At 43.8% G+C, this 52160-nt stretch carries 44 protein-coding genes and 1 pseudogene; 26 read left to right on the forward strand and 19 right to left on the reverse strand.

Annotated elements, in window-relative coordinates; all coding sequences use genetic code 11:
• Positions 1–369, reverse strand: a pseudogene (locus tag F6K63_RS26920) (hypothetical protein); the annotation flags it as partial.
• Between the two features lie 55 nt (positions 370–424).
• Complete coding sequence (locus F6K63_RS26925) at positions 425–637, reverse strand: hypothetical protein (protein ID WP_287313580.1); 213 nt, start codon at positions 635–637, stop codon at positions 425–427.
• 39 nt (positions 638–676) lie between these two features.
• On the opposite strand from F6K63_RS26925, the gene F6K63_RS26930 reads away from it, so the two are divergent.
• From F6K63_RS26930 to F6K63_RS26945, 4 genes are all read left to right on the forward strand, one after another.
• Positions 677–808 (forward strand): hypothetical protein, encoded by a 132-nt coding sequence (locus F6K63_RS26930; protein WP_267875524.1) that lies wholly within the window; start codon positions 677–679, stop codon positions 806–808.
• Between the two features lie 515 nt (positions 809–1323).
• Complete coding sequence (locus tag F6K63_RS26935; RefSeq protein ID WP_287313582.1) at positions 1324–2670, forward strand: serine/threonine-protein kinase; 1347 nt, start codon at positions 1324–1326, stop codon at positions 2668–2670.
• Between the two features lie 535 nt (positions 2671–3205).
• Positions 3206–3328 carry a hypothetical protein gene (locus F6K63_RS26940; protein WP_267875523.1) on the forward strand — a complete coding sequence of 41 codons (123 nt, stop codon included), beginning with the start codon at positions 3206–3208 and terminating at the stop codon, positions 3326–3328.
• A gap of 29 nt (positions 3329–3357) precedes the next feature.
• A complete protein-coding gene (locus F6K63_RS26945) occupies positions 3358–4881 on the forward strand; it encodes a cryptochrome/photolyase family protein (RefSeq protein WP_287313584.1) in 1524 nt (507 codons plus the stop codon).
• 228 nt (positions 4882–5109) lie between these two features.
• Here F6K63_RS26945 and F6K63_RS26950 read toward each other — a convergent pair whose 3' ends face one another.
• On the reverse strand, positions 5110–5262 hold the full coding sequence (locus F6K63_RS26950; RefSeq protein WP_158026171.1) for a hypothetical protein: 153 nt from the start codon (positions 5260–5262) through the stop codon (positions 5110–5112).
• A gap of 450 nt (positions 5263–5712) precedes the next feature.
• Here F6K63_RS26950 and F6K63_RS26955 point away from each other — a divergent pair, with 450 nt between their 5' ends.
• The 3 genes from F6K63_RS26955 (at position 5713) to pth (ending at position 8169) form a co-directional block, all read left to right on the forward strand.
• Positions 5713–5937: a DUF2811 domain-containing protein gene (locus tag F6K63_RS26955; RefSeq protein WP_070391159.1), complete on the forward strand. Its 225-nt coding sequence runs from the start codon at positions 5713–5715 to the stop codon at positions 5935–5937.
• Between the two features lie 277 nt (positions 5938–6214).
• Positions 6215–7474, forward strand: coding sequence for an RNA-guided endonuclease InsQ/TnpB family protein (locus F6K63_RS26960; protein WP_287313586.1), 1260 nt, complete (start codon positions 6215–6217; stop codon positions 7472–7474).
• Between the two features lie 50 nt (positions 7475–7524).
• Entirely contained in the window at positions 7525–8169 is a 645-nt protein-coding gene (gene pth, locus F6K63_RS26965) for an aminoacyl-tRNA hydrolase (protein WP_008190027.1), read from the forward strand.
• Positions 8170–8281: 112 nt separating this feature from the next.
• Here pth and F6K63_RS26970 read toward each other — a convergent pair whose 3' ends face one another.
• Positions 8282–9568, reverse strand: a complete 1287-nt coding sequence (locus tag F6K63_RS26970; protein WP_008190025.1) for a Sll1247 family protein — start codon at positions 9566–9568, stop codon at positions 8282–8284.
• Between the two features lie 332 nt (positions 9569–9900).
• Between F6K63_RS26970 and F6K63_RS26975 the strand changes: the two genes are divergently transcribed.
• Positions 9901–11274, forward strand: coding sequence for a UDP-N-acetylmuramoyl-tripeptide--D-alanyl-D-alanine ligase (locus F6K63_RS26975; RefSeq protein WP_008190024.1), 1374 nt, complete (start codon positions 9901–9903; stop codon positions 11272–11274).
• A gap of 22 nt (positions 11275–11296) precedes the next feature.
• On the opposite strand, the gene dapF is transcribed toward F6K63_RS26975, so the two are convergent.
• A complete protein-coding gene (gene dapF / locus F6K63_RS26980; RefSeq protein ID WP_044495301.1) occupies positions 11297–12148 on the reverse strand; it encodes a diaminopimelate epimerase in 852 nt (283 codons plus the stop codon).
• 202 nt (positions 12149–12350) lie between these two features.
• Between dapF and F6K63_RS26985 the strand changes: the two genes are divergently transcribed.
• A complete protein-coding gene (locus F6K63_RS26985) occupies positions 12351–12572 on the forward strand; it encodes an Hfq-related RNA-binding protein (RefSeq protein ID WP_008190019.1) in 222 nt (73 codons plus the stop codon).
• Positions 12573–12944: 372 nt separating this feature from the next.
• Here the strand turns inward: F6K63_RS26985 and F6K63_RS26990 are convergent, their stop codons facing one another.
• Complete coding sequence (locus F6K63_RS26990) at positions 12945–13874, reverse strand: hypothetical protein (protein WP_287267602.1); 930 nt, start codon at positions 13872–13874, stop codon at positions 12945–12947.
• A 339-nt stretch (positions 13875–14213) separates the two neighbouring features.
• On the opposite strand from F6K63_RS26990, the gene F6K63_RS26995 reads away from it, so the two are divergent.
• Complete coding sequence (locus tag F6K63_RS26995) at positions 14214–15158, forward strand: M23 family metallopeptidase (protein ID WP_008190014.1); 945 nt, start codon at positions 14214–14216, stop codon at positions 15156–15158.
• Positions 15159–15888: 730 nt separating this feature from the next.
• Positions 15889–16458 (forward strand): late competence development ComFB family protein, encoded by a 570-nt coding sequence (locus F6K63_RS27000; RefSeq protein WP_008190011.1) that lies wholly within the window; start codon positions 15889–15891, stop codon positions 16456–16458.
• 63 nt (positions 16459–16521) lie between these two features.
• On the opposite strand, the gene F6K63_RS27005 is transcribed toward F6K63_RS27000, so the two are convergent.
• Complete coding sequence (locus tag F6K63_RS27005) at positions 16522–17247, reverse strand: L,D-transpeptidase (protein ID WP_008190009.1); 726 nt, start codon at positions 17245–17247, stop codon at positions 16522–16524.
• Between the two features lie 185 nt (positions 17248–17432).
• Here F6K63_RS27005 and F6K63_RS27010 point away from each other — a divergent pair, with 185 nt between their 5' ends.
• Complete coding sequence (locus F6K63_RS27010; protein WP_044495298.1) at positions 17433–18086, forward strand: sigma-70 family RNA polymerase sigma factor; 654 nt, start codon at positions 17433–17435, stop codon at positions 18084–18086.
• A 207-nt stretch (positions 18087–18293) separates the two neighbouring features.
• Positions 18294–18824, forward strand: a complete 531-nt coding sequence (locus F6K63_RS27015) for an anti-sigma factor family protein (protein ID WP_008190004.1) — start codon at positions 18294–18296, stop codon at positions 18822–18824.
• 82 nt (positions 18825–18906) lie between these two features.
• On the opposite strand, the gene F6K63_RS27020 is transcribed toward F6K63_RS27015, so the two are convergent.
• Positions 18907–20337: a protein adenylyltransferase SelO gene (locus tag F6K63_RS27020; protein ID WP_008190002.1), complete on the reverse strand. Its 1431-nt coding sequence runs from the start codon at positions 20335–20337 to the stop codon at positions 18907–18909.
• A gap of 133 nt (positions 20338–20470) precedes the next feature.
• On the opposite strand from F6K63_RS27020, the gene F6K63_RS27025 reads away from it, so the two are divergent.
• Positions 20471–20722, forward strand: a complete 252-nt coding sequence (locus F6K63_RS27025) for a CRR7 family NDH-1 assembly protein (protein ID WP_044495296.1) — start codon at positions 20471–20473, stop codon at positions 20720–20722.
• Between the two features lie 147 nt (positions 20723–20869).
• On the opposite strand, the gene F6K63_RS27030 is transcribed toward F6K63_RS27025, so the two are convergent.
• Entirely contained in the window at positions 20870–21433 is a 564-nt protein-coding gene (locus F6K63_RS27030; protein WP_008189999.1) for a DUF2854 domain-containing protein, read from the reverse strand.
• Between the two features lie 319 nt (positions 21434–21752).
• Here F6K63_RS27030 and F6K63_RS27035 point away from each other — a divergent pair, with 319 nt between their 5' ends.
• Positions 21753–21923 carry a hypothetical protein gene (locus tag F6K63_RS27035; RefSeq protein WP_165691818.1) on the forward strand — a complete coding sequence of 57 codons (171 nt, stop codon included), beginning with the start codon at positions 21753–21755 and terminating at the stop codon, positions 21921–21923.
• A 140-nt stretch (positions 21924–22063) separates the two neighbouring features.
• Here the strand turns inward: F6K63_RS27035 and F6K63_RS27040 are convergent, their stop codons facing one another.
• Positions 22064–22486 carry a response regulator gene (locus F6K63_RS27040; protein ID WP_008189993.1) on the reverse strand — a complete coding sequence of 141 codons (423 nt, stop codon included), beginning with the start codon at positions 22484–22486 and terminating at the stop codon, positions 22064–22066.
• A gap of 147 nt (positions 22487–22633) precedes the next feature.
• On the opposite strand from F6K63_RS27040, the gene F6K63_RS27045 reads away from it, so the two are divergent.
• A complete protein-coding gene (locus F6K63_RS27045) occupies positions 22634–22795 on the forward strand; it encodes a hypothetical protein (protein WP_154659952.1) in 162 nt (53 codons plus the stop codon).
• An 83-nt stretch (positions 22796–22878) separates the two neighbouring features.
• Here F6K63_RS27045 and F6K63_RS27050 read toward each other — a convergent pair whose 3' ends face one another.
• Complete coding sequence (locus F6K63_RS27050) at positions 22879–24234, reverse strand: DUF3370 domain-containing protein (protein WP_287313588.1); 1356 nt, start codon at positions 24232–24234, stop codon at positions 22879–22881.
• 210 nt (positions 24235–24444) lie between these two features.
• On the opposite strand from F6K63_RS27050, the gene F6K63_RS27055 reads away from it, so the two are divergent.
• Positions 24445–24792 carry a hypothetical protein gene (locus F6K63_RS27055; RefSeq protein ID WP_287313590.1) on the forward strand — a complete coding sequence of 116 codons (348 nt, stop codon included), beginning with the start codon at positions 24445–24447 and terminating at the stop codon, positions 24790–24792.
• Positions 24793–25039: 247 nt separating this feature from the next.
• On the opposite strand, the gene hpsE is transcribed toward F6K63_RS27055, so the two are convergent.
• Positions 25040–26002 carry a hormogonium polysaccharide biosynthesis glycosyltransferase HpsE gene (gene hpsE, locus F6K63_RS27060; protein ID WP_071102658.1) on the reverse strand — a complete coding sequence of 321 codons (963 nt, stop codon included), beginning with the start codon at positions 26000–26002 and terminating at the stop codon, positions 25040–25042.
• 592 nt (positions 26003–26594) lie between these two features.
• Positions 26595–28025 (reverse strand): sugar transferase, encoded by a 1431-nt coding sequence (locus F6K63_RS27065; protein WP_083373536.1) that lies wholly within the window; start codon positions 28023–28025, stop codon positions 26595–26597.
• A 951-nt stretch (positions 28026–28976) separates the two neighbouring features.
• Here F6K63_RS27065 and gmd point away from each other — a divergent pair.
• From gmd to F6K63_RS27080, 3 genes are all read left to right on the forward strand, one after another.
• On the forward strand, positions 28977–30056 hold the full coding sequence (gene gmd, locus F6K63_RS27070) for a GDP-mannose 4,6-dehydratase (protein WP_044495291.1): 1080 nt from the start codon (positions 28977–28979) through the stop codon (positions 30054–30056).
• A gap of 176 nt (positions 30057–30232) precedes the next feature.
• Entirely contained in the window at positions 30233–31177 is a 945-nt protein-coding gene (locus F6K63_RS27075; protein WP_008189979.1) for a GDP-L-fucose synthase family protein, read from the forward strand.
• Between the two features lie 494 nt (positions 31178–31671).
• The gene (locus F6K63_RS27080; RefSeq protein WP_008189977.1) at positions 31672–33873 is read left to right on the forward strand and encodes a GumC family protein; all 2202 of its coding nucleotides are present in this window, start codon (positions 31672–31674) and stop codon (positions 33871–33873) included.
• A gap of 22 nt (positions 33874–33895) precedes the next feature.
• Here F6K63_RS27080 and F6K63_RS27085 read toward each other — a convergent pair whose 3' ends face one another.
• A complete protein-coding gene (locus F6K63_RS27085; protein WP_008189975.1) occupies positions 33896–34534 on the reverse strand; it encodes a DUF1361 domain-containing protein in 639 nt (212 codons plus the stop codon).
• Positions 34535–34830: 296 nt separating this feature from the next.
• Between F6K63_RS27085 and F6K63_RS27090 the strand changes: the two genes are divergently transcribed.
• The 3 genes from F6K63_RS27090 to F6K63_RS27100 all read left to right on the forward strand — a co-directional run bounded on the left by F6K63_RS27090 (position 34831) and on the right by F6K63_RS27100 (position 37613).
• The gene (locus tag F6K63_RS27090) at positions 34831–35622 is read left to right on the forward strand and encodes an SAM hydrolase/SAM-dependent halogenase family protein (RefSeq protein WP_044495410.1); all 792 of its coding nucleotides are present in this window, start codon (positions 34831–34833) and stop codon (positions 35620–35622) included.
• A 35-nt stretch (positions 35623–35657) separates the two neighbouring features.
• Positions 35658–36311 (forward strand): DUF2301 domain-containing membrane protein, encoded by a 654-nt coding sequence (locus F6K63_RS27095; RefSeq protein ID WP_008189970.1) that lies wholly within the window; start codon positions 35658–35660, stop codon positions 36309–36311.
• Between the two features lie 744 nt (positions 36312–37055).
• Positions 37056–37613 carry an ElyC/SanA/YdcF family protein gene (locus F6K63_RS27100; RefSeq protein WP_008189968.1) on the forward strand — a complete coding sequence of 186 codons (558 nt, stop codon included), beginning with the start codon at positions 37056–37058 and terminating at the stop codon, positions 37611–37613.
• Between the two features lie 126 nt (positions 37614–37739).
• Here F6K63_RS27100 and F6K63_RS27105 read toward each other — a convergent pair whose 3' ends face one another.
• A complete protein-coding gene (locus F6K63_RS27105) occupies positions 37740–39131 on the reverse strand; it encodes a proton extrusion protein PcxA (protein WP_008189967.1) in 1392 nt (463 codons plus the stop codon).
• 90 nt (positions 39132–39221) lie between these two features.
• On the opposite strand from F6K63_RS27105, the gene F6K63_RS27110 reads away from it, so the two are divergent.
• Positions 39222–41489, forward strand: coding sequence for a recombinase family protein (locus F6K63_RS27110; RefSeq protein ID WP_287249859.1), 2268 nt, complete (start codon positions 39222–39224; stop codon positions 41487–41489).
• A 90-nt stretch (positions 41490–41579) separates the two neighbouring features.
• Here F6K63_RS27110 and F6K63_RS27115 read toward each other — a convergent pair whose 3' ends face one another.
• Together F6K63_RS27115 and cax are read right to left on the reverse strand one after the other, a co-directional pair.
• Positions 41580–42779 carry a serine/threonine protein kinase gene (locus tag F6K63_RS27115; protein ID WP_287249861.1) on the reverse strand — a complete coding sequence of 400 codons (1200 nt, stop codon included), beginning with the start codon at positions 42777–42779 and terminating at the stop codon, positions 41580–41582.
• A gap of 329 nt (positions 42780–43108) precedes the next feature.
• Positions 43109–44227, reverse strand: coding sequence for a calcium/proton exchanger (cax, locus tag F6K63_RS27120; protein WP_008189958.1), 1119 nt, complete (start codon positions 44225–44227; stop codon positions 43109–43111).
• A gap of 861 nt (positions 44228–45088) precedes the next feature.
• On the opposite strand from cax, the gene F6K63_RS27125 reads away from it, so the two are divergent.
• Positions 45089–47794 (forward strand): DUF3536 domain-containing protein, encoded by a 2706-nt coding sequence (locus F6K63_RS27125; protein WP_008189954.1) that lies wholly within the window; start codon positions 45089–45091, stop codon positions 47792–47794.
• 66 nt (positions 47795–47860) lie between these two features.
• On the opposite strand, the gene F6K63_RS27130 is transcribed toward F6K63_RS27125, so the two are convergent.
• Positions 47861–48646, reverse strand: a complete 786-nt coding sequence (locus F6K63_RS27130) for a PEP-CTERM sorting domain-containing protein (RefSeq protein WP_008189952.1) — start codon at positions 48644–48646, stop codon at positions 47861–47863.
• A gap of 992 nt (positions 48647–49638) precedes the next feature.
• Positions 49639–50271 carry a signal peptidase I gene (gene lepB / locus F6K63_RS27135; protein WP_008189949.1) on the reverse strand — a complete coding sequence of 211 codons (633 nt, stop codon included), beginning with the start codon at positions 50269–50271 and terminating at the stop codon, positions 49639–49641.
• Between the two features lie 160 nt (positions 50272–50431).
• Here lepB and F6K63_RS27140 point away from each other — a divergent pair, with 160 nt between their 5' ends.
• A complete protein-coding gene (locus tag F6K63_RS27140) occupies positions 50432–51967 on the forward strand; it encodes an S-layer homology domain-containing protein (RefSeq protein ID WP_008189948.1) in 1536 nt (511 codons plus the stop codon).
• Positions 51968–52160: the final 193 nt, after the last annotated feature.

Here is a 52160-nt window from a genome sequence, read left to right on the forward strand (position 1 = left end):
GTCTTCTGATGGTGTAGCCGGTTTCGGTTCAGTGATCTCAACTGGCGGTTGGTCTGCGATCGCAGCAGGCTTCGGTTCGGTATTAGCAGCAGGCTGGTCTTCTGATGGTGTAGCCGGTTTCGGTTCAGTGATTTCAACTGGCGGTTGGTCTGCGATCGCAGCAGGCTTCGGTTCGGTATTAGCAGCAGGCTGGTCTTCTGATGGTGTAGCCGGTTTCGGTTCAGTGATCTCAACTGGCGGTTGGTCTGCGATCGCAGCAGGCTTCGGTTCGGTATTAGCAGCAGGCTGGTCTGCTGATGTATCAGATGATGTATCAGAAGGAGTATTCGCGTCCTCAGGGTTAGGTAAGGGTAGGGTTTCTTCCGCCATAGCTAATGTAAGTCATTATCTTTACTCTGGATAATCCTATCTTACTGGCGAAGGGCTAGACAGATGGCTCGGGAGTCGGGAATCGGGAGTCGGGAGTCGGGAATCGGGAGTCGGGAGTCGGGAATCGGGAATCGGGAATCGGGAGTCGGGAGTCGGGAATCGGGAGTCGGGAGTCGGGAATCGGGAGTCGGGAAAAGCGGGAAATGGGCAGAATTCTGCGGACTTGAGCTAAACGCGATTGGCGGTAGGCTACGCTACGCGAACGCATTTGTCAGTAGCTTTCATTAGTATAGTGGTTTTTAACCTAATGAGGTACACAGGATTTTTTCCCTGTTCCCTGTTCCCTATTCCCTGTTCCCTATTCCCTGTTCCCTACTCCCTACTCCCTACTCCCTACTCCCTACTCCCTATACCTGGCTTTTTTCTCTTAACAGAGTAATTAACGGCTAACACCTGATGCTCCAGAGGATGGCAAAGCTGAGGGAATTATACTAAAGTATATGAGGACTGAAAATTAATCCTAAAAAAATTAATTATCAGATTTAATAGCATGTCAATAATGTAAGCATTCAGCCATCAGCCGTCAGCCGTCAGCCGTCAGCCGTCAGTTTTGTGGCACAGGCTTTGGCCTTGGCCTTTCGGCCACGCGTGCGCGTTTGGCCACGCTGTGCGAACGACGCTGGGAGGTGACTTTACTCAGCATTATTCCAATGCTTACTTGTTTTATTCAAAAGCACCTCAAGTAGCAACTCAAGTAGCGCATTAGCTGATACGCGACACGCTGATAGCTGAATACTCACTCAATAATGCTATAGCATTAATTGTATTATCAATAGTATTTGAATTTAGGGTGTTTGAAAATTGTTGATAATCCCCGTTGGAGCCAGGGTAAATCTACTAAACCGAAAAACAAATCATAAACAACTAACAAGAAAAAACTAACAACTAATCTATATGGTCTGGTCAGAGCAACAGCTGTTACATGGTGGTAAATACAAGATCGAGAAAATTCTTGGACGTGGAGCGTTTGGAATTACCTACAAAGCAGTCCATCAGTTACTCAATCAAGATGTTGTAATTAAAACACCACACGAAAGCCTGAGATTGGCTCCAGACTACCCCAACTATGGAGAACAATTTATCAAGCAAGGACAACTGCTGGCTCAACTGTCTGCTGACCTTGAATCCCTGGTCCAGGTCAGAGACTTGTTTCAAGAAGGAGATACCTACTTCCTAGTGATGGATTTTATTTCCGGGGAAAGTTTGTGGAAGTTGGTACAACGCACAGGACCATTACCTGAAACTGATGCAGTAGAGTACATCACTCAAATTGGGTCAGCGTTGAATCTAATCCATGGAGTAGGGCTGGTGCATTTAGATATCAGCCCTCATAATATCGTGGTCAGTAACAGTGGCAAACCGGTATTGATTGACTTTGGAATTCCTGGGGATATACTCAGAGATAGTAATGTGTCGAGCCATATTGACAATAAACCATTTCGACCCTACGAGCTATACTACCAAGGCAGTCGTCACGCCACGGTAGATGTCTACTCTCTAGCCGCTTCGATGTACCATGCCGTAACCGGGCTAAGTCCTACCGAGTCAATTTACCGCAAGTATGACGGTGAAGAGCTGGTGCCACCAAAGCAACTGGTTCCTAGTATTAGCGATCGCTTAAATCAAGTAATTCTCCAAGGCATGGCCTTAGAGCCAAAAGACCGTCCTCAGTCAGTGCACGAATGGTTACAGCCCTTGACTGAAGACGATTATTTCATCTCTTTGAGTGAAGTTGATGACCTTAGTTCTGATGTAGGAGTAGATTACCGCCCATTACGGGATTTACTAATCCATAGAAAGTGGCAAGAGGCAGATCAAGAAACTCTCGCCGTTATGCTCAAAGCAGCAGGACGAGAAGAAGAAGGCTGGCTTGACATCCCAGATATCAACACCTTTCCTTGTACAGACCTCTGTACTCTCAACAGCCTCTGGGTAAAGTACAGCCATGGGCGCTTTGGCTTTAGTGTACAGAAGCGAATCTGGCAGAGCATAGTCACCGAGAGTGTGCAGGTAACTCCTGGTGCCGATTATGACTATGAAACTTACTGTCGCTTTGGCGATCAACTCGGATGGCACACCAACGAAAAGTGGCTAGATTACGTTGACCTGCCCTTCACCCTCAATGCTCCCCAGGGGCATCTACCAGTCAGCTATGTCGGATTCTTTTCCGGTTGGGCATACTTCGCCTTTTTTATGGGTGGCGTGTCTCTCTTCTCTCGCCTTGATATATGTAGTATTTAGCGGTTTTTATAGCGGTTTGTAATTCGGTCTGGGTGTTAGGGAATCGGGAATCGGAACCCACCCCTAACCCCTCCCAGGAGGGGAACGGGAATCGGGAGCGGTGCGACCCGTGGCGAATTTAATTCGCCTACGGAAAGCGCACCGAGGGAGTAGGGAATCGGGAAACAAGACTGTGTACCTCATTAGGCTAAAAACCGCTAAATAATAGTTATGTAGAGCAGTTATAAACCAATTTATAGCTGCTCTATATATAGCGTTTATTGCATGTATGAGGTACAGTGAGCAACCTCAAAATCCCCCTTTTTAAGGGGGATTTAGGGGGATACATTGGTACCTCATGGGAAACAGAATTGCTAGAACTATTATTTGATTAATTTTAAAAAAACCTATAAAAAATAATTATTATTGCTGCTAAATTATGCTCTAAATTTAGAGCTCTAAATTTAGAGCATGTAAATTTTATTTTATGATTAATATCCACATAATAAATATACCTTAATAAGAGTTAATTTTTAATCTAATTAATCATTTTTTTATGTTCCCTGTTCCCTGTTCCCTGTTCCCTACTCCCTATTCCCTACTCCCTACTCCCTATTCCCTACTCCCTATTCCCTACTTCCTAAAACTAAACACAAAAATCCCTCAGATTATTGTATGATTTCAATACAGTAAAAAGCATTAGCCATAATGACTATCGGGATTTGGGTACTAGGGGATCAACTTTGGACTGAACAATCAGCCCTACACAGTTGTCAACAAAACCATCAAAATACGCCAGTAATTCTGATTGAATCCCTAAGCTACGTCCAACAAAGACGTTACCACCGCCAAAAACTCGTATTCATTTGGTCAGCCATGCGCCACTTTGCTGAGGAATTACGCCAGCAAGGTTGGCCAGTCAGCTATAAAACAGCAGACGACTTTGAAACGCCCCTCCAAGCCTGGGTCACCAAAAATACTATTACCGAACTACGGGTAATGACGCCCAATGACCGACCCTTTGCCCAAATGATTGGCAACCTAAAACTCAATTGCCAAATTATCTTTATTCCCAACAATCATTTTCTGTGGAGCGAGTCTGATTTTAAAACCTGGGCGAAATCTCAAAAACGTCTGATTATGGAAAACTTCTATCGGGTGGGGCGCAAGCGATTTAATAGTTTGATGGCAGGAAATAAGCCAATTGGTGGGAAATGGAATTTCGATAAACAAAATCGTAAACCCCCAAAACGTAATCTAAATCCACCAGACGCCCTTTGGTTTGAACCCGACCCAATCACCCAAGAGGTGATCAACTCCGTTAACGCTCAAAACTTTCCCACCTACGGAAAAACCGAACCATTCCGTTGGGCAGTCAATCGCCATCAAGCTCTTCAAGTATTAGACTTTTTCATTCACCATCGCCTACCCAATTTTGGTCCCTATCAAGATGCCATGGTCACCAACGAAGATACCATGTGGCACTCCCTAATTTCCCCTTACCTCAATATCGGGTTACTCCAACCTGAGGAAGTAATTAAAGCAGTCGAGAACGCTTATCACCAAAACCAACTCGACTTAAGCAGCACAGAAGGATTTATTCGTCAAGTCCTGGGTTGGCGGGAATATATGCACGGTATTTATATCTATATGAACCCTGACTACTCCCAAAGCAATTGGTTCAACCACACCCAGCCTCTACCTGACTTTTACTGGCATGCCGAGAAAACAGATATGAACTGTTTACGCCAAATTTTGAGTCAGCTTGAACGCACAGGTTACTCCCATCACATTCAGCGACTGATGGTGTTGAGCAATTTTGCTCTAATTGTTGGAGTTTCCCCTCAAGCGATCGAACAATGGTTTCATGGAGCCTTTATCGATGGCCATGATTGGGTGATGCAAACCAATGTGATTGGCATGGGTCAGTTTGCCGATGGCGGCATCCTAGCATCCAAACCTTACGCTGCATCAGCTAATTACATTAATAAAATGAGCGACTACTGCAGCAGTTGTGCTTACAATCCTCGGAAACGCACTGGGCCCGGAGCCTGTCCCTTTAATTTCCTCTACTGGGATTTTCTCTGCCGCCACCGTGACCAACTCAAGGCTCAAGGCCGCATGAGTTTAGTCTTGTCTCACATCGACAGAATCTCTGATCAAGACATACAACAAATTCGTGAAGAGGCTCTAAGGTGGCATAGCGACAATATACCCGAACATACCACATAATTATGTTATAAGCAATTAGTCAGTGGTTATATTTTTTTTCATTGTTTTTTCCTTAAGGACTCAACTGAAGAGTTTGCTAATCAGAGTTTGCTAATATAGCGCTCCTAAATGAATTGTGAGAATTTTTGATGCCATATTCCCTACTCCCTGTTCCGGTGATCCGCTGTTCCCTGTTCCGGTGATCCGCTGTTCCCTGTTCCGGTGATCCGCTGTTCCCTTTGCTATAGATCACAGGTCACAATCCACAATTGCCCCATCTGTCGTCACCAGTTTTCCACCGCCAACGAAACTGTAAGAATTCTTATCGTTTGTCCCAACTTTCCCCCACAGATTCCCCACTGTTTCCACACAGAGCTTCAACCTTTTCCACAGTTTTCCCATAGTTTTCCACAAGCCTCAACGGTGGCATTAGCTATTCCAGTTTTACTGGGGATTTTCCCGACTTAGTATTCCGCAGCAGTTAAGACCGCAGTTTATGTAAAGTTATGTAACCAAAAAGCGCCTCAAACCCTGATTATTTCGTATACCTTTCGGAATTTGAACAAGACTTGTAATATTTCGCAGCATTGACAAACCCACCCCATTTCAGATGAAAATGGTGCGACCAACCTATAAAAAAATTTGCTCTAAGCTAACCTACGCCGACTAGCAGGGGTTAGCACGGACTACCCTACCCTATTTGGGGATAGTTCTGAACTAAAGCAAGGGTGGCATCAAAATTCAGTGCTTCGGTGCTAGCTTGTCTTGGCTTTCTTTTGGCCAAGGCAGTTATCTGAAGTGCTTGAAATCAGGTGGCTTTTTCCAAAAATACCTTTATATGAAGAGGTGAATATGAACGCAACCGTAAGTATCCTGGCAGAAATCCCCGAAGACCTGCACGAGTCTCTCAAGCGCTACCTAGAAACCCATCCTAGCTGGGACCAAGACCGGGTCTTCGCAGCAGCACTTTCTCTGTTTTTGCTCCAAAATGGTATTGGTAAGACCCCAGAAACATCCCAGAGTTATCGGGCTTGTGCTCGTGTGTATCTGGAATCCCTCTTTCAATATCCTGCTTAATTAATCCGGGATGGGGAAAGGTATAACGTGTGAAATATAACGTGTGAAATATAACGTGTAAAGTATGACGTGTCAAGTTCAGCACCCATGCCTGCACGGCTTCCCCCTACTCCCCACTCCCCTGTTATAAAATTCCCCCAAGCCGAAAACCCCGTGTCTAATGACCGGGGATTAAGGCTGGCAGCGACTTTAGTCGCCGTGATCAAAATATTTAAACTGATTCCAGAAAATTGTGCTGGGTCTTGTAGAATAAAGTAAGAAGTAAAGGTCGATAGCAATGATGATTTTAGAATTCAAGGCTTACGGCAAACAAAAACAATATCTAGCAATAGACGAGGCGATTAGAACGGTGAAGTTCATCCGCAATAGTTGCCTCCGTTACTGGATGGACAACAAGGGCATCACAAAATACGACCTCAACAAGTACAGCGCTGTTTTAGCCAAACAGTTCCCGTTTGCCAATGAACTGAATTCTACTGCCCGTCAAGCTAGTGCTGAAAGGGCATGGTCATCGATTGCTCGTTTCTTTGATAACTGCAAGAAAAAGGTACCTGGCAAGAAGGGTTTCCCTAGATTCCAAAAGCATTGCCGCTCGGTAGAGTACAAACAATCGGGCTGGAAATTATCCTCAGACAAAAAATGGATCATATTCAGTGACAAGAAAGGAATTGGGAAGCTCAAACTCAAGGGCACGTGGGACTTATGGCGGTTTGACAAAAAGCCAATCAAGAGGGTTAGGATAGTCCGTCGAGCTGATGGGTACTATGTTCAGTTCTGTGTTTCAGTTGATATAGACGAAAAGCTAAAACCAACTGGCAACACTATCGGATTAGATGTAGGTCTAAAGGATTTCTATACTGATTCCGACGGCAATACTGAACCTAACCCCAGATTTTATAGGACAGGAGAGAAGCGGCTAAAGTTTTATCAGCGGCGAGCATCTCGAAAAAAGAAAGGCTCAGCTAACCGTAAGAAAGCCATTAATAAACTAGGCAGGACGCACCTTAAAATAAGCAGGCAGCGTGAGGAACACGCCAAGAGACTGGCGCGTTGCGTAATCCGATCTAACGATCTGGTCGCCTACGAAGATTTAAGGGTTAGGAATTTGGTCAAAAATCATTGTATTGCCAAGTCTATTAGTGATGCAGGTTGGTATCAGTTTAGAAGGTGGTTAGAACACTTTGGGGAAAAGTTTGGTAGGGTAACTGTTGCGGTAAACCCTGCCTACACAAGCCAAAACTGCTCTAACTGTGGTGAAGTGGTTAAAAAATCGCTATCAACTAGGACTCACGTCTGTAAGTGTGGCTGTCAACTAGACCGCGATCACAACGCCGCAATAAACATCCTCGATAGAGCCTTAGGTACGGTGGGGCACATCGGAACCTTGGTCACAGACCAGAACGCTTGCAGAGAGGAGACCTCTATTCTTCCTGGTTCCGGCCTGGTTGAACAAGTCGCCTCATTGAAGCAAGAATCCCCGCGTCTAATGACCGGGGAGTGTCAAGATGTCCGGAAACATCGAGATCATAAACCGTAGGTAATGGGTTACCCATTACCCATTACCGATTACCAAAACGATTTTTGACCATGAGCACTATCGAAACAACCGGACAGATTATAATTCCTCAACTGATTGTGGGTTTAGGTAATCCGGAACCCAAGTATGATAAAACCCGGCACAATATCGGTTTTGAAGTGGTAGATGCGATCGCAGGTCGATTACAGATTTCAGGAAGCGAACATCGCCGGTTTCAGGGATGGTTTGGTCAAGGAATTGGACTAAAAGGAAATAAGCTAAGCTTGCTCAAGCCCCTGACATACATGAATCGCTCTGGACAAGCAATTCGGGCGGTGACTGATTGGTACAAGCTAAAACCTGAGTCAGTCCTGATCATTTATGATGATATGGACTTACCAGTAGGGCGTTTGCGTCTGCGCCTTTCTGGTTCAGCGGGAGGACACAATGGCATGAAATCCGCAATTGCCCATCTGGGTACGCAAAACTTCCCTCGCCTGCGGATTGGCATCGGCAAATCCAGTCAGAAGCCAGACACGATCTCCCACGTCCTAGGAAAATTTTCACCCCAGGAAGCCGAGTTAATGTCTGAGGTAGTCCAACTAGCAGTTGAGGCGGTTGAACTGTCTCTTAAGCAAGGTGTGGAAAAAGCAATGAGTCTCTACAATAATCGGAATCTAGCAACTATAGCAAAGGGAACAGGGAGTAGGGAGTAGGGAGTAGGGAGTAGGGAGTAGGGAGTAGGGAGTAGGGAAGTCGGAAGTGGTAACAAATTCTGTGTACCTCATAGGTATGATAAACGCTATAGTTATAGCGCTACGCAATAACTTACATAATCTGATTAAGGCAGGAGATATCAGCTGAGCCAAAGTGTACACTCAAGGCAATATTCAAGTTTTCCAGAGACGGGACTAACCAGGGTACGCTGTTTCTGGTTTGGGACTCGTAGTGGTTAAACAAAATCGAAAATCGCTTTTCTAAATAGGGCTTGACTTTACGGCAGATCAATACAATCTTGAGCAATAGTCCAGTGGTAATGGTGGTTCCTATATTGCCAATCAAATCAACAAATGTATAGTGATGGGGGCGCTGAGGGCTTTCCACCACCAAAAAATTTAACAATTGACTACAGGTGCGCACCACCATAAATTCATTTGGCCTTTGGTAATCCCATTCAGACAAGGTGTTTTGCAAATGACTATACAACCGCTTGTTAAACTGTTGCTTCCCATAGGCCGGGTCAATCGAGGCAATCAAATATTCATATAAATCGTCCTTGAAGTCTTTGAAACAGGCTGTGTGCTGACTGTGGGTATGGAAGCTACGAGCAACATCTTGGTAAGTGTAAGACCCTTGCACTTTGCCAAAAAACTGCTTGAGAGCACTCGCCAACTCTCGTTCGGTCAGCAATGTGGGATTTGACACTGGTTGAATAATTCGTCTTGGAGTCCTGATCTGCCGATTTCGCATGACATGGGCGCATCGCACCTGATAGGTTACGTACTTAGATAAATCACACTCAAAGCGCCGTTGAACCCTAGCTTGAACTTGCCGGACAGTTTGCTGATATTCCTGAGAGCTGTCTTCACTGAGTAAGCAATGTTCATATAAGTAGGGATACCGCTGAATCAAATTTGCCACTCGCTTAGAACCATTAGAGTATAGAGGTGTATCACTCATTACTATGGATAGACGTTGCAAAGTTAGATATTGCTCTGTTCTTTTGAACAGCTGCATTAGTTCCCGCAGGCGTCTAGGAGCCCGAGAGTGAACCCTCATTGGAGACGGCACATGATCAAACAGAGCTACCAATTCTTGGACTGCTCTTCTGGTGTTTGGTTTCAGATGCCAGTGATTGATCAGAATATGGCAGCAGCGATTGATCACAAATCGGAACTCTGTCCGAGCCCGTTTATCCATTACTATCTTTTCCAAGGCCAACCAGATGTCAAAATCTTCGTATCCCACTCCATCCAGGAAGAGCCTTTTGAAGCGTTCAATTGATTGCTTGGGTGATTCTACCCTTACCCACTGGAGTAAGTGATTGTAAACTTGCTGCTCTTGCAAGCTAATATGTCGAATTTCCGATTCTTTAGAGTCTCTCCAGGTGGTCACTTTAGGTAGCTCTCCTAGGTGCTAAAGCTAGGGCTCATCAATGGTGGTTGGCTTGAGAAGATGAAAATTCAACTTTAAATGGCTTAGCTAACACAAAGAGAGTTTGGGGTATCACAATATATCTACGGCAGTAGATATATTCTAATGATCACCTAAACTTTAGGTGAGCTATTATAGTATTAGTATATCTTCATCTAGTATTTACCTAATTGTGCCAATCAGTGGAAATTGTGAAAATTAAGTAAAAACAATGTGAAATTTATTGAATTACCTGGAAAATAGAGCGTTTAGAGAAAACAGCACAATTAGGACACTGGGAGAACAATAAGGTTATGGTGTGTCGGCTTCTTGTAGGAAAATTAGTTGACATTCTCGCCGCCAAGACAGTAGGCATTCCAGAAAAAATCCTGGAAAAGTCATTCACTGGCATTACCACTGATACCCGTAACCTGGAGCCGGGTCAACTATTTTTAGCACTGCGGGGTGAAAAGTTTGATGGTCATAATTATGCAGCTCTGGCAGTAGAGAAGGGGGCATTAACGGTCATTGCTGAGGCGACTAACGCTAGCCAACTCGAAGGTTTGCCCCTGATTCAGGTAGAAAATACTCTCAAAGCCTACCAGCAAATTGCTCGGTGGTGGCGTGACCAGTTTCAGATTCCGGTGATTGCTGTCACTGGTTCTGTAGGCAAAACTACCACTAAGGAGCTAATCGCAGCAGTTTTGTCTACTAAAGGAACTGTACTCAAAACCCAGGCCAATTACAACAATGAAATCGGTGTACCCAAAACCTTGCTGGAGTTGACACCAGACCATGACTATGCTGTAATCGAGATGGCAATGCGTGGTTCAGGACAGATTGCTGAGTTGACCGAGATCGCCAACCCTACCGTGGGGGTTATTACTAATGTGGGTACAGCTCATATTGGTCTGTTGGGTTCTACTGAAGCGATCGCAAAAGCCAAGTGTGAGTTATTAGCCCATATGTCCAACAACGGTGTCGCGGTTCTCAATCACGACAATCAACGCCTAATTGACACCGCAGCTCAGGTTTGGCAAGGGCAAACCTTAACCTATGGTTTAGAGGGTGGTGATGTCCAAGGACAGTTGATTGCACCGGAAATCCTGAAAGTAGAGGGCATGGAGTTTCCCATCCCCCTCCCAGGTCGCCACAATGCCCTGAACTATCTCGCGGCCCTAGCCATTGGGAAATTATTGGGGGTGGATTGGGAAACCCTCAGGAATGGTTTAAACGTTGAGCTACCCCCAGGGCGATCCCAGCGTTATGAGTTACCTAACGATGTAGTGATTCTCGATGAAACCTACAATGCTGGAGTTGAATCTATGGTAGCTGCTCTCGAAATGCTGGCTCAGACTCCTGGGAAACGACATATAGCAGTACTTGGGGCGATGAAGGAATTGGGAACCCAATCCGGTGAACTTCATCAGCAAGTGGGTCAAAAGGTTGAGCAACTAAATCTAGATGGCTTGCGGATTTTGGTGGATGAAAGTGATCCAGAAGCGGAAGCGATCGCAACCGGTGTTACTTCGGTGCCAGTTGAGTCTTTCTGTGACTCTAATCCTCTAGTGGAACATCTACTGGAGTTTGTCCAACCTGGAGATCGTCTATTGTTTAAAGCCTCCCATTCCGTTGGTCTCGATCAGGTAGTCAAGCAGTTTAAAGCAGGATTTTCCAAGCAAGATTGATACAGAGCCAACAAATCTGGACTTATCCCCAGATTGGCGATAGTTTACCGCTGAAAACTTGCTCAGCTGGCCCAGTCATGTAAACTCGCTGGTCGGTTTCGGACCATTCAATGTCGAGACAACCACCAGGAAGCTCCACGGTACAAATGCGATCGCTTTTCTGAGTTAACACACCAGCTACCACAGAAGCACAAGCCCCCGTGCCACAGGCGAGAGTTGCCCCAGCACCCCGCTCCCAAACCCGCATCTTGAGATAATCAGGGCGCACCACTTGGATAAATTCTGTATTGGTTCGTTGGGGGAAAACTGAGTGATGCTCAAACAGCGGACCAATAGTTTCCAGAGGTATGGCATCCGCATCCTCCACAAAGGTGATACAGTGAGGATTACCCATACTGACACAGGTAACCTCCCATAATTTGTCAGCTATTTCGATCGGGGTATTGATTACCTTTTGGTCAGCCTCTGCCAAAACAGTCGGAATTTGAGCTGCACTAAGCTGGGGCATGCCCATATCCACCCTGACTTTACCATCGTCCTTGAGTTCAGGAATGATCACCCCAGCCAGGGTATGGATCCGATAGTGTGTTTTGTGATTAGCCCCCTCTAAATCAGCCAGAAACTTTGCTAAACAGCGAATCCCATTACCACACATCTCTGGTTCAGAACCATCAGAGTTGAAAATCCGCATCGTATAGTCAGTACCCTCTTGTCCAGGCAGGGCAAAAATCACACCATCTGCACCGATTCCAAAATTGCGATCGCATAGCTGTAGCGCTTGCTCTGAGGTTATTCTGGGTTTTGGGTCATCCCGATTATCAATCAGAATAAAGTCATTCCCCAGTCCATGGTACTTTGTAAACTCCATAGTCAACCTCCTGATTCATCTGCTCTGGCGCAATGGTAATTCTTTTGCAGCCTTTTGTTTAAGTTTCGCGAATTTTCGTCGATTTAGCTACCGACTGATTAAAATACTTTTTCTGATTATGCTGCCCAAAATCCCAAAAACCCTCCTGGCCAAGTATGATTGGTTATGATTGGTAGGGTTCCCAAACATCCCACGATTTTTTGTGATTATGGCCCAATTCGATACCGGCTTGCCCAGTATTAGTCAAATTCAAGGCTATATCAAAGACCAACAACTCCTAGAGCTAAAACTTCTCACTGGGGATTCCTTCAGGGGGAAGTTGTGCTGGCAAGATCAAAACTGCCTGTGTCTGATCACTCAAGATCAGCAGACCATCATGATCCCTCATCATGCGATCGCTTATCTAAAGCCAGAGGCAGCTGAAGGCTGAAGGCTCAAGGCTCAAGGCTCAAGACTGTTCGCCGGATAGCCTTCGGTTTAGGGTAGGCTGAAATGGGTTTATTGGTGGATCAAGGTTAACTAAAAACTTGATCCACAACCAAGCATTACCCTTCAACCTTTTAGAATTTAGAATTTAGAATTTAGAATTTAGAATTTAGAATTTAGAATTTAGAATTTAGACTTCTGGCTTCTACCTTCTGCCTTCTGCCTTCTGCCTTCTGCCTTCTACCTTCTGCCTTCTGCCTTCTGCCTTCTGCCTTCTGCCTTCTGCCTTCACCATTCTACCTTCTTAATTCTGCCTTCTTAATTCTACATTCTAAATTCTGCATTCTACATTCATACTTCGTACTTTATTTTTGATTTACAACTTATAGCTTAGTCCAGTCAGTAACAATATAGTTGCAATAATACAGCCCAAGCATCCCAGGGCAAGATTAGTCATATTTGATTGACTTGCTGATGCTAGGGCTGTATTGAGATCCGGTGAAGTTAGACGTTCATAGTTTTTTATTGCTACATTAGCTTCTGGTAAAGAAGAGATCAGACTACCAATAAAATAATGTAATCCCACAAAAACTGCTGAGCCCAACCACTGACTTAATACTGAACTATAGAGTTCCGTATACGCCAAAAATAAGGCATTTAAAATATAACATAATACCGTCAGTGATATAGTACCTAAAATAAACTTCCACCAACTTGACTCAAAATCTTCCTCAGTTATATCTTCAAATAATCCTGGGCGCTTAGTTTTCAAGTTATTTTCAAAATACACAAATATACCGATCCCAATTATACAGATAAACACTCCGATTAATAACCAGTGCCATGTTCTCAATGGGATGTCTTCTGATAAATAATTAAACTGAAACCCTCCCGTTAGGCACCAATAGGCTACACTGGCAAATCCAAACATAGTTAAAGACATGATTGAATGCCAAACAACCAACTTTTTTTCACTATTAATTAGAGTAAGTAGACTTAAGATATTATTGAAATCCCTCTTAAAAAACCACTTAACTAAAACAAATAATGGAGCAACAATAAACATAAGATAAATGTTGGCAAAATTGGAGCCTAGTGGGGTAGCTATCCCTCCTAGCCTACCTAATCCCAGTGAGACAAGCATTAAAAGTAACTCAGGATTATTGGTACTTGAGTTAATCACCAAGGTGCGTTGCTCGCGCCCTAAATAGTCACCAGCAAGACCCGCTGCACAGCTCACCATCAAGTCAGTGGTGTAGGGAATTAACCAAAAGCAAAATGTTACGGCTGTAATTAAAGAAATCACCAGGAATGGGATTTCACCAATGAAATCATGGAGCTTGATGATCCAACTGTCCATTAATTTAAACCTCGACTTAGTTTGGCAATCGTGAGTTACCCTTAAAAAAACTATTTCATAGTTTGGTATTGATTGATATAGAGCATCCATCGACCGAATTAGCCTAACCGTTAGTGTGATAGACTATCGACCTTAGTTAGATGTCCTTTTATGATGGCACCTGGCTCAAGATTCCCGGTCCCGTTCATCTGCAAACTAGATGGAATTGGAAACACACTGGGCTAAATGATAGTCTATGCCCTAGTAGCTAAAGAGTAAAAATCTTAGTCTAATTTGTATAAGTCAGTGAAATCACTATCCTCTCATGGCTCACTATCAGGGCTAGAGCACTATTCTCCTTCTAGTCCCACCCCACTTCTGAGTGCAAAGCACCTTGCAAAAGGTCTGATTAAAACGACAGCAATAGCCCTGGCATCGGGTTTTGTAGCCCTGTGCCAACCAGTGCAAGCTTTACAGGTACAAGTTCAACCAGACAATCCCCAGTTAGGCGATACTTTGTCAGTGGTAATTCAAACCGAAACAGTCGGTTCACCACCGAGCGTTTCTATGGGTCAAAAGACCTATCCTACCTTTGCAACAGGGACAAATCGTTATCGAGCTTTAGTACCCACTACACCATTAGATAAACCAGGAAAATTGGTTTTGCGGGTGGCTGGTGATGGTAAAGTCAACAACATAGCTGTACCACTTAAGAATCGCTCTTTCCCTGTCCAACGCATCTGGCTGTCTGGCAAAGCCTCTGCCCCAGCAACCCAATTTGAATTAAATCGGGTTGCCCAGTTTAAAAAATTAGTGACACCAGAAAAATTCTGGAATGGTAAGTTCTATAGACCCAACAATGCTCGTGTCTCCAGCGTTTTCGGTATTCGTCGCTACTACAACGGTGTCTTTGCTAACAACTACTACCATCGTGGTGTTGACTATGCCGGTGGCTTCGGTTCACCAGTAGTAGCACCAGCAGCAGGACGAATAGCACTAGTAGGACGAGAGTCTCAAGGTTTCCGGGTTCATGGTAACACCGTAGGGATTAACCATGGTCAAGGGGTACTCAGTATTATGCTGCACTTGAGCCAAATTAAAGTTAAAGAGGGGGATTTCGTTCAAGCTGGCCAGGTCATTGGTAGCATTGGTTCTACAGGTGCTTCCACTGGTCCTCATCTACATTGGGGTCTCTATGTTCACGGTCAGTCGGTTGACCCAGTACCCTGGAGATGGGAAGGTGTAAATTGACTTTCCGCCAGCCCATCACTTAGCTAAACCGCGAGAAGCCCCGCACTTTACCTTCATTGGGTAAGTGTCGTATGGGAAGCGCGGGGCAAGGGTCGGAACGTCGAAATGCCAATGGGCTATACTAGGGACAGTAGGGAAAACAAATTAAGAGCTAACCGCCACCTACTAGCTAAACATAGAACGAGTTGTATTGTTCCGGCGCGGAGGGGCATCCCGTGTCGTTAATAAAGTAACCCGTGTAACCGAATCGTTGGATGGTGTTGGTAAGAAGCCCGCGCTGTACCGCGCTTGTCAGCGTCGGGAGTATGTCACCTGGATCACCTATACTATAACTAAGCCAGCACATTTGATATCATAGATAAATCTAAACATCAAGGGTAAAGGTTAAAGGTTAAAGGTAACCGGCAAGAGCGAACAATTTTCTTTCCTCTTGCCCTTTCCCAATTAGTTAGCTGTTAACTTGTCCTTCCTTTAGGACTTAGTCGTTATTTACCATTACTCAATAAATTCCTCGTGTTTGCAGTTAGTCATGGGCTAAAGCCCTATGCCTCACTTACTCCTACTCTTTTTTTGATTTTACTAGGAAATTCCACTAACCACTCACTTCCCTTCACGAAATTCCCCAGATTCATCTATCGGGATCAGCTTAATCAGATCAAGACGAAGCTAAATTCCTAGATTATACTATTAATTATTTTAACCATTAAACCAATAGCTATTCAATCTACTCATGAGAATTGAGCAAATTATAGAAAAAGCCTTGAAAGATGGGTACTTAACTCCCCTGATGGAGAGTGAGGTCGGTCGCCTTTGTGACACAGCTTCGGAACTCTCCATTGAAGAATATATGGCATTAGACAAACTGATGGGGGCGCTTCTATCTGGTGAAGTGGTTACAGTTGCTCGCAAGCAGTTTATCAATGTCATGGAAGAGTTGGTATTAAGCGAAGCAATTGATCAAGTTACCAAGATAGAAGACAAGAGCGATCGCTTTCTGGAGGTAGGAGATATTGCTGCCTATGCCCTCAATAGACTGCCCCCTCTCTATGCTACTACCGAGAAAGGTGCTCAATACCAGCGTAAAAGAGCAAAGCAAGACCTAATGGATTTAATTAACCATCAAGTCAAGGATGCCATAGCCAAATACCTAGAGCGACCTCATTTTGGCGCTGATCGCCAAGCAATCCGCAAACAAACCAGCAAAGATCTGATGGGACAGATTAGTAACATGTTAGAGGGCTGTGCACCAGGCTTTGAGCCAAAGCCTCAGCGCTCAAATGGATTACATGGATTACGTTGAGTCATTGTTAACATGTGATGTTTAAAAAAACATTTTAAAGTATAATTTTTACAACTGAAATGTTTAATTCCTGACAATGACTGGTGTTCCTAGACTGACCTGCTCATACAACTGTTTAATATCCTGGTTGAGCATCCGTAAGCAGCCGTGGGAAACCGCTTTGCCGATTAGCTCTTCTTCATCAGTGCCATGAAGCCCGATTTGATGGTGCCCGTCAGACCAAAAACCAATCCACCTTTCTCCTAAAGGATTATCAGGTCCAGGAGGTATGAGTTCACCAGTAATCGGTTCTTTCCAAATAGGGTTGGGTTGTTTGCGAATAATTTTGAAACTGCCAGTGGGTGTATCCCAACCTGGTTTACCAATAGCAACTGGGTGGCTCTGGAGCAATTGTTCTCCCCAGTACAAGTAAACCGTAGTATCACTCAAATCCACAACTACCTGGTAAGTAATAGCAGCAATTGCGTCAGTAAAATAAGAGGTGGCTGGTAAAACCTTGGGAATTTTTGATTTCAGTCTCTTTGGCGTTACCTGAGGTTCTACCAGATCTGAGGCTGTCTTTTCGGATGACAACGGTTCCAGTTCTGGGTATACTGAAGAGGTTTTTGTCAACGTCTTATCTGTACTGAGTCCTGCTATGGTCAACCGAGAGGTTGCTGGCAAGACCTGGCTAATTTCAGGTGTAAGTTGCTTCAGCTTAAGCTGTGGTAGTTTAGCTGAGATTAACAATCCTGCTGACCCAAAGCAAAAGATCATTAAGCTGGTGTTAATTGAGTGGATTATGGCCATAATTAATTTAATTAATAGTTAATTAATAGGTAATGACTAGTTAATTTAATAGTTAATTAGCTGTTTACTGGCTCAGTCCACTACGAGCGTGAAAATGTAAGATAGACTAGTGCTCGATGAACGGGAACCAATCGCAGAAGTTGGGAGTCAATGAGAGGAAGAAAGTTTTAAAAGCTATTCCAATCATGAGCCAACCAATTTCTCTATCCTGGTCAACAGAGGTAAAGCTTCCTCAAGTGCCGGTGCAACCTGAGAAACTCTCTAACTATGATTTGGTTTTACGCTGTCAGGAAGGTATGAGTCCTGACCGCACAGCCTTTGCTGAGCTACTACGTCGGTATCAGTCCCACGTGGACAAGATTTTGTATCACTTAGCACCAGACTGGCAAGATCGCTCCGATTTAGCCCAAGAGGTCTGGATTAGGGTTTACCGTAATATTAAACGACTTAATGAACCAGTCAAGTTCAAAGGTTGGTTAAGCCGTATTGCCACCAATCTGTTCTATGATGAGCTCCGCAAACGCAAGCGGGTAGCCCACCCCCTGTCTCTGGATGCACCACGTCATATGGATGATGGCGATATGGATTGGGAAATTGCTTCAGCAGAGCCTGGTCCAGAAGAAGATATGACGACCAGAGAGTTTTATGAGCAACTGCACAAGGCAATATCAGAGTTGCCAGAAGTGTTTCGTACTACCATTATCCTTAGGGAAATCGAAGGTATGGCTTATGAAGAAATTGCTGAAATTACTGGCGCTTCTCTCGGAACCGTTAAGTCTAGAATCGCTAGAGCAAGAGCGAGATTGCAATCTCACCTGCAAGCTTATCTAGATTCCTAAACATCAGTATAGTTACTTAATAATATATCAAATTTTTACAAGGCTTGCGTGAGTCAGATCTTTATCTAAAGCGCCGGATTTAACAAGACAAGCTTAATCAGATCTTTATCTAAAGCGCCGGATTTCCTTTATTGGTTATTCCCTTAAAATAAAAAATATCGGAGATCTAGTGTGGGGAGTTTACGATGACTCGTTGGTGATGAGAAAATGACCTCTAAATTTAACCCTGATAACAATTATGGGCAGGAATCTGCCAAAGATATGGATTCCCTCAAACGCGATAGCTTTCAATTAATCAGTGCTTACGTTGATGGGGAAGTAACATCAGCAGAGCGCTCTGAAGTCCAGCAGCTATTGGCAACTGACCCAGATGCCAAACGATTATACAATCGACTGGTGATGCTACGTCAGGCATTCCGAACCATGCCCGTCCCACCAACAGAGCAACCAGCTCAAGAACTGGCACAGCAAGTTTTCTCAAAAATTGACCGCCGCCGGAATCGCCGAAAATTTGTTTGGGGTGGTGCCACCCTTGCTGCCATGTTTGTCGGTGCAGTTTCGATGATTGTGCCTAATGGCTCGTCACCAGAGCTAAAGATAGCGGAGCAAACAGAACCCCTCAGGATTGCTGTGAATCGACCGCTGCTTGAGATACCTAAAGCTCCAGTGTCATCTCCTAGACCGGCTGGGATTATACCAGAACTTAAGGGAAATGTCAATAATCCTAATTTGAATTAAATTAACTTAAATGGGATAAATAAATGGGATAAATGGTTCTTGCCTCGGCTTGGAACTAATCGCTATTTCAGTTTTTACTATTTCAGTGTTTAGCTTGTAGTTTGCTGATCAACTCATAAAACGGCTCCCAATTATCTTCCTGAGTAATTGGCTCCCAAACTGCCTCAATCACAGGTCTAAGTAAAGCAGTTTGCGGATTCTTATCTCGCAAAAGTGCTGACATATCCTTGAGCTGATCAACTGATAAATTTTGTAAAAGGTGGTGGTAGAAATTGCGCCAATCTGCTAGGGAGGAATACTTAGCATCTGACTCCCAAAAGGATTCTCGGCTCATTATCTTACTAACATCATCTCGCCAACTCTTATCAAACTGTTGGGCTAATTCAGCAAAGAAAGCGTGATAACCCACCTGAGTATCTTGCAGGAACTGAATCGTTAACCTCAATAACTCTGACTCTTCCGATTCTGGCAACTGTTCAAATCCCAGTTTATTCAGCATCAAGTGCCGATAATTGCGGTAATAATGTTTCCCAAACTCGGCTAAACCTGCTTCCATCTCCGATGTTGGGATTACCATCCCTAACGGTTGCTGAAGCATTTCTAAATTTAACTGACAAATTCCAGGCTGATTGCCGTAACTATAGCGCCTGTAATAGTCAAAGTAAGCAGCGGTAAACTTAGGGTCATAGGTGGGGATAAAGGCATAAGGTCCATAATCAAAACTTTCTCCAGTAATCGACATATTGTCGGTATTTAAGACACCGTGACAAAAACCCGCTGCCATCCACTGGGCTGCCAATCGAGCCACTCGTTCCACCAACTCGGCGTAAAACTGAGCATACTGCTCTTGTTTCTTATCCTCCCTGAGGGGGATGATGGCTGGGTAGTACTGCTCAATCACATGGTCTAATAGCTTTTTGATTAAATCCGGACGCTTAAAGTAATGCAGTCGCTCAAAGGTACCAAACCGGATATGGGAACGGCTAAAACGTACTATCACTGATGAGCGAGTTGGAGAGGGTTCATCACCCCGCCACAGTTGCTCACCAGTTTCAATCAGGCTCAGACAACGGGAGGTCAAAACGCCAAGATTGTGCAACGCTTCAGCTGCAAGTACTTCCCGCACCCCTCCTTTGAGGGTCAGTCTACCATCGGCAGTTCGGGAGTAGGGTGTGGTGCCAGAGCCTTTGGTACCGAAGTCGTAAAGTTCCCCATCGATACCTCTTACTTGACCATAGAGAAAACCTCTGCCATCCCCTAGTCTAGGGTTATATTCACCAAATTGATAGCCGTGGTAGCGCAGGGCTAAAAAGGGTCGAACTCCCTGAAATTTACCGAAAGCTTGGATAAAGTCTTGGTCGTTAGTGTCTTGGGGATTTAACCCAATACGGGGTAGCAATTGGTCGTTACGAAACCGCAGGATATGCCTGGGAAATTCTGCTGCTGCTACTTCGTCAAAATAGTCATATCCCAGGGATTCTAAAGCTGGCTCGTAGTTGAGAGAAAGGAACATATCGATCAGGGCTTCTTAGCTCTTAGGGAATAGGTTGGCAAAGGAATAGTTTTTTTATTCACCACAAAGACCCAAAGAATGATAAACCATCTAAGATTGTTAACGAAGGAAGAAAGCAGATTTGATCTAAGATATGCCTAATTCTATAATGTTCCAGGAAGATGGGTATGTAGTTCTCGAAACGAATCAACCAGAGGTGATTCTGACTCCAATGGAGTTAAAGTCAAAGTTAATGGCAATCTTGGCAAATCGTCAGGATGATTTGCCCAGGGATTTGCAGCATTTGACCTCTTTGGAGGAGCAAGGACAGTATTTGATGGAGACCAGCTGTGAATTAGATGTAGGACCTGGAGAGTATTTACAGTGGTATGTAGTCCGCCTGTAGAAACTATACCGGCAACAGAACAGGAGCGCTGAGCGCCGATGTCTAGGCAAGAACTCGGCGCTCAGCGTGACGGGTTGGTATATGACCGACTGTTTGAAATCAGAATCCCCGTCTAGGTAACAGCGGGGAGCTTTAAAGGTAAGGTCTTTACACGCTGGTGCTTTCTTCGGGCATTGCCACTAGTGCTACATCCACCTGGTCTTCTTCAAGTTGGGTTAAATCTACTTTAATACCAGGTCCAAAGAATTTTTCCAGTTTTTCCTGCTTTTTGAGCCAAGTCTCAAAAGGAATTAGTGGGGAGTCAAATTCGAGAATTAAGGCATAAGCACCATCCACCGAAGTTTCTCGTAAACCCATCAACACAGGTCTTTCTTCATCAGTAGGAGATAAACCCAGGCTTTCCAAGGAACTATCTAGATGGGCTTCTTGACCATAACGATATCGCGTTACGTCTTTGCGAATTTGATTTTGGATTGGGGTGGCGGTTTCCTCTCGCAGCGTCAGGACTTCAGGAATTGTTGGTTGGCTTAATTCTACAGGCTTTAACTCCGCAGCTTTGAGGGCAAGACCTCCTAGTAGAATTGGAATTCCGTAAAAGAATCCCACTAGATTCACTGTAGCATTATCGGTGGCGTAGGCAACAAAGCCGATTACGGTCAGTAATCCACCAATGACTAGACCTAAAGTTCCTAGGGAAGTTCGGGGTAACATTATTTAGCTATGTAACAGAAATAACTCCAGTTTTATTATCCTAGAGCGCTGGTCAAGTCATAGAAGTTGACAAAATGACCGATATATGGGTTAAAGTAAAATTCCTCCACTCCTATCCCCCCTATTTCCCCTATACCCCATTGACAGATCATCAAATTGACCCAATACTTCATTCTGACTTAACCGATATTCCAGACTCTGGCTAAGTCAGAATGAAGTAATAAATGCACCCAGTCTTTCTCTGACATACTTTATTCCCCTTTTTATGGGAAAATTTGATCGTTATTATAAAATTGTTGTAGACAAGAGACAGCCAAAAATGGAATTGGAAAAAATTAAGGAGCGAATTACCTTAATCACCAGTAAACGGGAATCCTTGCTACGGCTTCTGGAGCAACCAGATTTGGGAACCCTCCGAATTGATGTTAATCAAGCCCTAGAAGAACTCGATGACCTAATCGATGAATTTAAGCGTACTTTCCCGGAATAAAAAGGCTAACTGATGCCTCAAACAATTGGCGTTGCTGATTAATGGAATAATTGAAGGTAATTAGGTAATAGGGAAATCAGCCCACTATAATAATTGCATAATTCCTTAGTTTAGCAGCGCGTTATTCTAGTTTTCGTTTCTCAGCTGATTTTAGCTAGTGGTTCTAGATGGTTAAGTTTACTGCTGCCCATTTTCCTAACTAAATTAATTAGATCTGAAGTGGCAACATCTTTCCTACAAAAGATATCAACGGGAGCAGTTTGGCTCATCACTTCAATTTGGGGGTCTTCTACTGAAGAGTAGGCAATGATTTTAGTGTCTGGCTCTAGGCTTTTGATCCGGGTGGCTGCACTTAGACCATCCATCATAGGCATTTGTAGATCAAGTACAATCACATCCGGGTGATGGCACTCTACCATATCAATGGCTTCTTTCCCGTTACTAGCAAGAGCAACTATCTCAATATTCTCCTGAGCCGAAAATGCTAAATGAAGGCTATATCGAGTTAATTCATGGTCGTCAACTACTAGAACTCGCAAGGCAGGATGCTCACAGGACAACATAGGAAGACGCTGATCATTGTTTGACTTTTTCAGTCTAATAAGTTAGATTGTAAAATTTTATCTACCTTTCGAGATAATCAACTCATCATTTCATGAATTTATTACATTGACGACAATACCAATTTACATTGATACGTAGAACCTGATGTGACATACTCCCAACCTTGCCACCCTGACAGGGGTAGGTTTTTTACATTTGGGTCAAGAGTCGGGAGTCGGGAGTCGGGAGTCGGGAGTCGGGAGTCGGGAGTCGGAAGTCGGGAGTCGGAAGTCGGGAGTCGGGAGCGGTGCGACCCGTGGCGAATTTAATTCGACGACTGTAAGCGCACTCCCTGGGAATCGGGAGTCGGGAGTCGTCAGAAGCGGGAGATGGGGAGATGGGGAGATTGTTATTAATCCTGTGTCCGAACAGTTAAAACTTGGGGGGGTGTCGAGTCTGGGGGATAGAGAAAATCGACTTGCACCAGCCGCTGGTCAAGGGGTGGCATCTGCAACCTAACTAGGGTATCCCCCTGCTCACCACGCCGTTGTACCAAATGCACATAGCGCGTCCGAGGTAAACCTTGATCATCCTTATAGCTCAATTGCACTGTCCCCCGGAAAAATATTTGCTTAGCTGGAGCCTTTAAAAACCTTAATCCTCCCTGGATTTGATCTTGTTTAATCGGTGTCTCAATAGCCAGGGTGACCGTTTGAGTATCCCCGGTGGGATTAATCAGTGGCAAGGTCAGGCTGTATTGCACCCCATAATTACCATGGGCAAAATAGGCGGTATCTGGATAACGGACTAACATCGGCGCACTCTGAATTTGACCAGTACCTAACCTGCCATGATGGAGGGTACTCAGTCCGTAGGAAAAGGCTTTTCCCGGTTGCGGAATAGTTAGAGATTGAGCAGTAGGATTATCCACTAACTGAGCTTGCCATCTAGAGCCTCGGGCTACTCCTGCCACTCGACCGTAGATAATTGAACCAGTAGTAGCAATTGGATCACTCGGGGCGCGATCGCGTGGTCCAGCTAACTCCCCTTGCTCTAATAAATGCTGCCATTGAGCTATAGTAGGAGAGCGTTCATTCCCATCAGTATCTAAAGGTGCATACTGGGCAAGACTAGCGGCGTATACCTTTCCATCACTGTATAACCGCATCAAAGTTGAGCGACCATTAATAGGTGGTGTCAAGGTTCGCACTGGAATTGGGAGATTCAGCAACATGCGACTTTGCTGAGCCTGAATCACCAATTGGGCAGGAAATCCGTCTTGCCTACCTCCACGCAGGATATCACTCATCACTCGGCTACCAGGCCCAGCATAAACTCTACCGGCAGAATTATCTACTTGGGAGGGCAATTCGATAAATGGTGCATCAGGCTGACTCAGGTAACTAGCTGCCTCAATAATATCTACTGTTACTGGTTCTTTGCCTGGATTGTGGAGGATAATCCCCAGATAGAGGGTGCGCAAATCGTCTCGGGTGGCTGCTTTAGCAACATGGTGGGCAAAGATATCAAAGCGCCCCTGAAATGGAAAGTTTAAGTGAGCCCCTGGGTTGGCTTTGTCAGAAGGGGGAAATGTGGACAGTAAAATTCCTTCAGTCTGTACTAGTTCGGGACTGTTGCTGTTGAATACGGGTACATTATCTAGTTGTCCTGGTAGAGGGCGTATTTCTTGGAGTTGCACGATTTCTACTTGAGGTGTTGGTGCTGGGGTGGCTTGAGCCAGGGTGAAATTTAGTAAAAATGGCAGCATGGATTTAGGGGTTTTAGTTAAACCAAAATTGGTTAAACCACAAAGACGTGAACAGGCCAAGGTTTTGATAAAGGTGCCATCTGCTAAGTTCAGAAACTCTGTTAGTTACAAGTGTTTAGTTACAGGTGTTGGCTAGCTGGGAATTCTGAGTTTTAGTGATGCCAGCTGGGATTTTCCAGTATGGCATGGGAAAACATTGAATCGATAACTATGACTTTTCTTTACCACCAAGTTTCCCTTGCCCAACTTTCCACCAAGGCACGTTCTGATCGCACACGGTGGCAGTCAGGAACTGAATTAGCTATGGTTACCTATGGGGAAGTTTCTCTTGGTTTTATTGTCCCTCTCGAAATTCTAACTGCTTTGCCCACTGAAGCGGTTGCTGGAATGCCCCTAAAAGAACTACAGCGTTGGCTGTTTAGAAATCGGCAAGGATGGCTGGAAGGGATTATGGATGCTTTGACTCTCACTTACAAGAAACAGGAGGTACTGGGGTTGCTCCACCCTCGCTACTCAGATCAGTTATCAAAGCTAGTCAAAAGTAGACTATCTGCTTAAACCAGTGAGTATTTGAACAAAATCCCACGGGAGGAGCAAAACGCCAATAAAACAAGGCAACGCTACGGGATCGCGTAGCTGGGACAGCCGCGATAATCGCATTTTTAGGTGTTGCCTATTTGCGGTTTGATATCACAATTTATGATAAATTTATGACCAATTTATGACTTCCCTCTCCCAGTTTATTACCCCTGTTAAACCTTTTGAACTAGTTATTTGAACTAGTTATTTGAACTAGTTATTTGAACTAGTTATCATAGTCAGCCAAATACCCATGTTTAAGGAGGTAAAAAGGACTCCATAGACTACTAATAAACAACTCCATTTGGCAAGCTGCAATTAAATCAGACTGGATAGAACCACCATGCTTGAGCCAGTGAAAGGTAATTTTGCGCAAATCGTTGGTCATATAAGCCACAGTTGCCAATGGTCTTAGCCAAGGTTTTACACTCAACATCCGGGTCACATGACGACTTAAACCAATCCCACGGAAAAATGGAATTAAATACTCACGTCTCAGACGCCAGCTAGGGATTTTGTGCTCAATTTCCATAGCAGGATTGTACCAGATTTCCCAGCCCTTAGCTTGGATACGAGACAACATCTCTAAATCTTCCCCAGTTAACATACTGCTCTTAGTGCGCCCAGTCAAAATAGGCCGAGAGGGCATACTCTCTAACCAAGCTTGTTTTCGCACAACCAACCCAGCTGAAGGTGGTAGTAATTTTTTGTGCGGTTCATAAAGTAATGGCTCACAGCCACGTTCAGTGATTGCTAAAAATGGCGCAAGTTTATCAAAATTTGGCGGAGGAGTGACTTCAAAAACACCATGGATTTGACTACCATAAGCACCAGAATTAGGGTGAGATTTGCCAAAGGCGTAAGCAGCAGCTATCCAAGACATTGATGGAATCGTGTCATCGTCTAGGAAACCCACTAGTTCACCTCTGGCTTCCTGAATGGCACGGCATCTGGCATAAGCTGCCCCTTGTTTCGGTTCAAAACAATACCTCAAGGGATATTGCTGTGGCCAATTGGCTTGATAAGCCTGAACAAGCTTAGCGGTGCCGTCAGTGCTGTTGTTGTCAATAACAATAACTTCCCAGCTGAGTTGGTCTTGCTGGCAACAGTCTCGCAGTCGGTCTAAGACTTCTGGTAGACGCTTCTGACCGTTGTATGTTGGGATGGCAACAGTTAACTCAATAACCATAGTTTTTTTCCCTCAGTGTATAAAAATAACCCTAACTAATTATTGTGAATATTCCCAAGTGTTGAGCAACATTATCTCTCTCTGAGGATAGAAATTGTTATTGGTTTAGGCAATTTAACCGATACTTTAAGCGGAAAGCTTACACGCTACGCGCGCCCTTGGGTTTGCTTTCCGCAAACAGCTATCAGCCCCTCAGCCCCTCCAGCGAAGGAGCTTACCTTCAACAGCTAACCCAAAAGTTCAGTTTATGCCTGTACGAAGTATCTATTGATAAATGCTATAGCAAAGGGAGCAGGGAGCAGGGAGTAGGGAGTAGGGAGTAGCGATTGCATCAAGACAGACTACATAATTTTATGGCAGAAAACTATGATTTAATTGCCAATTAACTGGGAAATAATTTATTCTGACACCAAGTTGCGGTCAAACGTACAACTTTCTCTTCTCCCAATCTCCCAATTTCCCAATCTCCCTATCTCCCTATCTCCCTATCTCCCTATCCAACCAATCTACTATCTTTGAATGCAACTCGGTATGACTCTTGACTCGAAGCTCCTGAATCCTGGATAAAGTTAGTTATCTCGAACTCAGGTTACTAGTAAGCACCTTTTTTTTGTAAAAGCACTATGGCAGTTTTTACTAAAATCTTCAAATCTAGCCATAGTGACCAATTTTCCATGTAAAAAGTATCTAGACGTACCACTTCTTCAAAAGAAGTAATATCGGAACGACCCGACACTTGCCAAAGTCCGGTTATTCCCGGTAAAACTGCATGACGTATAAAGTGTTGTTCAGAGAATTTATTGACATCTCTGATTGGCAAGGGCCTAGGACCAACTAAACTCATTTCTCCAAAGAGAACGTTAAATAATTGGGGAAGTTCATCTAGGCTATAGCGGCGGATGAATTTTCCTACTTTAGTAATCCGTGGATCATCTTTTATCTTAAAGAGAACACCATCTTTCATTTCATTACGAGCTTCTAGATCTTTGAGGCGTTGGTCAGCATCCACAAACATACTGCGAAATTTCCAAGCCTTAAATCGTTTATTATGTAACCCCACTCTTTCCTGTTTGTAAAATATCGGTCCTGGCGAATCAAGCTTGACTAAAACGGAAATACTAACAAACAGTGGCAAAAGCACAATCATTACTAATACAGAAAGCACAAAATCAAAACATCTTTTTGCCCAAAAGTCAATACCAGTAATTAGAGGGGGAGAAAACCGTATGGTAGGTACACTAGCAATACTAGACATCTCCAAGTTTTGGTAAATAGGTCCTAATTCTGTACACAAAATTCGCAAGGTTATACCTGCGTTTCTGAGACTCCAGTAAAAGAACATATAATCTTTTACCTTGTTCCAAGAGCAAACAAAGACTTCGGCTACCTCTAGAGCACTAATTTCTTTAATAAAATCGGATATGTTCGATTTATCTAACAAATTAACATCGAAGAATTTAATAATGCCATAACAATCTTCGTTCCCCAGTAGTTGAATTGCTTTTTGTTGTTGATCTGGTGAACAGATTATCAGGGTTGGATAGCGAAGTAAACCTTTTTTGCGAAGCCGTTTCAGAAGAAAATCTATTCCTAAGCGTCCGATGCAGACAAGAGCGAGGCTTAATAGCCACAACAAACTATAAATTGGTTGAATCACAAATTGATCGGGCTGATACAGGCAAGCAATAACGAGTAGACTAATCTGGGAAAAAGTGATTGTCTGGGCTAGAGCTAAGTAGTCACGGCGTTTGTTACCAGAATTATAAAGGTCTTGTAAAGCAAGCAATAAAATTTCCCAGGGTATGACTACATAAACTAGTATTGCTTGATTGACTATTCCCCAATCATTATTTATGTAATTACCAAAATTAACGGCAATTAAGCATGCCATCAATAGCATGAATACATCAGTGACAACTAATGTAACGATGCGAAGCCATACAGCATAGGTATTGCGACGAAGTTTGGCAAAAACAGGATCACGTATATCAAATCTATAGGTTTCAGTTAAGGGCAGTTCCATCCTAGACAACTCCATTAATTAATATCCGATTAAAACCAAATTATTATAAATAATACTCAATGGTATTTAATGCTAACTACTTGGATTTAATACTTATAAAACAATGCTAACTTTTAGCAAAAAACATTAGGATTTAATAAATTATAGATTTTAACTATATATAAATTTTATCCATTATTTTAAGCACATCGGACATTTTTTTGTTCAATACAGATATTTTTTGCGAGGAACCAGCGATAACCGCAAAAATAAAATTATCAACGATTATCTATACAAATAAATAGGCACAAAACAGGATGGTTTTGAAAAATGGGTAGAATTCCTATCTAAGTATAAAAATGCCGTACACTGAATTTTGTTTGATGCTTGACTAAACCAGTGTTTCAAAAGTCGCCCTCATACTCAACCATGGGGCTAGACAAACTAATTCACCTGCGCATCCTCATAAAATTTGAGAACTTATAACCTGCGCAATTAGGCTAAATTTGTGAATATTTTAACTTTAAAGACACCCTCTAAGGTGGAATGCTCCCTACTTATATCTATGCTAAACTACTGCATTAGTGGCGATGCATGTAATCAAATGTGAGGCTCCCTATTTGGGAAGGATGTTTGCCTAAAAAACTATCATCAAAAAAAATCACAAACATCCTTATCGGTTCGTCAAAAAAAAGCAACTACCAACTTTGTAGCGCAAAATTTTATTTACGTCAACACTATTTTATTCTTTAAAGAATTGTATTAATCGATAATTTTGAACTTTCTGTGGAGAATATGTGAAATTTTGGCTGAGAGGTTATTTACGGTAAATTCACTACAGCCACAAATAAATTTTTGAGTTAACGTGGTGATGATTCACTCCCATGCAAACTGGGAAGTTTGCATGGGAGATTTTCTCGGGAAGCAATATCTACCAAAATTGCCCACATTACATTACAGGAAAAGGAAAAAATGACGGAACCAAAGAGAGCGCTAATCACTGGAATTACAGGTCAAGACGGTTCCTACTTGAGTGAGTTGTTGCTAGAAAAGGGCTATGAGGTTCACGGCATTATCCGAAGGACCTCCACCTTCAACACAGATCGCATCGACCACATCTATGTAGACCCCCACAATGAAAACGCACGGTTCTTCCTACACTACGGTGACTTGACTGATGGTGTGACCCTACGCCGGATCTTAGAGGCGGTTCAGCCATTGGAAATTTATAACTTAGGGGCTCAATCCCATGTTCGGGTCAGTTTTGACTCCCCAGAATATACCGTTGACTCGGTGGGAATGGGTACTCTCCGACTCTTGGAGGCGATTCGAGACTATCGTCAGCGCACCGGTATCGACGTGCGTTTCTATCAAGCTGGTTCTTCTGAGATGTTTGGGAAGGTACAGGAGATACCCCAAAAGGAAACTACTCCATTTTATCCCCGCTCTCCCTATGCCTGTGCTAAAGTGTATGCTCACTGGCAAACTATAAACTATCGTGAATCCTATGGCATGTTTGCCTGCAATGGTATACTATTCAACCACGAATCACCCCGTCGAGGGGAAACCTTTGTAACCCGCAAGATTACCCGAGCAATTGCCCGAATTGTCGGAGGTCAGCAGAAAAAACTCTACCTGGGTAATCTTGATTCTAAGCGAGACTGGGGTTACGCTAAGGACTATGTCAAGGCAATGTGGATGATGCTCCAGCAAGACAAACCAGATGATTATGTGGTAGCTACTGGTGAAACCCACTCGGTTCAGGAATTTTTAGATATTGCCTTCAAATATGTCAATCTGGATTGGCATGATTATGTGGAGTTTGACAAGCGTTATTTGCGTCCTGCTGAGGTAGATCTACTTATTGGTGACCCCACCAAGGCAAAGAAGAAGCTGGGTTGGGAGCCATCTGTAACCTTTGAGCAGTTGGTAGCCTTAATGGTAGAAGCGGATTTACAAGCCTTGGGTCTGTCGCTCCCTAACGGCAAAAGTACTCAACCTTTGAATGATCAAGCCTATATCCGTCAAGGCTTAGCTACGATGGTTGACTAATCCGTTAGTTTATGACTGATTATGAAGGTAGCATCGGTGATGCAAGCCAATACATCTGACCCACAAATCCGGATCGATAGGATTTGTGTTGAATAATGACTCAGTATATTCCTGCTTGCATTGCGATGTACCAGACGGTGATAGTTCTCCAAAAGCTAGGCAAGGATGACAAATAAATGGTAAGTTTAGATCTTAGTAATAAGAGAATTCTAGTTACTGGTGGAGCTGGATTTCTAGGGCGTCAGGTAGTTGATCAGTTGTGTAAAGCTGGAGCGGATGCACAGAAGATTACTATTCCGCGATCGCGTGATTATGACCTGCGTTCTTTAGAGAACTGTCAAAGAGCTGTGGTTCAGCAGGATATCATCATTCATCTTGCTGCTCACGTTGGTGGCATTGGTCTTAATCGAGAAAAGCCAGGTGAGCTATTCTATGACAATTTAATGATGGGTACTCAGATAATTCATGCTGCCTATGAAGCTGGTGTGGAAAAATTTGTCTGTGTTGGTAGCATCTGTGCCTATCCCAAATTCACACCAGTACCGTTTAAAGAGGATAACCTCTGGGATGGTTATCCGGAAGAAACCAATGCCCCTTATGGGGTTGCTAAGAAAGCTCTTTTAGTCCAGCTACAAGCCTATCGGCAACAGTATGGATTCAATGGCATCTACCTGTTACCCGTGAACTTGTATGGTCCGGAAGATAATTTCGACCCCAGCAGTTCCCACGTAATCCCTGCCCTGATTCGTAAAGTCTATGAAGCCCAACAAAAGGGAGAAATGAAATTGCCAGCGTGGGGTGATGGCAGTCCTACCCGTGAGTTTCTCTACTCAACTGATGCAGCACGGGGTATTGTGATGGCTACCACGGATTACAATCAACCAGAGCCAGTTAATTTGGGTACAGGCTATGAAATCTCAATTCGCGATTTAGTTGAGTTGATTTGCGAATTGATGGAATTTAAGGGAGAAATTGTCTGGGAAACTGATCAACCCAATGGTCAGCCTCGCCGTTGTCTGGATATTGAACGAGCGAAGGAGGAGTTTAACTTCACTGCTCAGATGGAGTTTAAGCAGGGGTTGAAGAATACTATCGACTGGTATCGACAACACGCTAGCTAAATCTACCCAAACCCATTTTAGGTAGGGGCGAAGTATTTGTACCTGGATATGTAGCTTAAACAGTAGCTCCAAGAGTGCCAGTTTGTATACAAATACTTCGCCCTCTAAGGGGAAAGCCAGACAGACTTTAGTAGAAGAGTAATCAAAAGACAATTTATATCCTGTCTGGAAGCATTAAGAGTGTAAGATTTGGTAATTAGTAATGGGTAACTGGGAATTGTGATGACTACCAAACTATTACCCATTACCATAAAAACTTATAAAATTAACACTAAAACCAAATATACATGATAGGAAAATTTTTTTTTATTCTTGTTAACAACTCTAACTTAATCAACTATAATCAACCAACATCCTAATTTGTTTTAATTTATATAGCATCTAACTATAGATAGATTTATAAAAAAAATACCTAGCTTCTGACGGTGAAAAAAGGGTGAGTAATCTACTAATTTTTTTTTGCAGTGAGTATTAAACTTTTTTCCTGAGCAATTATGGAAGCTATAGACTATTCAGAAGAAATAGATTTTCAGAAATACTGGCTAGTTCTCAAACGGCGCTTTTTGCCAGCTACCCTAGCCTTTGGTGGTGTTCTCGGTCTTGCTGCATGGTATGCCTCCTCTCAAAAAACTGTTTATTTAGCAGCAGCTCAACTGCTGTTAAAGACAGATAATTCCTCTTCTCTGACCGGGTTGGATAATCCAACTGGCACGATTGATAATGTGGCTCGCCAGAGCGACCCCTTATCTACGGAAGTAGAAATTATTCGTTCCAGACCAATTATAGAAAAAACCATCAGAGCTCTCAACCTCAGGGATGAAAACGGTGAATTTTACCCTCCTGGGGTCATTTTAGGAGGACTGAGTGTCAAACCAATTTTGGGGACAGACATCCTAACCATTTCCTATCAATCCCCTGATGCTAATTGGGCAGAAAAGATCGTTAACACACTGATTAGGGTTTACATAGAGAATGATATCCAAACTAACCGAGCGGAAGCTGTCGCCGCTCGTGACTTTATTGAGAAACAACTCCCAAAAGTTGAAGCTACTGTCAGCCAAGCAGAAGCGGATTTGCGTAGATTCAAAGAAGCTAATAAAATATTAGATCTGCAACAAGAAGCTAGCATTGCAGTCGGGTCGATTGCCAAATTAGACGACGAAATTTCTCAACTTCAGGCTCAGTTAGCACAGATAAATGCTCAGTCTGAGGGCTTGCGCAATAAGATCGGTCTGGATACACAGCAAGCTGTCGCAGCTACGTCTTTAAACCAGTCTACTGGGGTGCAGGAGGCACTTAGACAACTCCAAGAGGTACAAGCTCAGTTAGCAGTCGAGCGCACCCGCTTCAACGATGAATACCCGACAGTGGCTAAGTTGGCTCTTCAGGAAGCTGCACTATTAGAACTACTACAAGAGCGAATAGCACAGGTCATTGGTAGCCAACAACCAGCGCCACCGGTTAATAGTTTGTTAGAGTTTGGACCGATCCAGCAACAACTGACTGCAGAACTGGTTCAGTCCGAGGTACAGCGTTTAGGGCTGACTAGCCAGCTAGCTGTTCTGACCAATACTCAGTCGGCTTACAAACAGCGGTCTAGAGTCCTACCGAGACTAGAGCAGAATCAGCGGGAACTGGAGCGACGGGTAGCTGCTGCACAAGCAACTTACCAAATTTTGTTAAGCAAACTACAAGAAACCCGAGTTGCGGAAAATCAAAATGTAGGTAATGCCCGTGTTATTTCAGAGGCTATCGTTCCTGAAAACCCGATTCCGATCCCAACCAACCTGATCCTGGCAGGGGGAGCCTTTGCTGGTATCTTAGTTGCGATCGCTACGGCTTTCTTGCTCGACCTCTTAGACAGATCGGTTCATACGCTCAAAGAGTTAAAAGAGTTGTTCAGATATACGTTGTTAGGGGTTATTCCAGACTACGGCAAGCTGGTCAGTACAAGCTATTTTGGTGGATTTTCTCAACAGAATGTTTTCCCCATTTTTCCGAGAGATTTGCCCCGCTCTGTCATCGGTGAAGCCTATCAAATTCTGCAAGCCAATCTGAAATTTATCAGTTCTGATCGACCACTGCAATCGATTGTAGTAACCAGTTGTGTTCCTAAGGAAGGCAAGTCTCATGTCTGTGCTAATTTAGCTGCAGCTATGGCTCAAGTAGGACGTCGGGTGTTACTAATCGATGCTGATCTGCGTTATCCATCTCAACATCATCTGTGGGAACTAACTAACTCAGTGGGTTTAAGTAATATTCTCGTGGGTGAGGCTCAATTTGATCAGGCTAAACAGGAAGTAATGACTGGTCTTGATGTTCTGATGGCTGGGGTCATCCCTCCAAATCCTGTGGCTCTTCTGGACTCTCAGAAGATGGCTTCACTGATGGAGAAGTTCTCACAAGAGTATGACTGCGTTATCTTAGATACTCCAGCATTAGCTGGTATGGCTGATGCCCCAATTTTGGGCAAAATGGCTGACGGCATTTTGCTGGTGGCCCGACCTGAAAAGGTAGATTCTGCAAGCGCTAATGCGGCTAAGGAAATTCTCAACAGCTCAGGTCAAAATGTTCTGGGGTTAGTTACCAATGGTGTAATCTTCAAAAACGAACCTAACGGCTATATCTACCACAACAGGGAAAACTATACTCCGCCAGATGTCAGTCAAGAAAAGGCTGAATGTAATCAGCCGTAAAACCTTGCACGCTGTGAATCTATTATCCAGAAGCTGCGCTGCCAGAACGTTGGTGGCGCATTCTGATCATAATTCCTAAGGTTATTTGCTTCATCATCCAGTAAAATACTGTCAGCACCACGAATGTTACGGCCATCACTAGTAGTGGACCTTTCGAGGTTAAATCATTAATCATGCCCTTAGCTAAGGTATTGGGTTGAGCAACCAAGTCCCAGCTGTTGAACCGTTGGAATCGTCCTAGATAAATACCAAAGGCGCACAGAGCATGAGTAATTAACTCAGCTGAGGAGATCAACTTTCCTAACCTTCGCCGCTGCAAATACTCACCTAGGTTCATCACAGATAGAACGTAAGCTTCAAAACCGGTTAGGATAACTAGCAGATGTTGGGGAATAACAACTAGAGTAATTGTCCATACTGAGTAATTCCTGCGAATGGCTTGAATTAGATGAATCACATCGGTGAGCAGATAGGGCGCATTGGGCAAAAATAGGATAAAAACTGCTAAACCTATCCACCATAATCCGGAGTGTAAGCCAGATTTACTGCGGAATAGCCAAAAACTTAGAGCTAATGGTATTGATGCTAGAAACAAATTCCAAGCCATCCAGTCATTGTTGCTATGCCAAGCTTTCCATACCTCAGTTAGTAATGTGTCCATAGACATGATTAGTGAACCTTTGCTCTAGGGTAGATTAGCCTTCTTAAGTGGTATTGAATTTAATCCTTATCCTAACTCATCCGTTCAGCCTTGAGCTTTGAGCTTGAGCTTTCATAGGTCATACTTCATACTTCAGCCTTAATAAGCGGTTGACGGTTGACGGTTGACGGTTGAAAGTTGAAAGTTGAAAGTTGAAAGTTTAAGGTTTAAAGTTGGAAGCCCTTGAAGCTCATAGCAATTCTGCCTCATTACCCCAGAAGGGATATGATAATCAGTCAACTGGATTTGAGATAACCATGCCTCAGAATCGGATTATTACTCTCCTGAGTGATTTTGGCTTACAAGATGTTTATGTGGGTGTGATGAAGGGTGTCATTGCCCAAGTTAACCCAACTTTGACTATAGTAGACCTGACTCACCAAATCCCCCCTCAAAACCTAGCCGCTGCTCGGTTTAATTTGCTCAATGCCTATCCCTACTTTCCAGCAGGGACAGTTCATGTGGCGGTGGTTGATCCAGGAGTCGGCAGTCACCGCAGAGCGATCGCTATCCAACTCTCACAGGGTTTCTTGGTCGGTCCAGATAATGGGCTATTCAGTGGAGTTTTAGAGCAATACCCACTCATGGCAGCAGTTGAGCTAAGCAACTCAGACTACTGGCGCACTAGAAATCCTAGCACTACGTTTCATGGTCGAGATATCTTTGCCAGTCTTGGAGCTCACTTGGCTAGTGGCTTACCAATCGAAAGGTTGGGAGAGGTAATTGAGCCAAACACTTTGGTAACACTAGATATGCCAATAAAAAGACTAACCGATGATGGGATTATTGGTTCTATCCAATATGTTGACCATTTTGGTAATTTAATCACCAATATCCCAGGAGCTGAGGTTGATGGCAAAATTTGGTCGGTTAAGATAAGCGATCGCATTATCCCCCATACTCAAACCTACAGCAATTGCCAACTTGGAGAGTACGTTGCCCTAATTGGTAGTCATGGTTGGGTGGAAATCGCTGTTAACGGTGGGAGCGCTAAGTCTCAATTACAGCTGGATTGGGGAGATACAGTGGAATTAAGCATTAAAAATTAGAATGTTAATAGTACCGAGTTCCTTTCCAGGATATTATGACCACATCACTACAACCATCTGAACCGGTAGTTTACCAAGGTCAGTTTGGGGAATTTACCATTACCGAAAGCGATCGCATTGGCGTAGTTATCTACCGTGCTGGCTTAGTGGTAGCAGCCTTGAGCTTTGCGATCGCGAGTAATTTAATTCTATTGCGGGGAGCTAGCCCAAGTATTTTAAATGTCCTGACTCCTCTTTATGGCTTATTCTGCCTTGCCCTAGGGGTTAGCTTAGTCACAATTCATATTTATCTAGCCCCCCTGCACCGCCTACTACAAATCTTTTGGGGCATTGGTTGCATTTCCGCCATTGTACTGGCATTTTCCAGCAATGAGCCCCTTGCTCTATACATTTATAACCATCCTATTTCTCTATTCGGAATTGGTTTTACCTTTGCAGCGTTAACCGGAATTTATTTCAAGGAAGCATTTTGCTTTAATCGCTTGGAAACTAAATTCCTAACTCCCCTAGTACCCATGCTGTTACTGGGACATATCGTTGGATTTTGGTCTACAGATTGGGAGATGATTCTATTAGGACTATGGGCGGTTTTGTTTATGGTGTTTGCCCTGCGTAAACTATTGCAACCGATTCCCGATGATATTGGTGATAAGTCGGTTTTTGAGTATCTCAAAAAGAAGCGTCTGTAAGCTAATAGCTAATAGCTATCAGCTATCAGCTATCAGCTATCAGCTATCAGCTATCAGCTATCAGCTATCAGCTATCAGCCATTGGCCTAAGGCCACGCTACACCGAACCGCTTTTGGATAAAATTAAGCACCTCAAGCAGCGTGAGCCTTAGGCTCACGGCTGACCGCTTGACCGCACCTCAAGTAGCGTGCCCGTAGCGCATATGCTTATGATCAGCTTTTCCCCAGACTTGAAATTCTCATTAATCTCGAACTCTTAAATTATACTGTTTGAGGTTTATTTTAACCTGACGGCTGACAGCTGACGGCTGACAGCTGACGGCTGAATGCTTACAAACCTGTAGAGAATTAATAAGCTGCTAGTCATTAGTCAATTACCAAAAAACAATACTATAAACGAAGGAAGCAAGGGGACTGACTATAATCCTTTTTTAAATAATCCGGACAGATGGGACTTTGATTGGTAAGTAATAGAAAAGTGAGATGCTCTAGACCTTATTAGTCATCAGTGATTATTAGTCATCAGTGATTAGGTGACCACGGTTTTCTATACCGTAGACTATACCGTACATTAGTGACCACAATATCATTTATTTGTGGTTACTAATGACTAGTGACTATTGACGAGATAATTTTTCATTAAAAGTCCCAATCATGCGTTTAGTATGTAGGCGAAAACAGTGGGTTTTAACGGTTCAAGGATGGTTTGTGAATACTTTTTTGATTATTACTTGCAGTCTTTTTATGTTAACTCATATCCACCCATTTTTATCGATTAAGTCTCCGATTAACGCTGATGCATTAGTAGTAGAAGGATGGCTACCGGACTATGCCTTAAAAGGTGCCATCGAAGAATTTTATCGGGGTAATTATCAAAAATTGATCACCACCGGCCCTCCTCTGCGTAAAGGATATTATCTGTCAGAGTATAAAACCTATGCTGAACTGACTGCGGCAACGTGTATCGCACTGGGTGTTGAGCCAGATAAACTAGTTGCTGTTCCAGCACCAGATGTTAATGTCAATCGTACGTTAGCATCGGCTCAGGCGTTACGGGAGTGGCTATTAACCTCAGATAAATCAATCAAGTCTATTAATCTTTATTCATTTGATGTTCATACTCGCAGAAGTTGGATGCTATTTAAGCAAGTTCTTGCTCCTGAGGTTAAAGTTGGAGCAATAGCCGCTAACTCCCTTGACTATGAAGCAAAACAGTGGTGGGTTTCTAGTCAAGGAGTGCGGTCAATCATGTCTGAAACAATCGCTTATCTCTATGCTCAAGTTGTAAGTTGGAAAGTTTGAAGATTGCCAAAACTGCTATAGCAGTTGTGAATTGGGTGAGGGAGTAGGGAGTAGGGAATAGGGAACAGGGAACAGCGGATCTGGGAACAGAAACATTTTTTAACCTTTACTTCGACTGCTATATTATTATTCATTCATGGTGCGATAGGTAGCTACTGCTGAAGGAGATATCCGATTCAGATAGCGGAAAATCCAATATTTGATAACCGAATCCAAGATAACTGGAAATGTGGCAATGAACAAAAATATAAACTCTCGACTTTCTGGTATTCCTAAATGTCGGGATACGGCTTCTAGGATTACTTCCCAACCGTGGGGAGAGTGGAATCCTACAAACATATCGGTAAACAAAATAATGATAAACGCTTTGGCACTATCACTAAGTCCATAGATAATATCATCCATAAAAGATTTTAAAATAATTATATCTCGTTTGCTGTTCATGATAACTAAGGCAAAAGCAACTAGAGCTATAATGTCAGCAAAAATATTTTTAATGGCATTGGACCCTTGATTATGATAGTCTTCTGCCAGTTCATTAGCTTTATGCTTAATCTCTTCTTTCATCTCCTCCTCAGATAGTTTAGGAGTAAATCCCAGTAAGCTTCTAAAGTGGAGTTCTTCTTCAAATTTTTTTAACTCTATCAGAGCTTCTTCTTCCATCTCATAATTTAAAAAAATAGCTGATTCCTGGCTACTTCTAAAGTGTTCAACTATGGGACTAACTAAAAACGTTTTAGAAATTTGCTGAGTTAAAATAGGAACAATAGTTAAAATTAGGATAAATTTAATAGAGATTACGGTTTTACGTTGAGACCGACGAAAGGTTTTGACAACTTTCTCTTCGGCTCGTGGATCGAGTTCCTGCTGAATTCTTTTTACTGTCCCTACAATTGACCTAGGTAATACACCGGTTTTATCGGTTATTTTTTTGGAGTTAGCTCCTTGATTATTTCGAGATGAATTGTTGTCTGATTCCAAATAAGCAGCTTCTCTAAGATTGGAATTTTGCTTGACAACTTCTCTTGGACTGGCGTTAGTAATCTGATTATCTGGCTTTTGGTCTATGGGAATCAAGGCTGCGGTGGATTTTTCGGGTTTTGGTGGATCATACTTGTTGATAATTTCATCAATAAAATTTAATTTTTCAATAAGTATTGACTGCTGATCGCTGAGGTCGATTGACTCAGATAACCGAGAATTTTCCCTAGCTTGTTGTTGACTAGTTTCGAGAGGATTAGATCCAGTTAATTCAGAATTTATTATAACAGAACGACTGGTTTTAAATTCTGCTAGTCTAAGGTTGATAGTCTTTATATATTTATTAATTTCTGCCTCAAAATAGGCAATAACGCTGTTACTATATTGACTGGTATCGGCGGAGATTTTTTTACCTCCAAAATATTCATCTTCAATCGCTTGAATTTTTAGTGCCGCTTTGTATGCCTGATCCAAGGCTCTCTCTGGTGTATTGAAGAACCATTGTCTAGCTGTGCGTAAGATTGTTTGAAGATTCATTCAATTCTTTAGGTTCATACTCTGAACATCTCAGGGGTGCGCTCTTGCACCTAATTATTCCTAGAACTCTTACATCCTAGTTCATGTGGTATGATAACAAATTACCTAAAGAAAAATTCCGTGGTTCAAAATTCACTGTGGATAATTGGCTCAACTCGCACTGGCAAAACAACTCGCCTTGTGAGTCAGTTTTACCAATGGGTTGAAGGAGGACTGGATTGGTCAAACCCAAAGTCGAGTTCAAGATATCAAAGAACCCCCTCAAAAGCCCCAGGAATTTTGGTGTTTGCGGCTAATGACGATAATCGGCGTGAGTTGGCGGATCGGCTGACAGAGGTAATCCGGGGACGGTATCCCGTACTTTCCAAGACACCTTTAGGTTTTTTTCAAGATGAGGTAATGCTATTTTGGCCCTTGTTAATTGGGCGATTGGACTTCAAGGCACAGTTTCCGTTGCGATTGCGTCCTGAGACTGAGCAGGACTTAGCCACCCAGCACTGGCGTACTGACCTGGATAATGATCTACTACAACTGCCAGGGGGGAATGATTACACTAGAGTTCGTCGGCTCCTGGACTTGTTACAATTAGCAGCAGTGAGTGGGATACCTGTTGAAGACATTCCCCACATGTTAACGGTCGGGATTCCAGAGGAGGAAGGAAACCCGGAACTTTGGTCAACTGTGGGAAAGCTTTTGCTAGAGTGGCGAAGCTGGTGTCTAGAAAGGGGATTATTAACCTACGGGATTATTGCTGAACTGTATTGGCGGTATTTGTTGCCAGACCCCACTTATCAGCAGTATTTGCAGCAGCGCTATCAGGCAGTGCTGGCGGATGATGTGGATGACTATCCCGCGATCGCTCGGGATTTATTTGAGACTCTACTCAATCAAGGGGCTGTGGGAGCTTTTAGCTTTAATCCTAATGGACAGGTACGCTTGGGACTTAATGCTGACCCGAATTATCTAGCGGATTTGGCATCCCGTTGCTTGGTGGAAATCTTACCGGATTTATCTGTTGATGCTTTTCGAGATGAATTGGCAAACACAGTAGTGGAATTAATTAGTAATTCCATGTTTATTGAAGGTCTACCTGAGTCTATCCAATCGATTCAAACTACCTCCCGCGCTCAACTGTTGCAGCAAACGGCTGGGGTGATAAGTCAAGCGGTCAAGTCTGGGCAAGTGCAGCCTGGTGAAATTGCGATCATTGCTCCAGGTCTAGATGCGATCGCACGCTACACCTTAACGGAAATCCTGACTAAGGAAGGCATTGCCGTAGAACCCCTCAACGACCAGCGTCCATTAATTAGCTCACCGATGATTCAGGGATTACTAACCCTACTAGCGCTAGTGTATCCTGGCTTGGGACGGTTAGTGAATCGAGATGCGATCGCACAAATGTTGGTAGTACTCAGTAGCCAACCACAAGTACAGGAGTTGAAGGGTGAAAGGTTGAATGTTGAAAGGTTGAAGGTTGAAAGGTTGAATGTTGAAAGGTTGAAGGTTGAGGGTTCAAATCTGCAACCGGCAACCCTAATTGATCCTGTCCGTGCTGGTTTATTAGCGGATCACTGCTATGCTCCTGATCCTGAGCAACCTCGTCTGTTACCAGTGGAGTCGTTTCCTCGTTGGGATAGGTTAGGGCATCAGGCAACAACTGCCTACTCAGAGATTTTCCAATGGTTAGAACTACAGCGGGAGCAACAACAACAGGGTCTGATTCCTTCGTGCCTGGTAGTTTTCGACCGCGCCATTCAGAAATTTTTGTGGCATGGTTCTAATCTCGCCTATGACCAGCTAGCAGCACTGCGGGAACTGATGGAAACCGCTCAACACTACTGGGAAGTGAATGGACGCTTGGGGAAAGAGTTGAAGGTGAATGATTCGAGCCAAACCAACCAACAACCGTCTAACCGTCAGCGTTCCACCCAAACTATCGCCCAATTCATTCTGATGCTACGTCGTGGCACCGTTACTGCTAATCCCTATCCCGTCCGCCGCCTACCCACAGCTACCAATGGCGTTACCCTCGCTACTATTTTCCAATACCGTGCCGCTCGCCGCTGCCACCGTTGGCACTTTTGGTTAGATGCAGGTTCTTCCCTCTGGCTCAGTGGTGGTGCAGCTACCCTTTTCGGAGCTCATCTTTTTCTAAAGGAATGGTCTGGACGTCCTTGGACAGAGGAAGATAAAGTCCAAGCTGATCAACAGCGATTAGAGCGAATTTTGCGAGATTTATTCGGTAGAGTTACAGAGCGGGTTTACTTGTGTCATAGCGAATTAGCTGTTAGTGGCACAGAGCAGAATGGTCCGTTATTATCTTTGATACATACTGCGATAAATACTGCTGTTTCTTGACAATTATACTGGGATATTTCTGTTAGAAGTCTTGGCATGTTTGAGTTCAACTTTTACCAGCGCGAAGGGGCAAGCTAGATCCTTTCCGTATTAAAAATCATAGATAAAGGCCAAGAGAAGTATCAAACATATCACGCTCAATGGTAAGCCAAAAAGAAAGACAATGCCCGCGATTGCCCAGCCTCTTTGGTGAGCTTTGAAGTGTTCGATACTCCGCCAGCGACGACTTTTCCAAGCCCATTCATTTCCCTTGGCACCGAGCGCGATCGCCATAAACCAACCAACTTGAGGCACAAAGGCTATCAGTCCAATCCAAACATTATTCGTCATAGACCAAAACCAAGGTATCAAAAAAGCCCCCCAGTTCCAGCCTTTGATTTCATCTGGTACCGGTACTCCATCATCCAATACACCCCCTTGACCTGAATTATTCACAAAGGTGGCTTGGGTGGGTCTGCTCAGTTTGTTGTTTTTGGGAGTATTAAGTGTCATGCCCAACTCTAAGGCTAGAATTGCTTCAGACGCACTTTTGAAGCGTTGCTCTGGAGCCGGTTCGGTCAGCTTCTGAATCCAGCTAATCAGGTTAGCACTGAGGTTGACTTGGTCTTTAAAGCAAATGCGCAAATTCCGCTGGGGCAAGTCAGCGGGTGCAGTCCTGGTGAGCAAATGAATCAACGTCGCCCCTAAGCCATACAAATCCGATGCTGGTACTGCCCTACCACCAAACTGTTCCATGGGGGCGTAACCATAGGTTCCCACTACCGTAAATGTCGCGCCCTCTTGGGATGCCCGATCCTGCACTGACCCGAAATCGATGACATAAATCTGCCCATCATCCCCTAAAATTAGATTGCTAGGCTTAATATCTCGGTGCAGTACGGCTGGATTCAGCTGATGGAGAAATTCAAGAATTTTCAGCACATCCACAGCGATTTGGCGCACTTCCCCTTCTGTAAATCGTTTACCTTGATTTAGTTGTTCCTTGAGGGAGGAGCCAGGGATATAGTTGTGTACCAAGCCAAACCAGAGTACTCGGTCATCAATGTTAAAATAATCAAGATACTTGGGAATCCGGGGATGATTGAGCTGTTTAAGCACCTGTGCTTCTCGCTCAAAGAGTTTTAAATCGTCCCAATTAACGTCACCACCAAATGCCAGCAGTTTAACAACTACCAATTCTGGAGGTGACACTCCTAGATCCTCAGCTAGCCAAGTTTGTCGTCCAGCATTATGTCCCAGTTGTTGCTTGAGTTGATAGCGCTCATGTAATATCTGTTCGGCTTCCAGCATCTCGGCTTAATGTCCTCAGGGGCTCATCCATCCCATCAGCGTGCTCGGTTAATCTCAAGCTAGATGGGTGGATGAAGGGCAAAGGGCAAAGGCTAAAGGGGTGGATTAGATGATTATTTTTCTTACCAATCAATTTGTCTTACAAATCAAACCGATTTATCATTGACATTCGACCCCTCTAGCTTTAATATAGCCAGATTTTTCTGGGATAACAGGGATGTTGACAAGTTTATTCACTTGAAATTTGCCTTCCCGTAGCTACGACCGGGCGAGCATCCCTTTGTTCATCATCACCTTCAACGGTCAAACTCTACACACTAGGCGTTAACTCAACCCAATCCTTCAACCACTGGATGGAAGTAAAACGCTAGTCCTAAGACGACATAAGCTGCTAATAGCAAAACTCCTTCGAGCCAGTTGGACTTACCATCAGAACTAATTGAATTAGTAATCAACACAGCTACGGCTACTGCTACCAATTCAAAGGGATTAAAATCCAAATCCATGGGCTGACCCATAAACCACCCAGCTAGCACTAACACTGGGGCAACAAATAGGGCAATTTGCAGACTAGACCCTACGGCTACCGAAACTGAGAGATCCATCTTATTCTTCATGGCGACAGTTACCGCAGTGGCGTGTTCTGCTGCATTACCAACTACGGGGAGTAAAATTACTCCGGTAAACAGGGCTGTTAGTCCTAACTGTGATGTGGCAGATTCCAAGCTATCCACCAAAAGTTCTGATTCTAGAGCTACTAGCAGGGTAACCACTACCAAGACTCCTACCCACAACAAAATATTAGGTTGATGTTTAGATTCGGAACTGGCAATTTCACCGTGATCTGTTTCTTCTAACTCCATTTCCGCCATGCCTACATCAAACAGATAGGTGTGGGTTTTCATGGAAAATAACAGAGTTAGCCCATAAACCAGAATTAAAACCAGGGCAACTGCTACTGAAAGCTGTTGTAATGTAGATTGAGGAATACCAATAGATGTGGTATCCATTGCTGTCGGTAGCAACATGGCAATCACCGCTAGGTTCATTGAAGAGGCATTCACCCGCGCCACAATGGGCTGAAACTCCTGTTCTTTGTAACGCAATCCACCCAGCAGCATCGCAAATCCCATCACTAGGAGTAGGTTACCGATGATGGAGCCAGTGATGGTCGCTTTAACCACTTCTACTAACCCAGCATTGAGGGCAATTAGGGCAATGATTAATTCTGTAGCATTGCCAAAGGTGGCATTTAATAGCCCTCCTAGGTTTGGACCGAGCACCACAGCAATTTCTTCTGTGGCTGTTCCCATCCATGCTGCTAAAGGAATAATTGCTAAGCAAGAGGTAATGAAGATAACTGCCGAGTTCCACTCTAGAAATTCAGCGGCTACTGAAATGGGAATAAACACTAGCAAAATTGACAAAATTTGGTTTTTGGTGAGCATTTAGGTTTCTTTACCTCAAAAGAATTACTATGAGGACTTACGCATTTGCCCCCGTTGGTCTCCCAATTCTGGGGGACTTTGACATCATTACCCGCCCCATAATTGGGGTGCTAGCGGGGCGAAATCAACTTAACCGCGTAAGTCCTGACTATTCTAGTTAGTTTCAGGGACTAGGGCAGTATTACAAGGGGCTTGGTCAATCCCTCTTCCCATCCCCCCGTCTCCCTAAGCTGTCACGCCCCTAAGCTGTCACGCACTTAATTTTTGGGTTGAGACTGATGGGGAAATGGGGAGATACGGAGGTGGGCAGATGGTTTGACGGTTTCTTTGATATAGCAGTCGCCAGGGTAATTAGGACATGACAAAAGTCTCAAACTACAGTTTGGCTTGAGTTTAACTTCTGACTTCTGACTTCTGACTTCTGCTATAACATGAACAAATTCAATTTACATGGGTGTTAGCCGATCAACTGATATACACAAATTAGATAGTCAAGTACCTTACTCTGTCCCTGGTGTGCTCAATAAAGCTTTTCAGAACTCAACGATTCCTCAAGCGCATCAGTCCTAGGGTATATTTTTTAACCATAGAAATTTGCTATGATCTGGTGAAGATTGATAAGATTACCGCAATTTGCATAAACTGATTGGAGTTACTTGAATTAAACCTTGCGGTTGAATTAATCATTGTGTTAAGCATTTAACGTTTGTCCCAACTATCCGCTGTCCCAACTATCCGCTACTTTTGTTCGTTACTGCCAAACCAGTATAAGTTTGCTCAAGGGTATTCGCGCTCCGGGTCCCAAACATGAAGTTATCGGGTTGGGTGAGCTGTGTTGCTGTTTTTTGAATGCATATTCCCATGACTTCAGTAGCTGAACTGCTAGTGTTACAAGCTGAGGAAATAAAGTCCACTGCTAAGTCCACTGCCAAGATCAAACACTACTCGACGCTCAACAACGACCCCCTAGATCCTGCCACAGGTGTCTATATTACTATCCACGGTCATTTCTACCAACCGCCTCGGGAAAACCCTGATCTAGATACGATTGAGCGTCAGCCTACTGCTGCTCCGTTTCATGACTGGAACGAACGGATTTACTATGAGTGCTACCGCCCCAATGCCTTTGCTAGGGTATTAAATGACCAAGGAGAAGTAATAGATATTGTCAATAACTATGAGTATTTGAGCTTCAATATTGGTCCAACGTTAATGTCCTGGCTGGAAAATTACGATGTGGAAGTGTATCAGCGGATTCTGGAAGCGGACAAGAAGAGTTGCGATCGCTTAAATGGTCACGGAAATGCGATCGCTCAAGTGTACAACCACATCATCCTTCCCTTAGCCAATGAACGGGACAAATACACCCAAATCCGTTGGGGAAAAGCGGACTTCCGTTCCCGCTTTGGTCGTGAACCCGAAGGGATGTGGCTGGCGGAAACGGCAGTAGACTATCCCACCTTGGAAGCATTGGTAGCAGAAGATATTCGCTTTATTATCCTAGCCCCTGCCCAAGCTCAACGTTGCCGCCCAATTCCCACTGAACTCACCAGTGAACACAATAGTAATTCTCCATGGCAGGAAGTGGGAGGTGCTCAGATTGACCCTACTCGGCCTTACCGTTGCTTCCTCAAAAATGGCAAATTTATTGATATCTTTTTCTATGATGGCCCAATCTCCAGAGATATGGGCTTCAATGATTTACTCAGCAGTACTGAACACTTCGCCAAGCGTTTGGGTCAAGCAGTACGTGGGGATCATCGCAGTGCCCAGTTGATTGCTGTGGCAACGGATGGGGAAACCTTTGGCCATCACAAAACAGGCACTGAGAAGTGTATTGCCTACGCTTTTACCCATGAGTTTCCCCAGCGCAACTGGACAGTAACCAACTTTGCCCACTACCTTAGCTTTAATCCGCCCACCTGGGAAGTGGTACTGAAGCCAGTAACAGCCTGGAGTTGCTCCCATGGGGTTGACCGTTGGCAAGATGATTGTGGCTGTGGTGGTGGCGGGAAGTGGTACCAAACGTGGCGTCGTCCCCTGCGGAATGCCCTGGATTGGTTACGGGATGAATTGATTCAGGTATATCAAGAGACTGCTAGCCAATTCTTCCATGACCCTTGGCTAGCCCGGGATGAGTATATCCAAGTGGTTCAGAACCGTTCCCCAGCCAATGTGGAAAGTTTTCTGGAGCGTCATAGTACTCACCCACTGGCTCAAGCCCAACAAGTGGATGCCTTACGACTCCTGGAAATGCAGCGTCATGCTCTGCTGATGTATACCAGTTGTGGTTGGTTTTTTGAGGAAATCTCCCGTCCAGAAGGGGTTCAGATTCTGCGGTATGCTGCCCGTGCTATCGAGTTAGCTGGTGATGTTGCTAAAGTCCAACTGCAAGAAGAATTTATCCAACGCCTTGCTCTAGCACCCAGTAATGTGGAATGCTTTAAAACTGGTGACCAGATTTATCGCCAACTAGTGGTGTCAGCCCACGTTAGCTGGAAGCAAGTAGTAGCAGACTATGCCATTACTTCCCTATTTAACAACTATTCCCAAGAAGACAAAATCTACTGTTACTATGCCCATCAGCAATATTACCAGCTAAAACGAATCGGGGCATTAACCCTAGCTGTGGGACAGTTACAATTGGTTTCTGAAATAACTAGGGAAAGTGATGATTTTGTGTTTGCCTTGCTATACCTAGGTGGTTGGGACTTCCACTGCTGTATTCAACCCCTTGCTGAATGTCGAGGCTACCGCCAGCGGTTGGACACATTATTTAATGCCCTAGACCAAGGCAGTGCAGCCCACACAATTTTGGTAATGAATCAGCTGTTTGGGCAGCAACATTTTAATTTGCAGCATCTGTTTGCTGAAGAGCGACACCGGATTATGCAGCTGTTGAGCCAGGAAACCTTGACCCGTTTGGATCAGCTCTATACCCAGGTTTATCGGGATAACTATAGAGCCTTGATGGCTTTCCATCAGGGTGGGTTATCTGTTCCCAAGGAGTTGCAAGTAGCAGCAGAAATTGCTATATCCAATCAGTGTATTACTGTGATTAGGGCATTAGATAGTGATAGCAGTGATCAGCAGGTGGTATGGAGTAGCTTGGCAGAGTTAGAAGCGATCGCAATAGCAGCGAATCATCTCCACTGTCAGTTGAATACCCTAGAAGTCAAGCAAACCTTAGAAAAGTTAATTTTGCGTACGCTCTGGCAAATTCTTTACGATAGCAACCCAGAGGAAGTGGAAGTCGATATTCAACGGCTAGACAAAATGATTGATCTAGGCAATCAGCTCAATCTAAGCTTATCCTTAGATCGTTGCCAAGAACTTTACTTGCAGTACTTACATAACCAACTTTTGCCTCAGCTGATCCAAAGCCAAGACTTAAAGAAAGATAGTAAAGATAGTGATAGCAATGGCAGCTATCCCTGGCTATGTAACATGTGTACCTCCAGTGCTTCCCTTAGTACTTCACTTTCCCCAAGCCCCCTACTCAAGTTGGGTCAAACCTTAGCAGTGGATCTCAGTGGTTGGGTAACCAATCTACCCTCACCAGGGTAGGAGAGTGTAGGTTGGTTACCGTGAATCATCAACAGTTAACTATAGCTTTTAACTATAGCGTTGCTATTACAGTTTGTGATTAGAGAGCACACTGGCACCAAAGGCTCCTACTGCTAGCAGACTTAGCACCGACATCGGTTCAGGAACAGTAGTCTTAGAAACAGCTGCTGCTCCAAAGATCCTATTAATACCCCCGAAGGCGACATTTTGACTAAAAGTACCTGCTCCTGTGGTTGGATCGATGGTGATCTGTTGTCGATCAGCTGTGTAACCGAACAAGGTTCCATTTTCAAAGAACAAGCCAAATATATCCCTAAAGCCGATACTACCAATCTCAGTAGCTGTACCGTCATTAGCGATAGAGAACAAGATGTCAGAGCTGCCGTCAACAGAGAGTGATGTGGCAAAAAATTGATTATTTACAGAATCGAATGCTATGTCGCCACTGCTGTTGAAGTTAGGAATTGTAGCCACTAATGATGCAGCACCACTAGAGGTATCAATAGTATAAAAACTATCATCTCCAGCGCCGTAAAGCACGTTATCATCATCAGAAAACCCTAAAGCATTTATAAACGCAAAAAGGTAGCCAATTAGGGAGGATAAACCCGTGCTTTTATCAATACTATACAAAGCGCTGGGAGTGACACCAAATAGCTCCCCACTATTTGATAAAGCTATATCAAAAAAGGGGATACCGTCGCTGTTCAATGGTGTGAATTTTCCGGTTGAAGTATCGATTTTTCCAACTTGTCCATTGGAAGTAGAGAGGAAGGATGCCGCCTGAGCTGTTCCTATTGTTCCTAGGCTAAAAACTACTGCCCCAGCCATAGCTATTGGTAATTTTTTCATGATAGTTTTATGCTGCAACTCTTAGATGTAGACAGTGACCTTACTCTGAAATTTGATATCAAGTCCGTTTGATTCCCTGGTTTATAGTCGGCTTTTTTGTGCCCTTTTTCCTTGAATACTCTTGTTTTAGACAATACTGATGCTACCGGACTTGATATCAATAAACTACTCCAAAGTAAGATCAGTAAATCCTAAGCATTAAGCTATCAGCCGTCAGCGGTCAGCCTAATGCTTAAAATAAACCTCAAACGGTAGAATTTAAGCATTCGAGATTTTAGAGAATTCAAAGTCTGGGGAAAAGCCCATCAGCCCAAGACTATGAATCCTTGGCAGCAGCTGAAAGCTGAAAGCTGACGGCTGAATGCTTATAGTAAACCTACAAACGAGAAAATTATTTACCTTTTGCTTATGTTTATATTCATTAAATTTAACTAGATTTTTCTCTCTCCGAAACTATGAATCGGTAGGATTCACAAAATCATTATTTTATTGAATTATAAGTTTTGCTTATAATAATTAATAACTATTGATAAATGATTGCTAAACTTTAATACTTAACTATAGCGCTTACTTAGAAAGTAAGCCCTGATGTCGATTAAATTTAGCTTTGTGCTCTCAAGGCTTTAAAACATTAGCTTGAACAGCGACATCGTTAGTTGAGCTAAATTATATAGCAGTCGAAGTAAAGCTTAAGACATCTTCTGCTCTCTGCTCCCTGCTCCGAAGTCCCTTTCAACCAAAAGACTATGTCCTAAACTATACTTCCCTTGCTATATAGGTTTACCATCTAATTCCCATCAGCCCTAAGTAGTAAAATTGATTAGTTAAACTTATAGTAAGTTACGAAATCCGTAGAGGGCTTAAGTTCACACAACCTTAATATTAGTAATGGGTAATGGGTAATGGGTAATGGTAATTACTGCCGTCAGCTGACAGCTGACAGCTGACGGCTGAATACTTACGTACCTCACCCAATTGAAAACTGCTATAGTTCAGATCGAACCAAGGTCACTAAGTGGCCAAAAACGGAAACAGGCACGACCAATGACTTTGTCTTTACCTAGAAAACCCCAAACATGGGAATCGTTGCTATTGTTGCGGTTGTCTCCCATCACAAATAGCTGATCTTCTGGCACCTGCACCAGCCCCATCTGATAATGGGGAGGTTGGGCAATGTAGTCCTCCTCTAGAGGAGTACCGTTGCGATAAACTTTGCCATCTTTGACTTGAACCGTATCACCCGATGTGCCAATCACCCGCTTGATGAAAGCTTGGTCTTTTGAGTAACCCAAAATTTGTAATTGTGGCGGTAGTTCAAACACAATAATGTCACCGACTCTTGGGGTATGGAAACGGTAAGAGATTTTTTCGACCACTAAGCGATCGCCTACTCCCAACGTCGGGTACATGGAATCCGAGGGAATGTAGCGAGGTTCTGCCACAAATACTCGAATCAATAGAGCTAAGGCTAGTGCGATCGCAATAATTTGGAAATTTTCCTGTACTTGCTTCCAAAATGGCGTGCCACCCTTGTCCGGTTGTTGACCCTGAGCATCTGCTTGCTGCTCCTGAACAGATTCAGAAGATTCACTCGGTGCTGCTAATTTCTTTTTCTGTGCATCCATACAAGATTTAAATTGACATTTAAATTGACAATACTCGGTATTTTGGCCTAGCCCTTGCCCTAAACATCTTTCCTAGTTTGGCAACTCAGCCAGGATAACATGCTTGATTGCCCTTTTGTGAATTTGCGTTAGTTTAAAAGGTAACTACTGTTGTTGGACAATGCCCGTGCTGTTTCCACACTCTGTCCTACGTGCAAGTTTAGCGGTTTGTCTTCTCGGTTTGTTGAGTGCCTGCGCCAACACTAACCTAGGTAACGCTTTGCAGCGGTCTTTGGGAGCAGACCCCAAACTGAAAGATAACCCACCCAAAAACTTGAGTGGGCCATCTCCGAATAAGCCTCAAAGTACTCCCCAGAAACAGAAGTCAGTACCGTTGCCAGAAGACTTCCCCACTGAGATTCCCCGTTATCAAGAAGCAACCTTGGAACAAGTGGAACCCCTCAAAGATGCTGCTGGTCCAGGTAAGCTGACGATTTGGTCATCCCCTGACCCAATTAATTTAATTCAGAACTTTTACCAAAAGACCTTTGAGTCGGGAGGCTGGCAAGTCCTCGACCAGCCAGAGGATCAAGATGGTGGCACATTCATCGTCCGTCGTAATGACTTGGATGTTACCCTTTCGATTCCTGCTCGTGGCACTACTGGCAAATCCACTGCTGCCTCTTCATCAAAGCCCCCAGCGGTTGCTACCAACAGCAGTGTGACTACATTTGATATTCAGTACGTCCGGGATGGTAAGGATACCAAAGCTGAGAAACCACAACCATCCCAGAAACCACAACCATCCCAGAAACCAACACAAGCTCAAAAACCAACACAAGCTCAAAAACCAACACAACCTGAGAAACCAACACAACCCCAGAAACCAACACAAGCTCAAAAACCAACACAACCTGAGAAACCACAACCACCCTCTGAGGTCGCCAGTAAGCCAGCTAAGGTCAGGTCAGGACAACCAGAGAAATTTACTGACTTGGATAAAGTCCCCCGAGATTTGCGTAAGTATGTGGCAGATTTGGCAAAATTGGGAGTCTTAACGCCAGACACGACTAACCCAAAAACTAATACTGATAGTCAAGGTATTCAGTTTGCCCCGAATCAAACCATAAACCGCCGTCAGTACGCCCGTTGGCTAATGGATGCCAATAATCGAATCTATGCTAATCGTCCAGGATTGCAAATCCGTTTAGCATCCAACACTACTCAACCTGCATTTCAGGATGTGCCTCGTACGGATCCTGATTTTCCCTATATTCAGGGATTAGCTGATGCTGGATTAATTCCTAGTCCCCTCAGTGGCGATTCTACCGCAGTATTGTTTCGTCCAGATGCACCGTTGACTAGGGAAAATCTGATGTTGTGGAAAGTGCCTCTCGATACTCGTAAAGCCTTGCCCAAAGCCTCTATTGAAGCAGTGAAAGAAACCTGGGGCTTCAAAGATACCGCTGAAATTGACCCGAAAGCATTGCGAGCCGTCTTAGCTGATTTCCGAAATGGCGATTTGGCAAACATTCGCCGAGTTTTTGGTTATACAATATTGTTTCAGCCTAAAAAACCAGTCACCCGTGCTGAAGCAGGAGCAGCGCTTTGGTATTTCGGTTCTCAGGGTGAAGGGCAATCTGCCCAAGAAGCACTGTTTCTTAAACCTCAAACCAGTCAGCCATCAGGGGCACCAAAAGCTACACCATCGAATTAGGTGCATACAAAACGTAAGCATTCAGCTATCAGCTATCAGCTATTAGCTATCAGCTATTAGCATTCAGCTATCAGCTATCAGCTATCAGCTATCAGCTATCAGCTATCAGCTATCAGCTATCAGCTATCAGCTATCAGCTATCAGCTATCAGCTATCAGCTATCAGCTATCAGCTATCAGCTATCAGCTATCAG

The sequence above is a fragment of the Moorena sp. SIO1G6 genome (assembly GCF_010672795.1).
Taxonomy (GTDB): Bacteria; Cyanobacteriota; Cyanobacteriia; order Cyanobacteriales; family Coleofasciculaceae; genus Moorena; species Moorena producens.

Excerpts from the sequence above, each read along its gene's own strand:
- F6K63_RS26925 (WP_287313580.1), bottom strand. The coding sequence starts at position 637 with ATGCGTTCGCGTAGCGTAGCCTACCGCCAATCGCGTTTAGCTCAAGTC.
- F6K63_RS26930 (WP_267875524.1), top strand. The coding sequence starts at position 677 with ATGAGGTACACAGGATTTTTTCCCTGTTCCCTGTTCCCTATTCCCTGT.
- F6K63_RS26935 (WP_287313582.1), top strand. The coding sequence starts at position 1,324 with ATGGTCTGGTCAGAGCAACAGCTGTTACATGGTGGTAAATACAAGATC.
- F6K63_RS26940 (WP_267875523.1), top strand. The coding sequence starts at position 3,206 with ATGTTCCCTGTTCCCTGTTCCCTGTTCCCTACTCCCTATTCCCTACTC.
- F6K63_RS26945 (WP_287313584.1), top strand. The coding sequence starts at position 3,358 with ATGACTATCGGGATTTGGGTACTAGGGGATCAACTTTGGACTGAACAA.
- F6K63_RS26950 (WP_158026171.1), bottom strand. The coding sequence starts at position 5,262 with ATGGGAAAACTGTGGAAAAGGTTGAAGCTCTGTGTGGAAACAGTGGGG.
- F6K63_RS26955 (WP_070391159.1), top strand. The coding sequence starts at position 5,713 with ATGAACGCAACCGTAAGTATCCTGGCAGAAATCCCCGAAGACCTGCAC.
- F6K63_RS26960 (WP_287313586.1), top strand. The coding sequence starts at position 6,215 with ATGATGATTTTAGAATTCAAGGCTTACGGCAAACAAAAACAATATCTA.
- pth (WP_008190027.1), top strand. The coding sequence starts at position 7,525 with ATGAGCACTATCGAAACAACCGGACAGATTATAATTCCTCAACTGATT.
- F6K63_RS26975 (WP_008190024.1), top strand. The coding sequence starts at position 9,901 with ATGGTGTGTCGGCTTCTTGTAGGAAAATTAGTTGACATTCTCGCCGCC.
- F6K63_RS26985 (WP_008190019.1), top strand. The coding sequence starts at position 12,351 with ATGGCCCAATTCGATACCGGCTTGCCCAGTATTAGTCAAATTCAAGGC.
- F6K63_RS27000 (WP_008190011.1), top strand. The coding sequence starts at position 15,889 with ATGAGAATTGAGCAAATTATAGAAAAAGCCTTGAAAGATGGGTACTTA.
- F6K63_RS27005 (WP_008190009.1), bottom strand. The coding sequence starts at position 17,247 with ATGGCCATAATCCACTCAATTAACACCAGCTTAATGATCTTTTGCTTT.
- F6K63_RS27010 (WP_044495298.1), top strand. The coding sequence starts at position 17,433 with ATGAGCCAACCAATTTCTCTATCCTGGTCAACAGAGGTAAAGCTTCCT.
- F6K63_RS27015 (WP_008190004.1), top strand. The coding sequence starts at position 18,294 with ATGACCTCTAAATTTAACCCTGATAACAATTATGGGCAGGAATCTGCC.
- F6K63_RS27020 (WP_008190002.1), bottom strand. The coding sequence starts at position 20,337 with ATGTTCCTTTCTCTCAACTACGAGCCAGCTTTAGAATCCCTGGGATAT.
- F6K63_RS27025 (WP_044495296.1), top strand. The coding sequence starts at position 20,471 with ATGCCTAATTCTATAATGTTCCAGGAAGATGGGTATGTAGTTCTCGAA.
- F6K63_RS27030 (WP_008189999.1), bottom strand. The coding sequence starts at position 21,433 with ATGTTACCCCGAACTTCCCTAGGAACTTTAGGTCTAGTCATTGGTGGA.
- F6K63_RS27035 (WP_165691818.1), top strand. The coding sequence starts at position 21,753 with ATGGAATTGGAAAAAATTAAGGAGCGAATTACCTTAATCACCAGTAAA.
- F6K63_RS27040 (WP_008189993.1), bottom strand. The coding sequence starts at position 22,486 with ATGTTGTCCTGTGAGCATCCTGCCTTGCGAGTTCTAGTAGTTGACGAC.
- F6K63_RS27050 (WP_287313588.1), bottom strand. The coding sequence starts at position 24,234 with ATGCTGCCATTTTTACTAAATTTCACCCTGGCTCAAGCCACCCCAGCA.
- F6K63_RS27055 (WP_287313590.1), top strand. The coding sequence starts at position 24,445 with ATGACTTTTCTTTACCACCAAGTTTCCCTTGCCCAACTTTCCACCAAG.
- hpsE (WP_071102658.1), bottom strand. The coding sequence starts at position 26,002 with ATGGTTATTGAGTTAACTGTTGCCATCCCAACATACAACGGTCAGAAG.
- F6K63_RS27065 (WP_083373536.1), bottom strand. The coding sequence starts at position 28,025 with ATGGAACTGCCCTTAACTGAAACCTATAGATTTGATATACGTGATCCT.
- gmd (WP_044495291.1), top strand. The coding sequence starts at position 28,977 with ATGACGGAACCAAAGAGAGCGCTAATCACTGGAATTACAGGTCAAGAC.
- F6K63_RS27075 (WP_008189979.1), top strand. The coding sequence starts at position 30,233 with ATGGTAAGTTTAGATCTTAGTAATAAGAGAATTCTAGTTACTGGTGGA.
- F6K63_RS27080 (WP_008189977.1), top strand. The coding sequence starts at position 31,672 with ATGGAAGCTATAGACTATTCAGAAGAAATAGATTTTCAGAAATACTGG.
- F6K63_RS27085 (WP_008189975.1), bottom strand. The coding sequence starts at position 34,534 with ATGGACACATTACTAACTGAGGTATGGAAAGCTTGGCATAGCAACAAT.
- F6K63_RS27090 (WP_044495410.1), top strand. The coding sequence starts at position 34,831 with ATGCCTCAGAATCGGATTATTACTCTCCTGAGTGATTTTGGCTTACAA.
- F6K63_RS27095 (WP_008189970.1), top strand. The coding sequence starts at position 35,658 with ATGACCACATCACTACAACCATCTGAACCGGTAGTTTACCAAGGTCAG.
- F6K63_RS27100 (WP_008189968.1), top strand. The coding sequence starts at position 37,056 with ATGTTAACTCATATCCACCCATTTTTATCGATTAAGTCTCCGATTAAC.
- F6K63_RS27105 (WP_008189967.1), bottom strand. The coding sequence starts at position 39,131 with ATGAATCTTCAAACAATCTTACGCACAGCTAGACAATGGTTCTTCAAT.
- F6K63_RS27110 (WP_287249859.1), top strand. The coding sequence starts at position 39,222 with ATGATAACAAATTACCTAAAGAAAAATTCCGTGGTTCAAAATTCACTG.
- F6K63_RS27115 (WP_287249861.1), bottom strand. The coding sequence starts at position 42,779 with ATGCTGGAAGCCGAACAGATATTACATGAGCGCTATCAACTCAAGCAA.
- cax (WP_008189958.1), bottom strand. The coding sequence starts at position 44,227 with ATGCTCACCAAAAACCAAATTTTGTCAATTTTGCTAGTGTTTATTCCC.
- F6K63_RS27125 (WP_008189954.1), top strand. The coding sequence starts at position 45,089 with ATGACTTCAGTAGCTGAACTGCTAGTGTTACAAGCTGAGGAAATAAAG.
- F6K63_RS27130 (WP_008189952.1), bottom strand. The coding sequence starts at position 48,646 with ATGAAAAAATTACCAATAGCTATGGCTGGGGCAGTAGTTTTTAGCCTA.
- lepB (WP_008189949.1), bottom strand. The coding sequence starts at position 50,271 with ATGGATGCACAGAAAAAGAAATTAGCAGCACCGAGTGAATCTTCTGAA.
- F6K63_RS27140 (WP_008189948.1), top strand. The coding sequence starts at position 50,432 with ATGCCCGTGCTGTTTCCACACTCTGTCCTACGTGCAAGTTTAGCGGTT.